This window comes from Paenibacillus sp. Y660 (assembly GCF_057221575.1).
Genome location: NZ_JBXBBJ010000015.1, coordinates 57,672 through 115,342, shown reverse-complemented (window position 1 = coordinate 115,342; position 57,671 = coordinate 57,672). Strand labels below are relative to the sequence as shown.

Below are 57,671 nucleotides of genomic sequence, written 5' to 3'. Positions count from 1 at the left end.
GGATTCGTTCGCTTCTCAATGTCCGGCTCCTCAAAGCCGGATTCTCTCCCTAGCTCGCGATGCCTAAGCAATATTTGTTTTAATGAAACAAAGGGGTCCGCAGAGGCGATTCCTATTTTGTCGATGCCTAGGCTTGGTGCCGCCTCTAACATTTCTTCCTTCAGCTTTGCCCATCTATTCGCCATAAGCTATAACCGTTTAATAGCTGCACGAGCCAGCTCGTCACAGCGATTATTCCATTCGTTATCGCTATGGCCTTTTACCTTCACGTATTCTACTTTATGTCTTTGCATTAGCTCCCATAGCGCTTTCCACAGCTCTTGGTTCTCTACGGGCTCCTTCTTGCTGTTCTTCCACCCGTTGCGCAGCCAGCCGTTGATCCAGCCCTTCTGGAAGCAATTCACGACATATGCCGAATCGCTATAAACCTTTACCTGACAGGGCTCCTTCAGCAGCTTCAAACCTTCGATTACCGCCTGAATTTCCATGCGATTATTCGTCGAATGCTTCTCGCCCCCCGAAATCTCCTTCTGATGAACGCCAAACAACAGCACCGCTCCCCAGCCGCCCGGACCCGGGTTGCCGGAGCAAGCACCGTCTGTATAGATGATAACGTCCTTCATTGTCGACCCCTCCTTAAAGGTTTGCAAAGCAAACCTACTTCGTAAGCGTGTGCCTAGGTTTGCAAAGCAAACCTGCTTCGATCGCACCCCGCTACAGCCCTCTTATTTCCTTGTATGGCCACAAAATACAATCGGCTCTGCCCCGTATCAGATCTTCCGGCACTGCATGAAAAGTTCTGCTGTCCAGACTGGCTCTTGCATGACGATTATCCCCCATAACAAAATACAGTCCCTCGCCGATTACCTCTGGTCCATAGCTCATATCTTCAATCAATGTATCTGTATACGGCTCGTCCACCAGCTTGCCGTTGCGATAAAGTCGTTGATTTTGAACTTCGATACGATCGCCCGGTACGCCTACTACCCTTTTCACAAGATACTTCTCTTCTTTTGCTCCTGTGTTCGGCTCCTTCAAAATAACGACATCCCCGATTTTCGGCTTGCCGACCAAATAGACGAATTTATTAACAAAGAGCCACTCATGCGCCGTTAACGTAGGCTCCATCGAATGCCCCTCTACTTTGGAGAGATTAAATACAAAGAAATGCAGAAGCATCACAACGGCAAAAGCAAAAACTAATGTTTTGGTCCAATCCAGCAGCTCTTCCAGCCATGAAGTGCGATTGCTTTCAACTGCGCCCGCATCGTTCTCCTCGAGCTCATGATCCTGATTGATCTCGCTCATTGCTCCACCTCATCCATGCGTTTGCGCCATTCATCGTAATAGCGGGTTGCGTGTTGATCCTGAAAAGGCGCCTGCCCTTGATCGATTCGCCGCAGAAGCGCTTCAAGCCCCTCATGCACCTTTTCGTCAACCATTTTTGGATAGTGATAGGCTGCTTTATGCATCTCATATTCATCCTGATCGACAACGAACCTCTCGCCGTCTACCGTCCGGATAACATCCAAATCATAGTCAATATAGGTAAGCACATCCCCTTGCAAGTAAGGCGGCGAGGCAATATTGCAATAATAGCGAACGCCTCCCTCCTCCAGCAAAGCGACGATATTAAACCACTGCCTAGGTATAAAAAAGGAAACTGCGGGGACTCGGCTGATCCATACTTTACCATCAGACTCTTGAATCGGCGTCTGGCGGTTAATGAGTACGATCATGGACTCCTCTTTATGCTCATCAGCACGCAGCTCATCCGGAACGAGCCAATTCTGCTGCCATGTACGGTGAATGTGACCGTTATGTTTGAAGCTTTTGATGACACAGTGCCGATATGGTTCCATCCCGTTCTCCTCGAAAAAAGTATATAGTAATAAGAAAAGCATATCTCACCGCCAAAAGCAATGGCGATGCAGATATGCCCTGCGTCCAATCTAACATGCAGTAAAGTTAGCGTTAACCCGCAACAATGCTCAATTTCTGAAACGATCTGATAAAATCGTTGGCAACGTAGCCCATTGATTCATACAGCGGCAGAACTGGTTCATTATGCTCGTCCGCGGTTATTAGTATCTTTGTGACATTGCGCTGTTCGAAACGCTGGCGCAATGCCTGGATAAGCGTTCTACCGATTCCTTTCCTTTGGTGGAGAGGAGAGACGGCAATTCGATAATAATAACCTTTGTTATTATCAATCGTACCGATAATCATGCCCACAATTTCGGAATTTTCGACAGCGACAAGAACTAAATCACTATCCCATGACAACTGGCGGGCAAAAGCCTCCATCGTTTGTTCGTAGCACTCTTCTGTAAGAACATCCTCGAGAAGTGCTGTAATTGGTCGGTAATCGGACAACTGGAAGGAACGAACATTCATTAAAATTACACCTTCTATACCATGTCATAGTACTGCATTTAGAATATATTACGACAAATTTTAACGAAATCCTGCTTCTATCTTTAATATTCCTTAAAAAAATTAAACAAATCATCGATTATCTCCTGAAAACGCTTAATATTAAGCGCTTACATCGATTTAATCGGTTTTTGTGTAAACGGATACGTTTCTTAACGACTATTTTGCATAATTTTTGCAGAATGGTGTTACCCTATTGCAGGTATGTTTTTACTTCCTAACTCTTACGACTTTTGAAACAATAATGTTGATTTATTCAATCGGATAAGGGATAATGGATTTGGATAACTACATATAATTAGGAGGCTGTAAAAAATGGCACATCAACTACCTGCTTTGCCGTACGCGCACAACGCACTTGAGCCGCATATCGATGCGACTACAATGGAAATTCACCACGGCCGTCACCATAACGCATACGTGACTAACCTTAACGCTGCTTTGGAGTCCGCTCCAGAATTGCAAAGCAAATCAATCGAAGATTTGATCTCCGATCTTGCTAGCGTTCCTGAAGCAATCCGCACTGCTGTTCGCAACAACGGCGGCGGACATGCCAACCACAGCTTGTTCTGGGAAACAATCGCTCCAAACGCAGGCGGAGCACCTACTGGCGCTCTTGCAGCAGCAATCGACAGCGAGCTTGGCGGCTTTGACACTTTCAAAGCTGATTTCGCTAAAGCAGCTACAACTCGTTTCGGCAGCGGCTGGGCATTCCTGGCAGTTGCAAACGGCAAATTGAAAGTATACAGCTTGCCGAACCAAGACAGCCCGATCATGGAAGGCGAAACGCCAATTCTTGGTCTTGATGTTTGGGAGCACGCTTACTACCTGAACTACCAAAACAAACGCCCTGATTACATCGCAGCGTTCTGGAACGTAGTTAACTGGGATGAAGTTAGCAAACGTTACGAAGCAGCAGTAAAATAATAGCGTTTTTCCTAACAGACGATGACTCATTAATTGAGTTAGTGTTATGGAAATAAACTAAATAATTTAGGGTTCTTATATGATTCCCTATATGCAAAACGAGCCTTAGAAGCGATTCTATGGCTCGTTTTGTTTTGTTTGTTTTTAGTTTTGAAAAAATCGTTTGCCAGCTTTTCCTTCTTGTTTTCGGATTCACGTACTGACAACGTGGTCGTTTTGAGTCTCTGCGCTCACATGACAAGCACCAGCGCAGCTTTGCGAAGGGGCAGATGGAACTTCAGCCGTAGCTATAGCTCCCAGGCAACCGGCAGCATGATTAACGGGAAAAACTCCCGTTAATTCGAATGATTTTAGGCGAAAAAGGGAACTAGAAGGAATTTTTCCTGTTAATCTTTTCATAATGGCCCAGTTGCGGTGAAAGTGCTCTATTTAGCGGGAGATTTTCCAGTTAAATGATCAAATTTCCCTTTCTTTACAAAATTAGATGGAGGTTTTCCTGTTATTTTTCACTAGCGTTGCATTAATGTTATCTGATTCTTCATAACTTTCTGTTTTATCGAAAATTGCACATAAAAAAATCCTTTACAATAGATATGGTAGGTAGCCCTGTCCATAATCCACTGAAAAGGATCAATCTCATGGACAAGCATAAGCTATTTCTTCGTTTGGTAAATGGTTAGCGCCAATATGTACGAGAACGTTCACAGATCGGGTGTCTGAAACCCGGCAAGATAAATACGAGACGACGAAGAGAAACGAGCAGATAGTCTCCAAATCAACCGGTTAATTACTCATGTGAACAAATTTACATAATTTATTTAAATGGAAAGAGCTACCTTTAAGAGGCGTTCGACCTTTTGGGTTTGCTGTCTGAAATACGTTTTCTTAATTTTCAGAAACATAGAGTGTCAAGGTTTATGCAACGCGAGTGTTTCACTCTGTTATTTATTGATGTTTTTTGTTTCCATTTTATAACAAAAAAAAGTAATAATGAGCGTAATTGTAACTACAATAAACGCTATTCCAACTACAGGCACTTTGAAAGCTAAATAGTTAACACCTGATAAAATAATACATACAATAGACATTAACATAGAAAATTTATAAGCTTTAATTTTTTTTTCCATTATCCTCATTACCTCCGATAAAATAGAATTCCAATAACTCATGGACTAATTAATATTGAAAAAAATAGTGCAAGAAGGAATCTTAATGAATTCCTTCTTGCTTACAAAACATATCAGGACACTAGCGTTGCAATAATGTTCTCGGAATCTTCATAATACTTCGTGATTATTAAATCCGAGCACAAAAAAATCCTTTACCAATAGATATGGTAGGTTGCCCTGTCCATAATCCACTGACCGTTCTGAAAACTAGTTTTGTTTATGTATATTTTTCTATTCTGACAAGGTCGCGTTTTCCGGTTGCATCATCGAGGCAGCACTTTTGCATATCTCTCCCCCTCCAAAACTTGCGAACACCGCATGGGCGTATGCCGCATACGATACAGAAGGATATATGCCTAAACTGTTTCGTGAAGGAGACTGAGTGCTTGCATGGACTATACTTACTCTAATGAGCCACAATTTCTCGCAGATCCGCGGCAATACGCACAAGCCGGCAGCGACTGCGGCTGCGGCGGACCACGCATGATCATGCCGATGCCTTCGCCAGGCGGCGGACCTGGAGGACCGGGAGGCCCAGGTGGCTTCCCGCCAGGGCCGGGGCCGGGGCCATTCCCGCCGGGGCCGGGGCCATTCCCGCCAGGGCCGGGGCCTTTCCCGCCAGGGCCGGGGCCTTTCCCGCCAGGGCCGTTCCCTTTCCCGCCAGGGCCGTTCCCTTTCCCGTTCCCTATTCCATTTCCGATACCGTTCCCATTCCCTCCGGGGCCGCAAGCTTCTGTAACGGTCGTCATTAATGGAGGAAGAGCATTCCCGTATGTAACACAAGCGTATCGCGTACCTTTCCGTCCGGGCTTGTCAATTTATCAAGCGCTTGCTGCAACCGGCGTTGTACGTGTCAACTTTAACGGGCAAATCGTTTCCGTTAGCGGCATTCCGATTGGCGGCAATATTAGCTATCGCCTGCTGTTGAATGGACGCATTATTCCAGCAACGCTGCTAAGCTTCCCTGTTCAGCGCAATGACTCTGTCGCTCTCGAGCTCATTTTTAGACCTTTCCCGCGCGAGGAAGATAACGAATCTGAAATTTCTGACCAAAACGAAGGTTTCAACCCATCAGAAGAAATCTAAAACGAAACATCAAAATAAAGAGCTAGAGAATACCGTTACCCCCGGACGGTTTTTCTAGCTCTTTCTCTTTTGCACAGCCCATAATCAGCCTCTTACTTAATCGCCTTCCCTTTGCCGCTAATAAGCTTCAGTTGATCATTTTCGTAGCCTACCTCATAGGTTACTTGGTATTTGCTAAGCACGTTTTTGCCGTCAACCCGCTCGTCCACTGAAATGACCGCGATAACTGTTGCCTTCTCGTTCTTGCTGTCATAGACATGCATATTATCAATTACGACGTTAAGCGTTCCGAGATAACCCTCCCTGAACTTCTCGTAGCTGGTGCCTTCCTTCCAGTTGCCGCCAAGCAGCGAGTACGCATAGACGTAATCGGCATTGTTCAGACTGTCGTAGAAATGCGTAACGAGATAACCCGCGAACTCTTCTACCGAAGCATTGTCCTCCAAATCAGCCGATTCCTCTAATTGCTCAAGCTCAGGAAGCTCCGCCATCGGCTCCTTCGACCAACCCTCTGCGATCTCAATGACATTCGCTATTGGAATACTAAAGCCAATTGAGCCTTGTTCATAGCCCGCCGAGTTGATGCCGAGCACCTCGCCCGTCTTACGATCAACGAGCGGTCCTCCACTGTTGCCGGGAGCAATCGGGGCAGAGATTTGATACAGATCGGAGTACAAATACGGCTCAATCTCAAAGCTTCTGCCTAAGCCGCTAATAATACCTGTCGTAACCGTATTTTGAAAACCAAGCGGACTGCCTACAGCAAGCACCTCGTCGCCTACCTCTGCCTTCTCATCACGAAAAACCTGCAGCGGCTCCGTGCCTGCCAGAGCGGTTACGCGGACGACGGCAATATCGGTCTCCGTGCTTATGCCAATAACCTCGCCGTCCAGCTCGCGGGCATCCGCCGTTTTAATTTTCACCTTGTTGGAGCCAGCTACGACATGCGCGTTCGTAATCAGATCGCCCTCCAAATTATAGAGGAAGCCTGAGCCTTGATCGCCATCTTCCGTCTCGATCATCACGACAAGCTTTTGCGTCTCGAAAATGATGTCCTTAAGCGTCTTAGTCTTTTTTTCTGCCGCAACGGCAAGAAGCGGCTTGCCTGCAAGCTGCTTAGGCACTTCGGTATGAATACCCCAGGCGGCAGCCATGCCTCCGCATACAATCAGGATTGATGCGATGGCGCTGATCCATGCTCGTCTACTCATCTCATCGCCCCCTTTAATCCAAATACCAAGTCGCGTGATCAACGACAACGGTCGTATTTTCAACATTTATACCGTAAATGGTACCGGTGAAGCTCATTTTCTCGCCTGCATCGACGTAATCCGGTACGGCTACTGCCGTGCCCGAGCCTACCTCTACACCTGCCGCATCATAAACTTTAAACTTCACGGTAATCGAATAAATAGGCTTCGTAGCTGCGTTTTTCAGCTCCGCTGTAATTGTAAGGTCACCAAACTCATCAAGCGTTGAATCAATCTGAATGACCTCTACAGCTGCTGTATGGTTTTTCAAATCCTCTGCTGCCGCTTGCTGCATCGCATGCTCTAACCGCTGCTGCTCCGTTTTCTCATAATCGGATTGCGCTTTATTGATCTCTTTCTCAAGCGCCGCTAGCTGCTCGTTGTCCTTGGCGTATTCCAGTGCCTTGTCCGTTACTTCCAAGGCGTCCGAGTAATGCTTGGTCTTAAGGAGAGCTTCCGCTTCCTTGAAGCTGATATCTACGATTTTCGCCAAAATCTGCTCCTGTACGGCCGAGGCTTCGTCACCCTCTAAATGATTCGCCACATTAAGCTTTGCAGCAAGCTCATCCACCGTGTTCAAATCAGCAAGCTCTTCTGTCAGCTTCATCAGTTCAAGCTGCACCTTGCAATCACCAAGCTGCGCTTTCACCTTGGCATAGATTGGCTCAGAATGACCCTTCAGCTCGCTCTTAAGCGGCTCTAACGACTCCTCCGCTTCTGAAAGCTTCTGCTCCTCGAGCTGCTTGCCTACTGCCGCAATAGACTGGGACAGAGCAGCAACACGATCAACTACCTCTGCATCCTTCTTCACCGCAGCAAAGCCAGGACGAACAGTCAGCGCTTCCTTAAGCAGCGCCTGAGCTTCCGCGTACTTACCCGCAAGCGCCTCCTCCTTCGCCTTAGCATGCAGATGGACTACTCTATCATTAATTCCTGATTGATAGAGATAATAGCCAAACAGAGAACCCGCCGTAACAATCGCAAGCATAATGGGCACTAACCATGCCAAAATCGATCGTTTAGTGCTCCTTCTCCTTACAGCACTAGGCCTAGACAAGCTTGATTGCATGTTCGCTAATTCTCTCTCATATGAAGTCTCTATAGAAACGGCTGTCTCCGTTAAAACGATAGTCTGATTCTCATAAACTGCCGCTGTCGCTTCAACTTCCATTGCGAGCAGTCTGCCGCACTGGCTGCAATAGATGGCATCGTCTGTCCGCTTCTTTCCGCAATGATGGCAATACACTTCCGTTCATCTCCCAGCACATGATTCTCTCTTTACACATCTATCTATTCTATATGAAATAGTAAGTAATCTCCATTTAATTTAGTGGAAAATTTAGTTAACCAAATAAAGACAGCCCCTCATGGTTTTTGACCAGAGAAGCTGCATTTATTAACATGGATTATTTTCGATGTCGCTAATGATTGCTATCCAATTCTTGCTGCCGTCTTCATCTTCGGGATAAATTAAAATAATGCGCTAGCACTTAGAAGCAATAGAAGCATATAAATGATTCAATCGTTGTGCCATCAGCGTCTCCAAGACATCCCCTTTCAGAGATCGTTGCCTAGTTTGGAGGATGCTATTAGCTTGAAAGAAAGCGATGCAGAAGGCGGCTTAAGCTTGCTCTTCTTTAATCGCCTTCAGGCGCTTCATCACGTCGTTTGAACCGCGGCCATAGTAATCATGAAGCAGATTGTATTCCGCATACAGCTTCTCGTATACCGCAACGTTCGCCGGAATCGGCTTGAACGTTTCCTCGCGCACGCGAGCCATCTTCTGGGCTGCATCGACGATGCTGTCAAAGCCGCCCTTCGCCGCGCCGGCCGCTACCGCTCCGAACATCGCTGCGCCAAGAGCAGGCGTCTGCTTCGATGCTGCAACCTTAATTTCGCGATTCGTGACATCCGCATAAATTTGCATGAGCAGCGCGTTTTTCTGCGGCAAGCCGCCGCATGCGTACAGCTCATTGACTTCTACGCCGTTGCTGTGGAACGCATCGACGATTTTGCGCGTGCCGAACGCCGTTGCTTCAAGCAGGGAAAGGTAGATTTCCCATGGCTTCGTCAGCAAGGTCAGGCCTACAATCATACCCGTCAGATCCGTATCGACCAATACCGAACGGTTGCCGTTCCACCAGTCCAGCGCCAGCAAGCCGGATTCGCCAACGCCCAGCTCGCTCGCTTTGCGCGTCAAATATACATGTACGTTCTCGCCAGCTTCCTTCGCTTCTTGCAGCACATAGGCAGGAACGGATTCCTCTACGAACCATTCAAAAATATCGCCAACCGCCGATTGTCCCGCTTCATAGCCGAAGTAGCCCGGAATGATGCCGTCCTCAACGACGCCGCACATGCCCTCCACTTCCCTCTCCTCCGTGCCGAGCAGCATATGGCAGATCGATGTTCCCATCGCCATAACCAGCTTGCCTGGCGTTACTACGCCAACGCCCGGAACGGCCGCGTGCGCGTCCACGTTGCCGACTGCAATCGCAGTGCCTGGCGCAAGTCCGATGCGGGCAGCGATAGCAGGAAGCAATTCGCCGGCCTTCGAGCCCAAAGGAACGACCTCGCCGCGCAGCTTTGTCTCCGTCAAGTTCTCAAGGCGTGGATCAAGCGCTTTGAAAAATTGCTTGCTCGGATAGCCTTCTTGCTTATGCCACATTCCCTTGTAGCCGGCAGTACAGCTATTGCGCACGATATTGCCGGTCAATTGGCCGATAACCCAGTCTGTAGCTTCAACGAATTTATCTGCCGTTTCATAGATATCAGGCGCTTCATTCAAAATTTGCCAAGCTTTGGCCATCATCCACTCGGATGAGATCTTGCCGCCGTAACGCGGCACCCATTTCTCACCGCGCTGCGCAGCCATCTCATTAATAAGATTAGCCTCGTCTTGGGCTGCGTGATGCTTCCACAGCTTCACCCAGCTATGCGGATTATCCTTATAGGCATCCTGCGTGCAGAGCGGCTCTCCCGCTGCATCGATTGGAAGCATGGTACAAGCCGTAAAGTCGATACCTAGGCCGATAACGTCGGCAGGATCAATGCCGGATTCCTTCATTACAGCAGGAACGGACAATTCCAGCACTTCTATATAATCAAGCGGATGCTGAAGCGCCCAGTCATGCTCCAGCTTAATGCCTGAGACAGGAAGCTTCTCGTCAATGACATGATGAGTATAAGGCGTAACGTGCTCCGCTAACTCTGCGCCGTTAGAGAGATCAACAAGAACCGCGCGTCCCGATTGCGTTCCGTAATCCACGCCAATTGCATATTTTTTGCTCATTATCCGAGTCCTCCTATTTTTGGCCGTAGTAGGCGTTTGCTCCATGCTTCCGCAAATAGTGACGGTCTAACAACGCTTGATCCATCGGCTGTACGCTCTGGTTAAGCTCGAACGTGTGAAGCGCCATTTTTGCCACTTCCTCAAGCACAACTGCATTATGGACCGCATTATGCGGGTCCTTGCCCCAACAAAATGGCGCATGGCTATTGACTAGCACCGAGGGTACTTGATTCGGATCGATGTTGTTTGTCTCGAACGTTTCGACGATCACGTTGCCTGTCTCCAGCTCATAGGCGCCTTTGATTTCCGCTTCCGTCATTGCGCGCGTGCAAGGCACCTCGCCGTAGAAATAGTCGCCATGCGTCGTGCCAAGCGCTGGAATCGCGCGTCCCGCTTGCGCCCAGCTTGTCGCCCAAGGCGAATGTGTATGAACGATTCCGCCAATCGCTGGAAATGCTTTATACAATAACACATGCGTTGCCGTATCCGAGGAAGGGCGGTGGCTGCCTTCAACAACGTTGCCCTCCAAATCCACAACAACCATTTGCTCTGCTTTTAACTCCTCATAAGGGACACCGCTCGGCTTAATGACTGCATAGCCGGACTCCCTATCTATGCCGCTTACGTTCCCCCAAGTAAATGTGACTAATCCGTATTTCGGAAGATCCATATTCGCTTCCCAAACCGCATGCTTCAACGTTTCCAACATGAGTATTGTACGCTCCCTTCAAACTAGCATTCATGCGCCTGCCCATTTTCACTTATACGGACATTACAATTGAATAGCTCTGTTTTTATTATAGGTTGTACGTACAAGTGTGTCACGTGTTTTTTTGTTGATGAATAGCCTCAGTTGTAACGGTCAGCGCAGGATTAGCTTTTGGGAGGCTGCGTCGATTCACGGATTACGAGCTGCGGATCATAAACCTTGTCCATCGACTGGCGACGCTGCTGCTTCTCCACCATGCCGAGCAGCATGACGACGGCGTCTGCTCCCATTTCGGTTTTCGGGTGGGAAATGGTCGTCAGCTTCACCTCTGTAGCGGTTGCCAGGTTCGAGTCATCAAAACCAACGATTGATAAATGCTCTGGCACTGCAAGGCCGATTTGCCGCACGACATCGAGCATCCTTACGGCAAGCTCGTCATTGTAGCAAATAATAGCAGTCGGGCGCTGCTCCTGCTCACGCTGAAGCAGCGCGGACAGCGCCTGCGCCGGTTTGTCTTGCTTCTCCTCCGTAGAGTAGCGAAGCAAATAATCCGGCGGAACCGTCAATCCCTGCTCACGATGGGCTCTTAGAAAGCCGCGCATCCGGTGAACGCCTTGAAAATCATCGGTTTTGAAAAATCCGGCGATACGCGTATGACCAAGCTTAATGAGATGCTCTGCCGCGCGGTAGCCCCCAAGCTCATCGTCAACCCGGAGGCATGGCGCATCCACGTCGCTGTAACGCTCATTGAGCATAATATAAGGAATTTTGAGCGCATCCAGCGCCAAAAAATAATTGAAGTTCGGATTTCCCTCAGCACTCTTCGTCGGCTCGATAATCAGTCCGGTCAGCGGCTCGCGAAGCATCGACTCCAAGCTGTCCTTCTCTTTCTCCTTTTCATTATCGGTGCTTGCGAGCAGCAATCTTGCGCCAACCGCGCGCAGGCTCGACTCAACACCCCTAACAATAGTAGGGAATATATAATCCGATATATGCGTCGTAATCATCCCGATCGTCATCCCTTGCGACGAATTCTTCCGCTCCGGCGCCGACTGGTCGGATACGAACGTTCCTTTCCCTTGGGCGCGATAGAGCCACCCCTCCTGCTCCAAATCGCCTAGCGCCTGCCGGACGGTTTGGCGGCTCATTTCGAACTGCTTGCTAATCTCGTTCTCCGATGGCAGCTTATCATGCGGCTTAAACTGCGCCGTGACGATCCAGGATAAAATTTGCTGCTTTAATTGCATATATTTGGGCGTTTGCTGTTCCTTCACTTCACACCTCAGCTCCGTTAGTTGTATGCCAGTAGTATATCATATGCTTAACTTGTACGTACATGATCTTAACGCTGCTGATTGCTGTACAATAAAATGAGAAAAAAGCCGCCCAGCGGCGGCCTTCTAATTACAGCGTTATGCGTTCGACTCTTTCAGCCTCTCCAGCAAATACTTTCTGACCTCAACCCCTAGATCAGAACGCTCTAATGCAAAATCGACAGTAGCCTGCACGAAGCCGAGCTTATCGCCGACATCATGTCTGCGGCCATCGAAGCGGTAGGCTGATAACGAGGCTATTCGGTTTAATTGCTGCAAGCTGTCCGTCAGCTGGATTTCTCCAGCCTTCCCCGGCGTCGCTTTCTCCAGCAGGTCGAAAATGACGGGGTCAAGGACGTAGCGCCCGACCACCGCGTAGTTGGATGGAGCTTGTCCTTGCGCCGGCTTCTCGATAATATCGCGGACGCGCGCAACCTGCTTGCCGCGCTCGATGTCTACGATTCCGTACTTATGCGTTTGATCCCAAGGCACTTCCATGACGGCAACGACGGACGAGTTCTGCTGCTCGTACACATCCATCATTTGGCGCAGGCAAGGCGGATCGGATTTTAAAATATCATCGCCAAGCAATACGGCGAACGGCTCGTCCGCAATGAAGCGGCGCGCGCACAGCACAGCATGGCCTAGGCCCAGCGGCTCCTTTTGACGAACGTAGTAAATATCCGCAAGCTGCGATATTTTGCGAACCATATTCAGCATTTCCTCGTTATGACGGGCCTCCAGCTCCATTTCAAGCTCAGCCGATTTGTCAAAATGGTCCTCGATCGCCCGCTTGTTGCGGCCGCTGACGATTACTATGCTTTCAATCCCGGATTGGACCGCCTCTTCTACTATATATTGAATGGCTGGCTTATCGATGATCGGGAGCATTTCCTTCGGCTGCGCCTTCGTAGCCGGCAAAAACCTGGTGCCCAGCCCCCCGGCAGGTATGATCGCTTTCCGTATCCGCTTCTCCATTGTAGCTTCTCCCCCACATCGTTACATTACACACAATTGCTCCCTTCATCATAACGTTTCTCCCCTTATTTATCCACGCTTTGTAACATTAAAAGCTAGGCAGGCAGCGCAGTTGAAGCCGAATAATAAAGCTTGCGCCGTCAAGCTGGTCTAGGCCCGGGTCGAGCATCATGCTGCCGCCGTGAATTCGTTTATGCATCCAGCTTACAATATGAACATGAACGTTACATGAACGATGCATGAATGATGCATGAACCGTATTGACTTTGATATTAGACTATAATAATTTTAAAGTAGTATTTATTATCTCAGAGCATTTCGAGCATTTCTAACTGGAGGAGAATATAGATGACTTATAAAACGATTATTATCGGTACAGGTCCTGCCGGACTCACATCTGCTATTTATTTGGCCCGCGCGAACATGGAGCCGCTCGTTATTGAAGGTTGGCAGCCAGGCGGTCAGCTTACGACTACAACGGAGGTTGAGAATTTCCCAGGCTTCCCTGACGGTATCCTTGGCAGCGAGCTGATGTCCAACATGCGCAAGCAAGCGCAGCGCTTCGGCGCTACATTCAAAACAGGCTCCGTGAAAAGCGTAGACTTCAGCAAACGTCCTTATACGCTTGACGTGGAAGGCATCGGCGAGCTGCAGGCGGAATCGATCATTATCTCAACCGGCGCTTCGGCTAAGTACTTGGGCATTCCAGGCGAGCAAGAAAATATCGGACGCGGCGTAAGCACTTGCGCTACCTGTGACGGCTTCTTCTTCCGCGGCAAAAAGATTATCGTAGTCGGAGGCGGCGACTCCGCGATGGAGGAAGCCGTATTCCTTACCCGCTTCGCTTCCGAAGTAAGGCTTGTGCATCGCCGCGAAGATCTTCGCGCTTCAAAAATCATGCAGGACCGCGCTCGCGCCAACGACAAAATCGTATGGAGCCTAAACCGCACACCGCTTGAAGTAGCTGCAACTGGCATGGGCTTGCAAGGGTTGAAAGTGCGCAATAATGAAACGGGCGAAGAAGAGCTTCTCGAGACAGACGGCGTATTTGTTACGATCGGCCACACGCCGAATACAAGCTTCCTTGGCGGCCAAATCGATACCGATGAGCAAGGCTACATTATCGTGAAGCCAGGCACCTCGGAGACGAATATCCCAGGCGTATACGCCTGCGGCGACGTTCAAGACCGCACTTACCGTCAAGCGATTACCGCTGCGGGAAGCGGCTGTATGGCTGCTCTTGATTGCGAGCGCTACTTGGAATCACAAGCGCATGAAGAGGTTCATGCCTAAACTTTTTTTGCAAAGCGACTAGTACAATACATGCAAATTAAGTATAATAAAAGGGTTGAGAGTTACAATAGAAAGGCAATGCTGCCGCAACCATATGTTCACAATATGCTTCGCGCAAGCGGCGCCTGAACGTGTTATGGGACAAGGTACAACCTCGGCTTTATAAGCAGAGGTTGTACCTTTTTTCGCGTTTTCATCCTGTTTTCCACACCATTTATTAGGAGCGATTCATGATGCTATTAGAAGCTGTATATCACAGACCAAAACAAAACTGGGCTTACGCCTACGACGGCAAAACGCTGCATCTCCGCTTGCGCACAAAAAAAGACGATGTCGCGGCTGTAGAAGCAATCGTCGGCGACAAGTATGCATGGGATCAAACCATCACAACTGTGCCGATGCGTATTTTTTCTACTGATGCGCTGTTCGACTATTGGGAAACGGCCGTTATTCCGCCTTTTCGCCGGCTGCGCTATGCGTTCCGCTTAACGAGCGGTGCTGAGACGATTCTTTTCTCGGACAAAGGCTTTGAGCATACGCTTCCTGATAACTCCAATTCATTTTTCGACTTCCCTTATATTAATCCGATCGACGTATTCGAGCCGCCGGCTTGGGTGAAGGATGCTGTGTTCTATCAAATCTTTCCGGAGCGGTTTGCGAACGGTGATCCGTCGCTGAGTCCTGAAAACGTACTGCCATGGGGCGGCGAGCCGACTCCTCAAAACTTTTTTGGCGGCGACCTGCAGGGTGTAATCGATCATTTGGATCATATCTCCGAGCTTGGCATAAATGCCGTTTATTTCACGCCGCTGTTCGAAGCGACGACCAACCATAAATATGACACGCAGGACTATATGAAGGTTGATCCGCATTTTGGAACTAACGAGAAGCTGAAGGAGTTGGTGGATGCTTGCCATGCTCGCGGCATTCGCGTCCTGCTTGATGCGGTATTCAACCACTCAGGCAAAACATTCCCGCCATTCGTCGATGCGCAAAAGTACGGCCAGCAGTCAAAGTATGCGGATTGGTTCTACGTTCGGGAGTGGCCGCTGCAGGTCGTGGACGGCGTCCCTTCTTATGAGACGTTTGCCTTCGAGCCGCTTATGCCGAAGCTGAACACCGAGCATCCGGAAGTGAAGCAATACTTGTTTGAGGTTGCGCGTTACTGGATCGAGAAGATCGGCATCGACGGCTGGCGCCTTGACGTAGCTAATGAGGTTGACCATCAGTTTTGGCGTGAATTCCGCAAGACGGTGAAAGACGTCAATCCGGAAGCGTACATTTTGGGCGAAATTTGGCATGATTCGATGATGTGGCTGCAGGGCGATCAATTCGATGCGGTCATGAACTATCCGTTCACAAACGCGGTGCTAGATTTCTTCGCCTATCAGACAATCGACGCAACTTCCTTTGCCAATGCCATCGGCACACAGCTTGCAGCCTACCCGCAGCAGGTGACAGAATCGGCCTTCAATTTGCTCGATAGCCACGACACGCCGCGGCTGCTTACGATTTGCGACGACAATTCGGAAGCGATGAAGCTGTCTTCGTTGTTCCAGCTGACCTACCCGGGCACCCCATGTATTTATTACGGGGATGAGGTAGGAATAAATGGCGCGGGCGATCCTGGCTGCCGCAAATGCATGGTATGGGACGAGGCTGAGCAAAATACCGAGCTGCTTCACTTCTATAAGTCAGCGATTGGTCTTCGCCACCGCTACAATGCGCTTCGCAGTGCGGACATCCGCTTCGTACATGTCGGCGCAGCAGACGGCACCTTAGTGTATGAACGCCGCGATGGCGAGCAGCGCCTGCTTGTTGCGCTGAATGCACGCGGTGAAGAGGCAGACCTTAGCTTCATGATAGAGGCGGCGCCGGCTGACCTCGAAGCGGCTCCGCATGCTGTCGCATTCACAGGTTTCGGAAGCAGTGAGGTGTCTGCTGTTGTTGCTGCAACAGAGATAAACGCAGCACCAACTGAAGCTTTGAAGGCTGAGGTTAACAGAGTCACAGCCGATGCTCCTGAGGAGTTGAACACTAATGCAGTTCATGCGAATGACTCGGATGCTAATGCTGTCGAGAGTAGAGATAACGTATCTACTTGGTCAGTGCTGCTTTCGAGCATCAGCGAATTTACAGAAGGCACTGCTGTTGCAAGCAATGCCCATGGCAAGCTGCAATTGAAGCTGCCAGCTTACGGCTTCGTAATATTGGAGCAGACCGCAGAGTAAATTGTATTATCCAATCTAAGCAGAGGCAGTCCATTTGATGGACTGCCTCTTTTCTTCGAGTTGCCACCCATTTCACGCTGTAAGCACGCATGCGTGCGCAGACCGCCACCAAATCAACAGCCCCTTATTCACGACGATAAATCTGCAAAAACAAATCAACCAATCTCGCTTTATCTTTTGATCCTTATAAGTATTATGATTTATTTTTAACTTGCTTTTGCAATTGAGCGATTTGCTTCTGCATCTGCTCGATCTGCAATTGCACTTGCTGCTGTTCGCGCTGTTTATCTTGCTGATCCTTTTGTGATTGATTCTGAGACTGCTGTTCTTGCTCCAGCGCCATCGCTTGCCCTGCAGTCGTGACAATGTCCCCAGCCGTAACAAGCAGCTGACCAATAAACTGAATGATATCCGGTAGATTCTCACTATTTTCAAAAATGTCAAAAATAATATTATCTCTGGCTTTTCCGCTCTTTACGCCTTTCCCAAGATCGTCACGGTTGTTTCGGATAGGAATCCCTCATTTCATAAAAGCGATGCTATAATAAATTATTCATCATCGTTTATTTGGGTGCCTATAGACAATCGTGTATCATTCATGACATAATAACTTAAACGATTAAGTTGATAAGTTCTACACTTACAAGGAGCTGCATTCCCATCAAAAAAGCTACGCTTAAGGACATTGCAAAAGCCGCTCAGGTTTCTGTCGCTACAGTAAGCTATGTGCTCAACAACGTCGCAAACCAAACGATTCCCGATGATACGAGATGTCGAGTGCTGGATGCTGCAAAACAATTGAACTACGTTCCAAACCTAGCTGCACGGTCGTTGGTAAAGCAAAAGTCGGGGCTAATTGGCATCCTTTTCAACCGGGCAAACGATGAGGGCAGCTGGAAACAGCTTCGTTATGCTTCATTTATTAATCGGCTTGAGCGTCTCCTTACGGATCGAGGCTACCATGTCGTACTCTCCAGCCTTGATGCCTTGAATCCAAGGCTCGATGTCATATCGGAACGAAAATTAGACGGCGTATTTGTTATTGACGTTAAGAGCGAAAATTTCCATCTCATATCCAGCCATTTCTCAGTAGGCGTACCGCTTATCGTCATTGACAGCATCATTGATGATGACTTGTTTTATAAAGTGAATTTTGATTATAAAGATGCATTTGCATTGGCTAGAACATCCTCACTTATCCATCCTAGCTACATTATTATGGACAGCTTCAACAATGCAGAGCTTACCCAGTCGATTTCAAGCAGCACCGGCATTGATCCAAGCATGGTTCATATGATGGAAAATGAAGAGAAGCTCAAGCGCTTTCTTGAACAACATGCGGAAAAAGAAGGGATTGTTCTCAATGAGTTCATCGGGGTGCTTGCAGCAAAGTATGTTAATTCGCCTAAGCTAACGGTCATTTGTACGGCAGATTGCCCTGACATCCTTCCAACAGCGGCAACTCGGATTCAGTATCATAATCGAAAGCCCGAAGAAGCCTTTCAGTTGATGATGACGCTTCTAGACAATCCAATGCATGGACCTGAGCATAAATATATCGAAGTCAAAGCGAGTTCAATCGCGGGATGTGAATCAAGCAACCACCTTAACGCAGAGTAATCTCTGCTTTTTTCTTCACTAACTTAAACGATTAAGTGAAATGGTTAAAAACTGTGCAGGGGTTGATAAAACGGTTCTTTCCGCAGCAGACTTGCTGCCGCCTTGCATCATTGTAAACGGTCACCGCGGCAGCATTCTTGCTGCCACTTTGCATCATTATTAGGGAGGATCAATCATGCTTGAACTAGCCAAAAATGCCAATTCCAACGTCCCCCCCGCCCCGCAGCAAAATGCCAGTACGACGTCCATTTGGCGAAACTGGTCGTTTATGCTCGTCTTCTCCAGCTATAGCTTATCGCTGCTCGGAAATACATTCCATAGCATCGCATTAAACCTGTGGGTGCTGCAAACGACCGGCAGCGCCAAGCTGATGTCGGCCGTGCTCATTACCCACCTCGTCATCAGTATGCTGTTTGGTTCCTTCGCGGGTACGATTGCGGATCGCACCGACCGCCGCACCTTGATGTGGGTGACGGATATCGTTCGATTTATTCTTGTAGCCGCCATCGCCGTTCTTATTTATTTGCCGAATGTGCCATTTATTTTTATCGTTTTATTAACCGGACTTGTGGCGTTCGCAGGCGTATTTCGGACGCCTGCCTTCCAAGCCTCGCTCATCGAAATTGTAGGTAAAGAGCAGCTGACTAAGGCGGTAGGCGCGATCAGCATTTCCGATAATATCATCCGAATATCCGGTTTCGCGCTTGGAGGCATTGCCGTAGCCGCATTTGGCGGGGCTTTTGCGATTGCAATCGATGCCGCAGCCTTTCTGCTGTCGGGCATTCTACTCTTATCAGCAGGCAAGTTCCCTTATACAGCGGTCAGGGATAAATCAAAGCCGCAAGCCTCTTTTAAAGAAGATCTCACAGCCGGCTTCCGCTATGTGTGGCATGATCCTTTTGCGAAGGGCGTCATTATTTTGCTGCCGCTCGTGATGTTCTTCTTTCTATCCACCTTCATGCTTATTCAGGTGATGGCGGTTCAGGTGTGGCAGGCAAAGCCTTTTGTATTTGGGCTAATGGAGGCCTGTATTCCGCTCGGTTATGTGTTAGGCTCTATTTTGATCATGAGACTTGATGCACGCTTGAAAAGAAGAGGAATTTGGATTATTGGGAGTATGATCCTAATGGGGCCATTATTCATCGTTATTTCACTGCTGCCCTCGGCCGCTGCTGCGCTGCCGGTTATTCTGCTTGTCGGCTTCCTCTTCTCATTCAGTACGACGATCATCTTCATCGGGCTGCGAGCAGCGATTGATCCTTCGATGCAAGGCAGATTATTTGGGCTAATAGGCGCTTTAACCAGCGTTGCACCGCCTGTTGGGTTAGCCGTATTCTCTACCTTATCCGATATTTACGGCCCAGCCGTCATTATTGCCATTAGCGGAGCAGCGATGCTTATTATGGGACTCTTCGCCTACTGTCGATTGAAGTCCTTACGCGAATTCAACTAAATCGTTATCCCTTTAATGAGCCCGCTAGTGCCCCGGAAATGAAATAACGCTGCAAGAAAATAAATAAAATGATCATTGGCAAAGCCGTCACGATGACACCAGCTAGGAGTAAATCATTTCTGTTTTGTGTAATTAACAGGAAAATTTCCATCTAATTTTCTGATATGACTTTAGTTCGTTCATTTAGCTGGAAAAACTCCCGTTAATTGGATCACTTTCACCGAAATAGGGTCAAAAGCGAGATATTAACGGGAGAGAATCCATCTAAACCTGATTTTTGCCAAAAAATACTTGAAATAACGGGAGTTTTTCCCGTTAATGCTGGCTCTAGAGAACTCAGCCCCATGAATGATTGAATCCGAGACTAAAGTAAAGAAGAACCGGGGATCCTGCCGATTCCTGCTTCGTGGCTTGCCATAGGCAAGCAGCCTGGAGGTGGAAGACTTTCGCTTGCCCACAATCTCATGAAGCCAAGCAGCCATAGAACTAAATAGAAAAATAGCGGTACAGGAATAGCCCCCTGTACCGCTATTTTTCCACTTCCAACATTCCATTCAAAGCGAGCAATCTTCCCAGCGAGCATACTGCTTTTGGGAAAGCCCCTTCATTCGTTTTATTTCAAAATAACGGTGCTGTACGCTGGCAGCGTCAGCTTGCTGCCATCCAGCTTCGCACCGTCGTTAGCTGCACGTGCAAGCTCCTTGAACTCGCCATACGTTTTCGACGGCTGCAAGTCGGTCGTTTGCGGCTCGCCTGATAAATTATGCATGACGAGCAACCGTTCACTAGCGATGACGCGGACATATGCACTCAGCTTCTGGTTAGCAGGCGCAAGCTTAAACGCCGCTATTCCCCCATCGCGCAAGGCAGGCTCCTCATTCCGCCACTTGATCAGCTCGCGATAATGATTCAGCATCGACTGCTCATCATCCGACTGAGCTTCGACTGAAACCGAAGAGGCATCCGCATTGAAGCGCGATTGCTCCCATGTCGTCTGCCCTTCGCCTCCGCTTGCTGCGCTGTACCACAGCATAGGCTCGCGAATATACTCATCCGGCTTAGCGCCTTTCATGCCAAGCTCCTCGCCATAATAAAGATATGGCGTGCCCGGAAGTGTAAGCAGCATAGCAGCAGCCATCTTCGCATGATCGACATTGCCGCCGAGCACAGTCATGGCGCGAGTTTGATCATGATTGCTAAGGAATGGCGCATCTACGAATGTTCCGCCTGAAGACTTCTCGTATACGCCATATGCACGGCCTAAGGAGAAAGCCAGATCCGCATCCTGCTCCGAGCTCGCCGCGCTAAGCAAGCGGCCGGCTAGGTCAAAGTGGAAGGCAGAGTTCAGCGCTTGATCGAAGTAAGGCGCGATAACGGTCAGTGAATCCCATACCTCGCCGATCAAATAAGCATCCGGCTTCACTTTGCTCATGCCCTCGCGAAACTCCTGCCACCAAGCCTTGTTCTTCGCCTGAATCTCAGGCTTGCTTGCCGTAGAAGCAAAATCGCCATAGATATGCTTGGCTGCATCAAGGCGGTAGCCGTCCAGTCCTTGCTCAAGCCAATATTGACCGATTTTGACCATTTCCTCGCGTACCTTCGGCTCATCGAAGTTGAGATCCGGCATGCCTTCCCAGAAGACGCCTAAATAGTTAAGGCTGCCATAGCTATGCCATGGGTCGCCTCCTACCGCGCCATCTGCTCTTACCTGTTCGCCCGCCTTCGCAAAGGTATACCAGCTGCGGTAAGTGCTGTTCTCATCCGCAAGTGCTTCCTTAAACCAAGGATGCTCCTTGCTCGTATGATTCACGACAAGATCCATAATGACCCTGATACCGCGCTTATGCGCTTCATCCAATAGCTTTTTCAAGTCATCCAGCGTGCCGTACTCCGGATTAACCGCGTAATAATCGGTTGTATCATAGCCGTGGTAGCTGGGCGAGGCATTAATCGGCATTAGCCAAATGCCGCTCACGCCAAGCTCCTTCAAATAATCAAGCTTGGCGGTTACGCCATTCAGATCGCCAATCCCGTCGCCATTCGTATCATAGAAGGAACGGACGAATATTTCATAATACACGCCGCCAGGCTGCTCATCTACCGTATAAGAGGCAGCAACCGCCTCCTCGCCAACGCTTTGTTCTGCCGCTTCTTCCGATAGCTCAGCAGTCGGTTTCCCGCTATTGCCTCCTTCATCTGAAGAGCAAGAGGCGAGCACGGCAAGTAAAATCGAACCGAGCAAAATCATTGCCGCATTACGCATACGTTTATGCTTCATTCCTTTATCCTTTCGAAGCGCCGGACATCAGCCCTTGTACAAGGAAGCGCTGCAGGAAGACGAACAGCAGCGTAATCGGAATCGCAATCAAAACCGCTCCCGCAGCGAACAGCGTAAAGTTACTGTTCTGGTAGGAGTTGACGAGATCCCACATGCCGACCGCAAGCGTCCAGTTGTCTTTACTTCGAAGCACCAGTCTCGCAAAGATAAAGTCAACCCATGAGCCAGTGAACGTAGTCAGCGCCACATAGGTCAGCATTGGACGCGACAGCGGAAGCATGATTTTCACAAACACTTGAAGATGGGACGCCCCGTCGATCCGAGCCGCTTCATCAAGACTCCGCGGAATCGTATCGTAGAACCCTTTGACAACGAAGCCTCCGAGCACTGAGCCCGCTGAATATACGATAATGAGCGCAGCATGCGTATCTAGCAGGTTAAGCTGCAGCAAGAAAATGAAGATTGCGATCATGCTCATGAAGCCCGGGAACATGCCGAGCACAAGCATAATCGTCAGCGTCATCTTGCGCCCGCGGAAGCGGAAGCGCGACAACGCGTACATGCTGAGCGTGACTAGGATCGTAGAGAAGATCATCGTCAGCGTCGCAATTTTCAAAGTGTTCATATACCAAACCCCATAACGGAAGCTCGGGCTTGTGAACAGCTCTTTATAGTGAACCAAAGTGAACGTTTCCGGAATGAGACTTTCGCTAAATAGAGCCGTACCCGGCCGAAGCGAGGAAAGCAGCACCCAAAGAGCAGGATAGACGGCACAGATTGCTATACCGATCAGAATGATATAGCTAAGCGTCAGACGCACAACATTTGCGGTTTTGCGGCCCATTTTCATTGAATCATATCCTCCTCTTTAAATGACCGCGAGCGGCGATAGTTGTAAATGGAGAACGACGCCACGATGATAAAGATGATGATGCCGATCGCAGATGCCATATTGAATTGGCTATTGTTCAGCGTAAGCTTATACAGCCAGGTTACAAGCAAGTCGGTGCTGCCTGCATATTGATAATCCCCTTTTACCGGATCACCGTTCGTCAGCAAGAAAATAACGTTAAAGTTATTCATATTGCCTGCAAACTGCGCGATCAGAATCGGAGCGGTAGAGAACAAGACAAACGGCAGCGTAATGATACGAAACTTCTGGATGCCTGTCGCCCCGTCTACATCAGCCGCTTCGTACAAATCTTTAGGAATAGCAGTCAATACGCCGAGAATTAGAACCATCGATACCGGAATACCAATCCACATATTAACGATAATAACGGTGACCTTCGCCCAAAATGGATCAGTGAGCCAAGGCAGCTTGCCCATGCCGAAGTAGCCTAAGTATTGGTTGATCGGACCAAATTGTCCGTTGAACAAGTTTTTCATAACGAGCAAGGAAATAAGCTGCGGAATCGCGTATGGAATGATGAACAGCGTCCGCCATAGCTTTTTGAAACGAATTCCCTTCTGCTCAATGAGCAAAGCAACGAGCAAACCGCCAAAATAGGTCGTTACCGTTGCGATAATCGCCCATACGATCGTCCATGTAAATACGCCCACGAAGGTATGGCTCCATGTCTTGAGCGTCAGCAGGTTAGCAAATGTTTGAAAGCCTACCCAGTCAACCAGTTTAGCTGGCGGAATATGATCAGGCGACGCATAGTTGGTAAACGCAAGCATGACCATGAAGATAATCGGCATGATCGTTAGAAACAAAACGCCCAGCGCCGGCAGCGTAAGCATCAAGTGCGGAAAATTGCGATCCGTCAAATATGCCAGCGTTTTGCGGAAGCTTGCAGGCATGACTCCTTCATCTCTTTGCTTGCCGTTCCGATATGCATCGCGGATATTCATAACATAGATAATGACAAAAAGGATGAATAAAATTATCGTAATTAATCCGCTTATTAATAGAAAGATCGAGTGATCTCCTTCTACCCGAACACTGATTTTGCCTATTTTCTCAAGACCTTGCGTTTTTTCCCCGAGTGTTACAACTCCCCAGATGGCTCTCCCTAAATTCGGAACAAAATACATAAGCGCTGCCGCTTCGACAACGAGCATAATTAAACCTTTTATTATTTGACGATTATACAATTGGCCAAGACCCATTACGAGTAACGACAATATAGCCGCGGTGCTGCGATGACGATTCATCCCGCCTGACTCCCTTCCTTTCATATAAAAAAACATCTTGCCGCAGCTATTGACAAAGCGGCTAATAAACATCGGTTTACCCGCCGAACAGATTCGGCGGGTAAACCCGAATAGATGATATTATTTTGCTGTTGCTGCGCCATTGTTTGCATCTTTGATTTGTTGAACAGCATTGTCGAGCGCTTCTTTTGCATCCTTGCCGGAGTTCCATACGTCAGCGAAAGCTGCGCCGATCGGGCTCCAAACGTTGCCCATTTCAGGGATGGATGGCATTGGCGTCGATTGGTTGAATTGCTCCAGGAAGCCCTTAACAACTTCGTTGCCTTGTACAGTAGGGTCTGCTGCTGCTTCAATGTTCGCAGGGATTGCACCCGTTAGCTCAAAGTTTTTCAACTGTGCTTCTTTAGTCGAAGCATAGTAGGAGAATAGACGAGCTGCGTTCGGGAATTTCGAGAATTGGTTAACATACCAAGCTTTAATGCCGGAGAAAGAAGATGCCGGTTGGCCGTTAATGCTTGGCAATGGAGCTACGCCGAAATCAATTCCTGCGTTTCTGTAATCGCCAATCGTCCAAGGACCGTTAATATCCATCGCTAGCGTTCCGCCAATGAACAAGCCTTTTTTAATATCGTAGTTGATATCCCCGGAGTTCAAAGGCAAGATGCTGTCTTTCAGGGATCCGTAGTATTTCAAGCCAGCGATTGCGCCTTCTGTGTTAAGACCGATATCTTCTTTGTTTTGACCTTTATCGCCATATACATAGCCGCCAGTGGAGATGAACGGATAGCTGAAGTAGAAGTTGCCTACATCCCACATCAAGCCGTATTTGTTGTTTTTAGTGTCGTTGAATGTTTTGGAGAACGCTACAACCTCATCGAACGTTTTTGGAGCTTCTTTGATTAGCGCTTTGTTATAAAATAGTGCATAGGTTTCAACTGAACGCGGGTAGCCGTAAAGTACGCCGTCATACGTTACCGCATCTACAGCGATTTCGGAGTTCGCGCTTTTGGATTGCTCTTCGTAGTAATCATTTGGCAAAACCAATCCAGCTGTTACAGCTTTACCAAGGTTATCATGCGGGAATAATACAACGTCTGCGCCTAGACCGGCAGGACCGTCTGTAACGAGCTTGTTAACTTGTTCGCCTGCGCCGATTTCCTCGAATTTAATTTCAATGCCGTATTTTTCAGTAAATTCCTTCGCGATTGCTTCAACGAATGGACGCTCTTCTTTACTTTCCCATACGAGAAGCGAAGCGCCCTCTTCAGGAACGATCTCTTCTGCTGCTTCAGCACCTTTATTTGTGTTGCCCGCTGTATTGTTCGCTGGAGCATTCGTTGCGTTGCCAGCATTTTCTGCGTTGCCGCCTTTGTTCGATCCGCATGCGGAAACAATAAGCAAGGCTGCGATTAATGACATTACAAACCACTTTTTCATGCTAGGTATCCCCCTCCATAATGTGTTTCATGCCTTTTTTTGAACTAGCGCCTTCCAAACAATTCCTTTAGCCCACTTTCATAAAATGCCGGCTTCATACAAACAATATGCGGTAGAATTTGATACGCCATGCCTATAAAAGGCATAGAAACTAACTTGCGCAAACGTTTGTACAAGAGCCGCTAGAAAATGCTGTGAAATCGGATTATCAGCCGTTTCACCCTTTTTTAAGACTATAAAATTGTCTTGTAAGCGTTCTATTCGTGCTTTCATCATACAACATCGCATGCAGTTTGTTAAAACGTTTGCACCGTTCAATTTTTCAGAGAAATAATACGTTTGCTTTCATTTTCGCCTATTTTCTCTATCTGCTTCAGTTTTTTATCATTTGTATAACGCTTTCCTAAGATATATATTTACTTTTAGACAACAGTTGCATTAGGATGAAGCATATTAGCACATGCACAAATGATTGCGCGATGGGGGCTCAACTATATATGGTAACCATTAAAGATATTGCAAAAGCAGCCGGAGTATCGCCCTCAACTGTATCCAGGGTCGTTTCGAACCACCCTCGTATAAGTAAGGCAACTACCCAAAAGGTGAAAAGAATAATGGAGGATATGGGCTATCATCCGAATGTGATGGCGAAGAGCCTAGTATCTAAGACTACCCGGACATTAGCCATCATGCTGCCTCGTCCTGCGGAAGAGCTGTTCCAGGATTTTTTCTTCGGAGAGCTGCTTCGCGGAATACTAACTCAATCCACGCGTGCAGGCTACGATATGCTGCTTACTGCTGCCACTTCTCCAAGCGATGAGACCGAAACGATATCCCGCCTTGTGTTTGGCCGCAGAGTCGACGGCGTCATTTTGCTATCCTCGAGGGTGAATGACCCTTTAATCGATCTATTGAACAAGCATAACTTTCCTACTGTTTTAATCGGCCGTACAGAGGATCGCCCTAACATCCTATCTGTCGACAATAACAATGAGCTGGCTGCTTATGATGCTACCCAGCACTTAATTTTACAAGGCCATGAAAGAATCGGCTTCGTCAGCGGTCCTCCTTCATTGACCGTTGCGCATGACCGGATGCAAGGGTATCGCAGAGCGATGCAAGAGGCTGGTCTGCCCGTCAAATCGGAATGGATCGTGGAAGGAGAGTTTTTGCAGCAAAGCGGCTATCGTGCGATGTCATTTATGATGAGCTTGCCCGAGCGGCCTAGCGGCCTTGTCGTCATTGACGATGTTGTCGGCTTCGGCGTATTGCGCGGCTTGACAGAGCTTGGCTACAAAGTTCCCGATGATCTCAGCATTGTAAGCTTCAATAACATCGCCCTATCCGAGCTTGCAACGCCTCCAATCAGCTCTATCGATATTGGAACCTACCAGCTTGGCTACACCGCTTCGCAAATGTTAATCCGATTAATTCAAGAAGAAAGCGTTCATCAGAACCGCATGATCATTCCGCATAGGCTGATCGTTCGCGAATCTTCTATTCAAACCGTATCCAAAAGGAGTTGACAGCATGTCAAATAAAAAACCGTTTTTAGTGGATGCCATTATCGGCAATTCCAAGTTTCTCGCTTCGCTTGGCCGCACAGGCAAAATGTACCGCTTGTGGTGGCCGAACATCGATCTGCCGCAGCATGTGGATGCTATTCGCACCGGTATTCAATGGGACCAATCCCCCGTAACTTGGTTTGATGAAGAGGCGGATGGCTGGAAGCATGAAGCTAAATACATCGACAAAACGAACATTTTTAGCGTTAATGCTCGTTCCGAGCAGCAGCCTGTTCAAGTCGGAAGCGTCCAACTTGCTGTTCCTGGCCAAGATATTATCGTTCGTGAATATACTTTCCATAACAGCAGCGATCAGCCTGTTTCCTTCTCGTTTATCGTTCATTCTTCCTTCCTAGTCAGCGAGAATCAGCTGTACAATACGACGATGTTTAACGCCGCTAATGACTCCTTGGTTCACTTTCGCCATAAGTACTATTTTGCGCTTTCAAGTGCAAACGTATGCACAGGTTATCAATCCGGACTTGCTTGGGATATGGCTGGGCAAGGCGAGCTAAACGGCAAAAACATTGATATGAGACCAGACGGCGCTTTAAAATGGCGCATCGATGAGCTAGCGGCCGGTGCATCCGTGACGATTCCCGTCTATCTAACTGCCGGGCATGATGAGGAAACTGTACTGCAACAAATGCGGACTGCAAAAAGCAAGCCAAGCTCGGAATGGATCGCCGAAACAGCAGCTTACTGGAATGAATTTTTGGCTGAAGCTGCACCATGTCCTCTTCCTGACACCGAAATTTCGGAATTATATGACCGTTCCTTGCTTATGTTTAAGCTCATGTCCGATGAGCAAACCGGAAGCATCATTGCCGCTCCCGAATTCGATGAGAATTTTGCGCGCTGCGGCGGATATTCCTACTGTTGGGGACGAGATGCCGCATTCATCACGACCGCGCTTGATAAAGCAGGACTTGGCTCGCTATCCGACAGCTTCTACGCTTGGACGCTTACCGCTCAATCGCCTGACGGCTCATGGCAGCAGCGCCATTATCATGATGGCAGCCTAGCTCCTTCTTGGGGGCTTCAAATTGATGAAGGCGCCTCTATTATTTGGGGAATGTGGCAGCATCATTTGGAACAGAAGGATCATGCGTTTGCCAAGCAAGTATGGCCTGCCGTGGAGAAAGGCGCTTCCTTCTTGATGAGCTTCCTGGACGCGGAGAGCGGATTGCCTAAACCGAGCATCGATCTGTGGGAAGAACGGGAAGCATCGCATACGTACTCCTCTGCCGCTGTACACGGCGGTTTGACAGCAGCAGCCAGCTTTGCGGAGCTAGCAGGCAGACCTGAGTTAGCGTCCGAGTGGAAGTCTGCCGCAGAGCGGATTTCAGCGTCAATTAATGAGCTGTGCTGGAATGAAGAAGGCGGACGTTTTTATCGCGGCGTGAATCTTACCGTTCAAGCTGGCAAGTATGAGCAAGCGCTCGCTGCCGGTGCTGCAGGATATGTGACAGAAGGAATAAAAGGCTATCAGAAGTACACTTTAAACCACGATCCAGTCATTGACGTCAGCTTGCTCGGCATCGCGGTTCCATTCGGCGCCGTTCCAGCAGATCATGACCGTATGCGCCGTACGGCTGATGCAGTAGAAGCAGCATTGACCGTGCCGGGCGTAGGCGGTATTAAGCGCTATGAGGATGACATCTATATCGGAGGCAATCCATGGATTCTCACTACTTTATGGCTGGCTCACTATCGCATTGAAACCGGCAGCATCGACGAAGCGAAGCAATTGCTGAAGTGGGCGCTCGATCACCGTACTGAGACCGGCCTGCTCCCTGAGCAGGTGGACAAAAACACCGGTGAAACGGCATGGGTAGTCCCGCTTACTTGGTCGCATGCGATGTTTATATTGACGATCTTCATGCTTGCGGAAGCGGAGATTAAGGCAGCTGAGGCTGCGCGGGTTTAATAACAAAAGAAAGCCGACGGTAGATTTTGACCGTCGGCTTCCTTTTGTTAAGTCAGAGGGGTTACTACGAGGCGTACGAATTCTTTTTCAGCATATCAGTCTCCATCATTAAAAGAACGTACCCTATTCCAACACCCTGTTTCATTTCTCATTAATTGGTGTATTAATATTGACAAAGCTCCTCCAGTTTGTAATAATTATAAACAAGGAGTTAGTCTAAATCACTCACACCACTTGCAATCAACATTAACATTTTCGTATTTGCAGACTGCAAATAGCGCAGACTACCATCAGAAAGGATGATTACGATGACAACAGCAACTACAACTAAAACAAACACAACCGTACAACAACATTTGAACCGCCAAATCGCCAACTGGAGCGTGCTTTACATCAAGCTTCATAATTACCACTGGTATGTGAAGGGCTCCCAGTTTTTCACGTTGCATGCGAAGTTCCAAGAGCTTTATGAGGAAGCTGCGCTGCACGTGGATGAGATCGCTGAGCGTCTGCTAGCGGTGAAAGGCACGCCAATCGCAACCATGAAGGATTATTTGAAAACCTCAAGCATTGAAGAAGCTTCCAACAAAGAGGATGCTACGCAAATGGTCGATCAATTAATTACGGATTTCACGACGATCATCGGCGAGCTGAAGGAAGGCATGGAAGCCGCTCAAAAGGCTAATGACGAAACGACGGCCGATATGCTTTTGGCCATTCATACAACGCTTGAGAAGCATGTATGGATGCTGAGCGCATTTAACGGCAAATAAGCTGCTACAGCATAAGACGAGGGTGTCTCAGGAGCAAAATCGCTCCTGAGGCATCCTCGTTTGCTTTCCTTTTCCACAATAAATAAAAACAGCTCTTCCATACTGGAAGAACTGTCTGTTCAATACTAAATCCTCTAAATCATTAGCAGCCTGCCCTTTTAAACAAGCGTCACACTACAGCTGCCCACGGAGTTGCCCGCCCATAACGCTTGCAGCTGGTCACCTTCATGCAAAGCAGCTACGCCCGCTGGTGTTCCCGTATACAGGATGTCGCCGGCGCCAAGCCCATAGTTCTCGCCTACGTACTTAATCAGCTCGGAGACGTTGAACAGCATATCGCTTGCTTTTCCGCGCTGTGCTTCTTCCCCGTTGCGAAGCAGAACAAATTCGTTCTCAGCAAGCGCTGCTGCACCCGGATACGCCAGCCATTCGCCAAGCGGAGCTGAGCCTTTGAAGCCTTTGGCAGCAAGCCACGGCTGTCCCTTCGCTTTCAGCTTCGATTGTACATCGCGCAGCGTCAGATCGAGCCCAAGTGCCATACCATCGATACAAAGCTCGGTATCTATACCCGGCTCATAAGCTCGACCGATTCTCAGCACGATTTCCAGCTCAAAATGCACCTCGCCTACATTGCCTGGCAGCTCGACAACGTTACCCGCCATTGGAACGACAGCATGAGACGGCTTCGTGAATACGAGCGGCTCCTCAGGCACCTCATTGCCCAGCTCCAATGCGTGAAGTCTATAATTACGGCCAATGCAATAAATGTTGCGAATATCACCTTTGCTCATGAATCATACCGCCTCTCCCTAAATGTTAATGCTATTAATAAAATGCTTATGCTGTATCATACTGCCGTTGACTCCAGCCTGAAATTTTACTTCTGTGCAGCAATCTGCTCAGCCAATTCGTTAAGCTCTGCCCAGCGGTCCATCAGCTGCTCCAGCTTCTCTTGCAGCTGCTGCTGCTCCGCCATAAGCTCCTGCAATCGCCCGGAATCGCTGCTTGCTTCATCCATGCGGACGGCGATGTCAGCCAGCGCGGTTTCCGCTTCCTCAATCCAGCCATCAATTTGCTCAAAATCCCTTTGATCCTTGTAGGACATTTTGAGCGCTTTGCCAGCCTGTTTCGCAGGTGCAGGTGCAGTCGGTGCAGCCTTGCTGCCGGAATCAACAGCTGCGGCTGGTTTAGGAGCAGCCACATCCGCCGGCGCAACATTGCCATGCTTCTCGACAAACGCCTGATAATCCGAGTAATTGCCGGTATGATGAGCAATAACGCCATTACCCTCGAACGCTATAATTTTATCAACTGTACGGTCTAGGAAATAACGATCATGGGAGACGACAAACACAACTCCCGGAAAATCATCCAAATAATCCTCAAGCACGGTCAACGTCGAAATATCCAAATCATTCGTCGGCTCATCCAGCAGCAGCACATTCGGCGCATTCATTAATACACGCAGCAGCTGCAAGCGACGCTTCTCGCCGCCGGACAGCTTGGAGATCGGCGTCCATTGCATCGTAGGCGAGAACAAGAAACGCTCCAGCATTTGAGCTGCCGATATCGTTGTGCCATCCCCTGTTTTCACCTGCTCAGCGCCCTCGCGAATGTATTCTATCACACGCAGTGATTGATCCATTTCCTCATGCTCCTGCGAGAACCAGCCCAGCTTAACGGTTGCGCCAAGCTCGACCGTTCCTTCATCCGGCGTTAGCTGGCCGGTAATGAGCTTCATTAACGTAGACTTCCCGCTTCCGTTGCGCCCAACGATGCCGACACGATCCTCAGGAACGGCAATATAGCTAAAATCACGAATAAGCGTACGGTCACCAAAGCGTTTCGCAACATCTTCGATTTCAATGATTTTGCGTCCCAGCCTTGTCGAAGCAACGGATACGTCCATTTTACCGCCCGCTTGCTTCGGCGCATCCGCTTTGAGCGCCTCGAATCGATCGATACGCGCCTTCTGCTTCGTCGTTCTCGCCTTAGCGCCGCGTCTAATCCATGCAAGCTCATTGCGCAGCAGGTTCTGCCGCTTCGACTCCGTTGCCGCTTCGCGTTCCTCACGGTCGAGCTTCAGCTCGAGAAACCGGCTGTAGTTCGCTTGGTAGAAGTGAGCTTGGCCTTTATCCAGCTCAATGACTCGATTGCTGACACGATCAAGGAAATAGCGATCATGCGTAATCATAAGAAGCGCGCCTCTGCGCTTTTGCAGCATGCCTTCCAGCCACGCCACCGAATCATTATCGATATGGTTCGTAGGCTCATCGAGAATGAGCACATCCGACGGAAGCAATAGCGCAGCCGCCATGGCAACCCGTTTGCGCTGGCCGCCCGACAGCGTCTCAACCTTCGCCTCAAAATCATTGATGCCGAGCTTGGACAGCGCCATCTTCGCGTCGCTCTCCAGCTGCCAGGCATCCAGCTCATCCATAAGCTGATTCGCCTTGATCAGCTTCTCCTGCAGCGCTGCATCGCTCGGTTTCAGCTCGATCGCTTCCATTGCAGCCGCATACGCCTGAACGGCTCTCAGCTGCGGTGAATCTCCGCCAAGCACATGCTCCAGCGTCGTTTCATTAGGAGCGAACACCGGGTCCTGCGCCAGCATTCTTACCGTCACCCGGTTGCCAATCGACACGATGCCCGAGTCCGCCGTATCAAGGCCCGCGATGACTTTGAGAAAGGTTGATTTCCCTGTACCGTTCACGCCGATGATGCCGACTTTATCGCCATCCTCTACGCCAAACGTGACATTTTCGAACAATAGCTTCTCGCCATAGCTCTTCGTTATATGTTCAACAGACAATAAATGCATAAGGCAAACCTACTTTTTCGAATAGTATAGCTGCGATTGCAGCCTCTCGTATCATACCACAAAAAGGCTCTATCTTCACTTGGCGGCAGCCTCGGAAGCCCCTTTATCACCTGCATGAAGAAGCAGTCAAAAATATGCCTTCACTAGCCGATATAACGAGTATGAGGAAGGAGTGATTCCGGATGGGCAAGCCTTATCTATTTATATTTACCGGTACCAGCGGTTCCGGCCGCAAGACCGCAGCGCACAAAGCCTTGCAAGGATCCGGCATCGCGCATATCCCCTCCTGCACGGATCGGCCGCCGCGTGACAAAGAACGTCCCGACATGGACTATCGTTATGTGAGCAAAGAGGAATTCGATCACATGCAAGCGGAAGGCCTTTTCACCGAATCGGTCAAAATCGACCAATTCCGCTACGGAATCGGCAAGCGCTATCTGGATATGGCTTACCAAGCCGGCAATAGTGTCTATCTCATTTTAAATCGCGATGGCTCTGATACGATTCGCGAGCTGTACGGTGACCGCGTCATCCGTATCTTCCTATACGTCGATAAGAACACAGTATCCGAGCGGCTCGAGAGCAAAGGCGCGCCATATGAGGTGATCGACAGCTACCTGCGCCATTACACCGAAGAGGTCACTTACCGCAAATCTTGTGAGCATGTTATAGAGAACCTGTCGCTTGAGCGGACGGTACAGCAAATTAAAGCAATCATAAACAGCTATTTGAAATAAACCTCGGAACATAGCAAAAAGGGCCAGCGCTTCGTCATCATGTGACGGGCGCCGGCCCTTTGCTAGTATTAACGTTTGCCGATCATGTTCTCCGGACGAACAAACTCATCGAACTGCTCCGAAGTCAGCAAGCCGCTTGCGATAGCCGACTCTTTCAGCGTTAGTCCTTTTTTGTGTGCGTTCTTCGCAATGGCAGCTGCATTCTCGTAGCCGATGTGCGGGTTAAGCGCGGTAACGAGCATGAGCGATTGATCAAGATTGCGCTTGATTGCCGCTTCGTTCGGCTCGATACCGATTGCGCAATTGTCATTGAACGAAACCATGCCATCAGCCAGCAAAGCTACCGATTGCAGGAAGTTATAAATAATGACAGGCTTGAACACGTTCAGCTCGAAGTTGCCTTGGCTTGCCGCCATCGAAATAGCTGTGTCGTTGCCGATAACTTGACAGACTGCCATCGTCAAAGCTTCGCTTTGTGTTGGGTTTACTTTACCTGGCATGATGGAGCTGCCCGGCTCGTTCTCAGGAATCGAGATTTCGCCGATGCCGCAGCGAGGGCCGCTTGCCAGCCATCTTACGTCGTTTGCGATTTTCATCAAATCAGCAGCAAGTGCTTTTACAGCGCCATGCGTGTATACGATTTGATCGTGGCTTGTGAGCGAGTGGAATTTGTTCTCCGCTGTCACGAACGTTTTGCCGGTAAGAGCCGTTACTTCAGCCGCAACTGCAACCGCAAAATCAGGGTGCGCGTTAAGGCCTGTACCAACAGCCGTTCCGCCAAGCGCTAGATCGCGCATTGTGTCTACGCTTTGTACAAGCATAGCACGCGTTCTGTCCAGCATCGAATACCAGCCGCTGATTTCTTGGCCAAGCGTAATTGGCGTAGCATCCTGAAGATGCGTACGGCCGATTTTTACAATATCGTTAAACTTCTCCGCTTTCGCGCGAAGCGTGCCGTTAAGCAAATCAAGCGACGGAAGCAAACGGTTCTCAAGCGCGATAACGCCTGCGATATGCATAGCAGCAGGGAATGTATCGTTCGAGCTTTGCGAGCGGTTGACGTCATCATTCGGATGAATGCGCACATCGCTGCCGCGTTCAGCCAAAAGCCCATTCGCACGGTTTGCGATAACCTCATTCACGTTCATATTCGTTTGCGTGCCGCTGCCTGTTTGCCATACAACGAGCGGGAAATGGTCATCCCATTTGCCTGCTACGATTTCGTCTACCGCTTCACCGATAATAGCCGACTTTGCTGCATCCAAAACGCCTAGCTTCTCATTAGCCTGTGCGGCAGCCTTTTTGATGTAAGCCATCGCGTAGACGACTTCAATTGGCATGCGCTCTCCGCTAATTTTAAAATTTTGCAGGCTTCGTTGTGTTTGCGCTCCCCACAGCTTGTCCGCAGGAACCTGAATTTCACCCATCGTGTCCTTCTCAATCCGATAGTCCATTAATTGAACGACTCCTTTAACCATTTGGTTTGTCATTTCGTGACCCTGTTTCTGTTATAACGCTAATCTAACCGAGAATCAAGCAATCACGCCCAAAACGATCGGAAGATCGCAAACAATTGACAGGAATTCGAACATTATTCAATTTGGAAAATAACACCTGCGTACGTTTTCCCGAAAATACATGTAGTATGATGATGAAAAACCCCGGACAGAGACGTTGCATCTCCATCAGGGGTTTTAAGGTTACAGCCCTTTCGCTTCGCGGTACGCTGCGATGTAGGCGGCTGCTTTTTTCTCAATGAGTGAGAAGTCTCCGGTTTTTACTGCATCCTTTGTCAGATCCGAGCCAATGCCGACTGCAACAGCGCCTGCTTTGATCCAATCCTTCAAGTTGTCGAGCGATACGCCGCCAGTCGGCATCACATTAGCCTGCGGCAGCGGGCCTTTTATAGAAGGAATTACGCTTGGAGAGTACAAATTGCCCGGGAATAGCTTAACGATATCAACGCCGAGCTCAAGCGCGGTTTGAATTTCGTGTATGGTCATCGTGCCTGGCAAAATCGGAATCGAATATCTGTTGCACAGCTTGATGGTATCCGGGTTAAGCGCAGGCGAAACGACGTATTCCGCCCCTGCTAGTATAGCAGCGCGCGCTGTCTCAGGGTCAAGCACGGTGCCAACGCCGATAATCGCGAAGTTGTCCGCTTCAGGAGCTGCGTCGATTGAATATTCTTTCGATAATTGCTCGATTGCACGAAGCGCGAATGGTACAGTCATCGTAATTTCAATCGCTTTAATTCCGCCCTTGATCGCACGGCGCGACATTTCCACTACTTCTTCTGGCGAGTCTGCGCGCAATACCGCTACAACGCCCGCTTCCGTTAGCTGCTGCAGCACTTTAAGCTTTTTCATCTGTTAGTCCCTCTTCCCATTTCGTTCATAATTGTTCGAAAATGTGCACTCTATTACGCTCATTATATGTCGTTTCTACCAAATCATCAATCGTCATTCTATTTCTGATAGTCGATTTCTAGAAACTTTTCGACTTCCGTCACCCAGCGCTCGTTAACAAATTGCACATGAAGCGGATGCTCGTTATATGCTTCGTAATCCGCTCGATTCGGAAACTCCATCGCAAAGCCGTGGCGATATTCATTTTTTCCGCTTACCTGCTTATAGACTTGAAAGTTCGATACGGTTGGAATGGATGTAAGAATACGCTGCCCATCCTCCAAAAACTGACGCTCAGCTTCTGAACCCTGCTCATGCTTCAAGCTGAAAATAACCGAATGCAAGATCCACTCTTTCGATTGCGTCGTCATATGAATCACTTCCTCTTCTATATGAATGGGTATCATTCCTATAAAAATAACATAAACAAGCAGCTGAATGGAACGGCTACGGCGTTTTTGGTTGCAACTTTTTACATCTCCCTCCAGATTCCATGTGCAGCACGCTGCTTTTTATCGAATAATGTTTAACCGTCTCTAGTTAAGTTTAAATCTACTAAGGTAAGGCTAGTTCATACTTAGGAGGTTGAGACATTAATGTTTAATCGCATGGATGAAATCATGATCGAAATCCCGGATGTCGAGAAGCCGGACGCATACGCTGCCGCTGCCGTACAGGAGCTGCTGGGCGGAAAGTTCGGAGAAATGTCAACGTTAAACAATTACTTGTATCAATCTTTTAATTTCCGTTCAAAGGAAAAAGCTTAAGCCTTTCTACGATTTGGTGATGAGCATAACGGTGGAGGAGCTAGGACACGTCGAGCTCGTTTCGCATGCGATCAACAAATGCTTGAGAGGTTCAACAGACTATAAAGAGCCCGATGACACTCCGCTCGGTTCTGCTAAAGACGCGCGTTTGTCTTATCACTATCTTGCCGGAGCTCAAGGCGCCATGCCGTTCGACTCCATGGGCAATCCATGGACAGGTGCCAATGTGTTTAACAGCGGCAACTTGGTGGAGGACTTGCTTCATAATTTTTTCCTCGAATGCGGAGCAAGGACACATAAGATGAAAGTATACGAAATGACGGACCATCCGGCAGCGCGTGCAGTCGTTGGGTTCCTGCTCGTGCGGGGCGGCGTTCACGTCGTTGCTTATGCCAAAGCTTTGGAAATTGCAACAGGCGTAAATGTCACCAAGCTAGTGCCGATTCCATCCCTTAGCAACAAATCGTTTAACGAGGCAAGAAAATACGAAGAAAAAGGCGTGCATACGAAGCTATACACGTGGAGTGACAGCGACTTTACTGCGATTGATCAGATTTGGAAAGGGACGCATCCTGAGGACGGCCTTCCCCTCGAAGTGATCCAAGGCTCGCCAAAAGGCTTTCCGATTCCGGAGGCGCCTGCTGTCGAAGAGGAATTTGCACCCGGTATTTCTCCCGAGGAGTTCAAAGCAATCGCAAAGCGGCTGAAGCAGGCTGGTAACATTAAGGAATAGTGATCGTTTTCGCACGGTACATGCTCTTTCGCTGTGAGAGACGCGGCAAGGGTGTCGCGCTAGCTTTAGTGCGGGGCTTTGTGCGGGGATATATGGTTATACTTTATTGCATAGCTTTATTGCATCATTCTATTGTTTAGCTAGCAGGATAGTTGCAGCTTCTCAACATTCGACTTGGTCCCACCAAGGTTGAGTGTTATACTTTAAGCAGACGAAGAACGTCCTAATGCCACCCATGTGGCTTTAGGGCGTTTTTTTTATTTTCTGAAGGAGGATGGTTAGGGTGAATGAATTTGAACATTGCTATCGCGAGTTTCTCGAATATCATGAGCAGCACCGCTCTGGGGAGCGCAAAGGAAGGTTAGCAAGAGGGCATGGGTTCGCTGAGAAGCTGCTGCTGCAAAACGTATGGTGGCCGCTTTTTGGCACATTCCACAATCTGCATCCTGAATATGAAATTTATGATTGGAATCGCAAATCTCAATTTCTCGACTTCGCCTTCCTTCCGGAATTTGGCCGCTTCGGGCTGGAATGCGACGGTTTTCAGAGCCATATTAAAGATATGGATAGAGAGAAACATAGCTACGCTGTTAATCGTGATAACTTTTTAACCGGCATGGGCTGGCGGATGCTCCACTTCACGTTCGATGACGTACAGCGGCGTCCAGAAATATGTCGCATGCTGCTTCAAATGGCACTGGCTCCCCACCTCATCCGCAGTGACATTGATCATCAACTGAGCCATAAAGACCGAGAAGTACTCCAACTAGCTTGGTCACTAGGTCGCAAAATACGCCCAAAAGATGTCCAAAACCATCTGCAAATGAATTTCCGAACCTCTCGAATCAGACTTCACTCGCTTGTAACTAAAAAACTGCTTAGACCAATTATCAACGGTAGAGACATTCGCTTCTATGAGCTGGTTGAAGGTTCATTGGAAAAGCTGCTGTAGGCACTCGTTCGCTACGTTGCAGTTAATGAAACAGAATCACATCTCAACCAGCAACTCGCTCGCTACGTTGCAGTTTTTACAACAGAATCACCCCATTCAGCCATAGTAGCCACTATTGCTAGGGTTTCTGTTGCATTTCTGCAACGTAGCTCCTCTTTCCGAGCCTCATGTAAGGTTTCTGTTGCATAAAGTGCAGCGTACGGAGTATCTTCCCTCCTTAGGCAGACAGATGGAGAAATTCATTTATATATTTTTCCTCTCGCCAATCAACTCTGACATAATGCTGTCAGGGTTGATCCATTATAATTAAGTTAATAATGATGAAAATGGATGAAAAAGGGGAGATTGCAGCATGACTACCGCTAAATCTCAGCATGCACAGTCTGCTTCAAATATTTCAAATACTGTTTCAGATACTGTTTCGAATACTGTTCCGTATACTGCTCCGAGCACTGATTCACATACTGCTTCCGCACCCATATTAAGTACGCGACAGCTTAATCGTGCTCTGCTGGAGAGGCAGATGCTGCTGCGTCGCTCAAGCCTTTCCGTGCTGGAAGCAATCGAAAAATTAGTTGCAATTCAAGCGCAAGCGCCTAATCCGCCCTATTTTGCGCTATGGACGCGGCTTGAGAGCTTCCAGCAGGAGCAGCTTTCTGCGCTAATAAAGGACCGGCAAGTGGTTCGTATTGCCCTTATGCGCTCAACGATCCATTTGGTCAGCGCAAGCGATTGTCTGGCGCTGCGTCCCTTGATTCAGCCGGCAATAGAGAAAGGTCTGCTGGGTACTTACAGCAAAGAGCTGCTCGGCTTAGACATGCAAGCGGTTAGTGCAGCTGGACGTGCACTTGTGGAGGAACATCCGCGCACCGCAAACGAGCTCAGCAAGCTTCTTGGAGAGACATGGCCGAACCACGATCCAGCGAACATCGGCAGGGTAATTCGGACATTTGTCCCGCTTATTCAAGTGCCGCCCCGCGGAATATGGGGGTCTAGCGGTCAGGCTGCGCATACCTCTGCGGAAGCTTGGCTTGGCCAGCCTATGGCTGCCTCGCCTTCATTGGAACATATGCTGCTGCGCTACTTAGCCGCATTTGGTCCCGCTTCCATTAAAGATATGCAAGTATGGTCAGGTCTGAGCAAGCTGCGAGAGACAATCGAAAATATGCGTCCGCGTCTCCATACCTTCACAGATGAGCAAGGCAATGAGCTCTTCGACTTGCCAGGCGCTCCCTTGCCTCCCGCTGATACGATTGCTCCGCCGCGATTCCTATCTGAATTCGACAACATGCTGCTCTCTTACTTCGACCGCAGCCGAATCATTAGCGAGAAATACAAACCGCTTGTGTTTACGATAAACGGCATCATCAAATCTACCTTTCTCATTGACGGATTCGTTAGCGGCATTTGGAAAATAGAACAAAACCGTCAATCGGCCACTTTGATCATCCAGCCATTTGAGCCGCTGAATGATGAGGATCGTGAAGCGCTAGAAGCGGAAGGCGCTAAGCTGCTTGCTTTCGCGGCAGCCTCCACCAAGACGCACGATATCCAATTTGTTGGCTCTTAGTACATCCAATTTATCAGCCAGCTTATCAACAAAAAAAAGGAGTCGACTGCAATAGTCGCTCCTTCCTCGCGTTTTAAACCTTCCCATGCTGGATCCTTTGCCACACCATTACACCATTAACTGTTCACTCTATTAATAACGCTCTACAGAACAGCACTCACATCCTGCGCATCTATTATTTTGCGCGAAACCTTCGACTTGCCGTTAAACGACCAATACGTCCACATCCGCAGCAGCCGCTCTAACGGGCCATTTTTAAACACTTTCAATAAATAGCTGGACGCAACCGCTTGAATGGCATAGATGAGAATCGCAAGCAGCAAGCCATTTAACACCCCGATTTTTCCGAACCAGCCGAGGCCATAGCCGTAAAATAATGTGGTACAAATAACCGATTGCATCAAATAGTTCGTCATAGACATCCGCCCCACCGCTTCGAAAGCCGATATGATAATCGAACGCTTCGCTAAGAAGGACAACACGAGCGCCAATCCAAAAATATACCCAAGCGCCAGCAACTCCGCCCCGGCTGTTGTCAACAGATCGCTCCATGCACCTTTTGGCTGCAGCACAGCCAGGCATTTAAGCACAATGCCAAGCGGCAGCGTGAGGACGGTTGCCCATATATATCGGCTCCTCTCCCGCTTCGGATTATGAAACCACTGCTTATTGGCAGCCGCTATCCCGAACAAAAACATCGGAAGCAATACCAATGGCATCAGAAAAACGAGCAAAACGATAACCGCATCTGGCAAATCCAGCGGGTCTTCATTCATACGAAAATCCATAACTTCCAAATAGGTTCCCTCGCTATATACCGCAATCGATTGCTCGACGTACTGCTTCACTTTTTCCTTCTCTTTAGGAGTGTCATCATGTCCCCCGTAGCTGATGCCAGCGATGAGCACGCTTAGGATGATGCCCCAAATCATAAGCGTCTTTGGCTTCCTATTTACAAATAACAACAAGCAAAAGCCCGTTATCCCGTAAGTTAGCAAAATATCTCCCTCCCACAGCAATAAGATGTGCAATAAGCCAAGTGCCATCAGCATAAGAAAGCGGCGCACCAACGGTTTTCCCGGTTTAATACCCCTTGATACCAAGCTTTCCCTCAGCTTAAACAAGCTGTAACCGAACAAGAACATAAAGATAGGCATAAAGCTGCCTTCCACTAAAATAAGCAGCCATTGATGCGTCACAATATCCAGCTTGGAAGGATTGAAAAACGGCATGACTTCTCTTCCGTAAATGCCGTATTGAAAAATATTCATATTGGCAATCAATATGCCGAGCAAGCAAAAGCCTCTAATCGCATCAATAATGCGAATTCGGCTTCCTGTTTCTATTTGGTTAACCATCTCCATCACCTCTTACACAATCATAATGACTCTTCTTGAACAGATGGCAAACAGAACTATAACATCCGCTTAATTTTTTACCATTCCGTTCAACTTCTGTTAAGCTTTGTATGCTAGCATATAAGCGGGTGATGAATATGAATAAAATTGTAATCGTTGATGATGAGCCGTCTATTGTCAAAATGCTGCAGCTTGTCCTTCAGAAGGAAGGCTTCCAGCATATTAATACAGCAGGAACTTGCCAAGAGGCACTCGATACGATCGCTCGAAATGGCGCTGATATTGTACTGCTGGACGTCATGCTGCCAGACGGCAGCGGATTTGAGCTGTGCTCCAAAATCAGGCAGCTCGGCAATCCGCATATTATATTTTTGACCGCCAAAGCATCGGACCTGGATATTCTAACCGGATTTGCTCTGGGCGGCGATGATTATGTCACGAAGCCGTTTAATCCTTTGGAAATTGCGGCCCGTATCAAAGCGCGACTGCGCCGAAGCAGTGAAATAGACATTGCAGCAAGCCTTGTCCTTCCAACAATAACAACTATAACCGCACAGCAAATATATAGCTTTGGCCGCTTTCAGCTGAATGAAGCAGCCGGCGAGCTGTTGGTCGATCATAAGTCTGTCCCCTGCCCTGCTCAGGTTTTTCAACTGTTGCTCTATTTTTGCAAAAATCCCGGCATCGTCTTCTCCAAGGGGCAGCTCTATGAAGCCGTATGGGGCATTGACGGGCTGGGCGATGACAATACGGTCATGGTCCATATCCGAAGAATAAGGGAGAGGATCGAGTACGATCCCAGCATGCCGACGCATCTGCTTACCGTTCGCGGGCTAGGCTATAAATTAGCCAAGGAGCCAGCAAGCCTATGAAGGTTCAGCGCCGAATGGCTTTTCATTTTACCTACCAGCTCATTATCTATTCCATCTTTATCTTCGCGGCGATGATGGTGCTGTTCCTTATCCTAATCAGCAAATTAATGAATGACGATCTCAAACGCAACTTCCCTACTGGTGCGCTCAGTTCAATTGTAGCGGGCAGCTACTTTGAAAATGACGAAATTAAAATACCTGCGCATTGGAAGAAGCTCATTAAGGAGCGCGGGATTTGGCTGCAGATTATCGACTCTAAAGGCGATGTGAAGTATACCATTAATACACCAGTCGATCAGCCTACAACTTATTCAGTTACGCAGCTGCTGTCGATTCATCAATCCGGCAAATTCGGTTCTTATCTTGTAGACAGCGAGCTCGATCAAACCTATGACTCTCCGCTGTTCTTTCTGCTCGGCTACAAGAACCCGCAGCAAGAGAAGCTGGCAGTCTGGTATACGGCTTACCAGCAAAATGGTCTCGTAAATGAGCACTTTCGAGCTCACCTGCAAGCTAAGTTGCTTGAAACAGACAGCTATTTGCTTATCGTCGATCAAGCCGGCAACAGCGTCCAGACGATTGGCGATAAATCCTCGGCCTTCAATATTTATGAGCCGTTGGAAGTGCTGTCCATGCAGCAAAACCCCGGTTATTACGATACCAATATTTCCGTATATCAGCCGACTGCTAGCGGGATGACTTGGATCATGCATACGCCAAACGAGCCGGGAACGTTCATCAAGCAGCCCGTCTTTAAAGAGGTTATACGCGTCTTCATTTGGGTGGGTGGCTCGATTCTTCTGCTGTCGCTTGCGATCTCCATTTGGCATGGACACCGTTATGGTCAACCGCTCATCCTGTTCTCTGGCTGGTTCGAGCGCATGGGCAGCGGACTTTATGAAGAGGTGCTTACGCCTAAGGACCGCCGAAAGGTATTCCGCCGCAACGGCAAGCTGCGCATCCGCTACCGCCTCTATCGGGAGGTTATCGAGGCCTTCTACCTAATGGCTGAACGGCTGGCGCACACAGAGAAGGACCGGCTGCAGCTGGAGAAGACTAGAGAGGAATGGATGGCCGGCATCTCCCATGATCTGCGTACGCCTCTCTCTACCATTCAAGGCTACGGCTATATTTTGGAGAGCGCGCCAGCGAGCTGGAGCCCTGAAGAGCTTCAGGATATGGGTAAAATGATCCGCGAAAAAAGCGACTATATGCTGGAGCTGATAACCGACTTCTCGCATATTTATCAGCTAAAGCACGGCGGAGCAATGCTCATGGATAAGAACGAAATCGAGCTCGGCGAGCTCGCTAGACGATCCGTCTTAAAATATGTGAACGACGCCACGCTCACAGATGTCATTTTCCACTACGAGGGAGATGAACTACCTATTGTCATATACGGTAATGAAAAATGGCTGCAGCGGCTCATGGATAATCTGTTGTCCAACGCGGTGAAGCACAATGAGCCCGGGATCACAGTGACGGTTTCAAGCGGCATGCTGAATGATGAGGCATTCATCCGCGTCTGCGACGACGGAAGAGGCATGGATGAGGAGACCATCCGCAACCTGTTCGAGAGGTATTGCCGCGGCACCAATACCGAAGAATCAAGCGATGGCTCCGGCCTCGGCATGAGCATCGCCAAAATGATCGTAGAAGCGCATAAGGGCCGAATTGAGGTGCGCTCAGCTAGGGGTGAGGGCACCTCCATCCACATTTATTTTCCAAGCGACTGATAATTTTCCAAGCGACTGATAGCATTACCTTAAGCACTAGGGAGCCTGCACAGGCTCCCTTCTTCATTTCCGCGGCAGGCCGGAAGCCTTCAGGCACCGATCGATTCGGTCGATTGCTTCCGTAAGCCTGGATACGGAGGATGCGTAGGAGCAACGAATGAACCCTTCGCCGCCGAGACCAAACACATGCCCAGGAACAGTAGCCACTCCAGCATCGAACAACAGCTTTTGCGCAAAATCATCGGAACTAAGTCCCGTATGCGCTATCGACGGAAACGCATAAAACGCACCTCGCGGCTCATGGCAGGGAAGGCCGATTTCCCTAAGGCCCTTCACGAACATCCGTCTACGCTGTGCATATGACTCCATCATCATGTCCTTCGCCTCTAAACCGTATCGCAATGATTCAATCGCCGCGATCTGGCCAATGATAGGCGCGCACATGACGGTGTATTGGTGAATTTTCAGCATGGCAGCGATCAAATCCTGATGGCCGCAGGCATAGCCGATTCTCCAGCCCGTCATCGCAAAAGCTTTGGAGAAGCCGCTTATCAGCAGCGTTCTATCCCTCATCCCCGGCAGCGCTGCAAAGCTTACATGCTTCTCATCGTAGGTGAGCTCAGCATAGATCTCATCCGAAATGACGATAAGGTTATTATCCTCCACAAGCTTGATGATCGGCAGCCAGTCTTGAAGGGTCATAATCCCGCCTGTCGGATTGTTAGGGTAGTTAATGATAAGCACCTTCGAGCGCGGCGTAAGCACTGCCTGCAGTGCTTCTGCCTTCAGTTTAAAATCATCCTTCGCGAACGTCTCAACCTCGATGGTTTTCCCTCCATTCAGCTGCGCAATCGGCGAGTAGGCAATATAGCTCGGAACGGGTACAATGACTTCATCGCCAGGCCCAATTAAAGCCCGCAGTGCTAGATCGATCGCCTCACTGCCACCGACCGTAACGATTACTTCATTTGATGGCTCGTATTTCACTTGGAAGCTATTGTGCAAATAGCTTGCGATCTCTTCTCTAAGCTCAAGAAGACCTGCGTTCGGCGTATAGGAGGTTTTGCCGAGCTCAAGCGCACGGACGCAAGCCGCCCTAACATTTTCCGGCGTTACGAAGTCAGGCTCCCCGACGCCAAGCGAGATAATGTCTTTATTTCCTTCTGCCAAACTAAAAAACTTGCGTATGCCCGAGGGCGGAATTTGCTGCACCACCGGTGAAATCATCTCGTTCATCGACCATGTTTTCATACCTAAATTCCTCCCAAAGGTTATTAAGAAAACAAAAAAAGAGACCCATCCCTGTAAAGGGACGAGTCTCCACCCGTGTTACCACCCTAGTTTCACGCCGAAGCGCGACACTCTGCTCATGCATCAATCAATACATGTTCCCGTTAACGCTGGAAATGCGGCAGAGCTTACTCTCGTTCAGCCTGCTTCTCGGAGATGGCTTTCCGTTAGCGCCCGAACGTTGGTTTTCAGCTGCCCCAACTCTCTGTTCGATCAGGCCCGTAACGTACTCTTTCTCGTCATTGAATGTAAAAGCTATTTAGCTTGTTGTATGAAATCATCGATAATCGTAAATTTTTTACCAATAATAACACCAAAGAACAGGAAGCGCAATACCCAGTTTTTGGTTGCCACTTCTCTTCGGAAAGTCGATATCAACGCTACCGTTCAGGATCAGCTTGAATGGCTTCGCGAGGCTGGATTTGCCCACTCCGATTGTATTTACAAATATCATGGCTTTGCTGTTTTTGCCGCGATTAAGAGCCAAGGCTCGCACTGAATTCCATACCCGACTCTCATTAGCGGAATTAACTCTAATTATTTAAGTCGGAATTAATTCCGCCCTCCTTTTAATATCCGCTGCCACAGCCATAAACCTGACTACATCTAGATTTTCACCGAATACACAATCTTTTTTAATAATATTTTCAACAAACCCCTTGCATTCCCTTTAATTCCGAGTATAATACTAGGTATATGAACGTTGCGGAGATTGGAGCTGACCAGCATGACGTATTCCGAGAAACTAATAGCAGCAAAATGGGTTGACGATTATTTAGATCTATATAACTTTGCAGTGAAAATCGGAGATGCCGAATGGCAGCAGCAAATCCTCCAAAATCTTCAAAACAAAGATAACCATATTCGTCTCGAAATTGAGCATGGCATTCGCGTCGATCTATGGCTTCGGTTTGATAACATTAATCGTAAAATGCTTGAAATATATGAACAGCTTCGCAGCCCACAGCATTCGGAGCAGCAGCAACAACAGCTAAGAGAAAAGGTTTGGGAGTTTAAGCAGCAACGCGTGATGATCGCAAGCAAGCTGAAAGCCCACTACGCTCTTTAGAGTAAGAGATCGAGGTTGAATAACGGAAGGTGTACAAATAAAAAAAAAGCCTGCATGCAGGTATCTGCTCTGCTTAGCTATGTAGGGTAAAGCTATAAACAATGGCATGCAGCGAACTGCTCTGCCTATGATGCATTAACTTCAAGATCTATGAATGGCCAGATTCATAGATGAGGATTACATCGATACTTGCTCCATATCGCGCATCATTTTCATCATCATTGTAGACATTTCATCGCACTCTTGCATTTTCATCATCATCATGTTCATATCCATGTTGTCCATCATGTTCATTTCCATCATCATGTCCATCATCATCTTCATGGATTTCATCTTACACATCATTTCATCCATGCACATGTTCATCATCATTTGCATTGCCATCTTTTCCATTCCCGTTCACCTCCCTTAATTATTTGCTAAACTGAGAATACTACAACCTGGAATAAAATTCAAGGTTTTTTTGCGTTTTTTATTGATTTATTTATTACAACTATGATATAAATAAAGATTGCACATTTAATTCTTATTACTCCGCTTGGAATTATCGCGATGCTCGGACAATAATTGGATATAAAAAATATTTAAAAAGCAGCTAATTAGGCGCTCTAGCAACGCCAAATCAGCTGCTTTCATTTTGCCAACCATCCATTAACCGTTTGCTTCCGGCTACTGAGCAGCATCATCCTTATGCGCTTCAATAAAGCTCACCGAATCATACAAGACAGCAGCTGCTTCAGCACGCGTCAGCGTATGCGATGGATCAAAGTTTCCTTCTTCATCCAAAGAAACAATCTTGTACAAAAGTGCTCGCTGGATCGTACCTTGGTAAGCAACCGTGATCTCCTGCTCGTCTTGAATCGGAATGAACATTTTGACCGTCGGATATTGGCCAGTCAGCTCAATGGCTTGCACGAGATAATGAGTGAACTGCTCCTTATTAAGCGGTGCTTGCGGATCAATATCAGCCGGGATGTCCAAGCCATTATAATGAGCAATGACAAAATCCTCGGCATGCCAAGCGTCATTCTTTATGTTTGTATAGTAACCGTCAGCAGTTGGCGCGCTTGGAAAGCTAATGGCCGCGAGGCTGATTTGGGTCGCTCTCACAATTAAGGAAATACCTTGCGCAGCAGTCAGATTGTCCTCTGGATGAAATGCCGTATCGCTCACCCCTTTTACGATGCCTTGCTGCTGCAGTGCTTCAATCTTCGCTTTGCTGCCTACATTCGCAATATCTCTAAAAGGACCAGCCGCGAAAACCTGTGTTGAAATAGATGCAGAAAGCAAGACTGCGGCCGCTGCAACGGCAGTGCTCCAACGTTTTTTCATGGTCATTCACCTCATCTGTTTGGTTGGTGTTTGTCTGTACACCTACAAGAACGACCCTATGCCCAAAAAGGTTGCAATCGTCATGAACTAAGGCTCATATCCTTATTTGTCTTGACCGATCTGCGCAGCTTTACATACAGCAGTGTGAAGCCGACTATTCCGGCAGCTGCCAGTATGCAGCCTAGCGAGCCGAATAAGCGGAACGCACCGAAGTTTTGCCCGGTTCCCTCAATTCTTCTCATCGAAATAAGTATGGTACGATGCACCCATATGATTCTCTGGTCCGATTAGAAAGCCGTGGTCTGCCGCATAAGCAGCAAATTGCTGGTAACTAGCGATAGCGGTATTTGACTGTTTCCAAATAACCCAATACATCCATCTTCCCTTCCAAATACATGTTATTGAATGAATAGCCTCCGATTGATATGTTCATCGATTAATCCTCCAATTGGCGAATAGATTTGCAGTCATCCCCATTTTAAACCTCGTGTAAAAGAGGCATGGTGCACTTTCTTCTTAATTAGGGGGAATATCTACTTTAATCGCAGCGCGTCCAACTCTAGTACTCTATGCCTACTACTATTTACAAATTCCATACAATTTCTAAATAGTGGGATGATAAATCGTTGTTATGATCAGATAGAACTAGAATCAAAACATACGTACTGTAACGAACTAACGCCGCCTGGGAGGGATCAATCCAACTATACATACCGACCAGGGCTGTCGGAAATTCGATTTACAATAAAAAACCCCATTTGAGAAAGGTGACCCTATTCCATGCAAATGAAAAAAGCAATGGTAGTTTCGATGATCGCAGCAGCAATTAGCGCAACAGCAGTTACTCCGATTTTCGCACAAACAGCAGCAAGCAACCAAGCTGCACAAATCAGCCAAGCAGATTTCCTCGTAAATGCAAATCCGTTTTCCATTCGCACGGTTGTAGATGGCGGCGTTACACTAGCTTCGGTTCGTGATATCGTTAATGCTGTTGGCGCTACGCTTCACATTAACAGCGACCATTCTGTAGTTGTGAAATACGGCGAAAAAACATTGAAGCTGAAACTTGCTTCCAAATCAATCTGGATTAACGGTGTAGCGACTCCAATTGCACATCCAGCTAAAGAAGTAGCATACTCCACTTTCATTGAGCCGGCTGCATTCGTTCAAGCGCTTGGCGGTACACTAGAAGGTAACACGATCAACACGGTTAAACTGCTTGAAGGTGCTGAGCGTGCTGTGTGGGTTAACTCTTCATGGCTTATCGTATCCAATACAGCAGGTGAAGGCCGCGAAGATTTCTTGGTTGATGCTGCTACTGGGAAATATGAGCAATTGCTTAAATCCGAAGGCGCTTCAGATCTTGTTTTGTCTCCTGATGGCAAAAGCGTAGCTTACTCCGATGCGAATGGTATCGTGTTCACCATTGATTTGGCCACAAAGCAGCCGAAGCAAGTAAGCACGGACAATTCGATTAAAAATGAGCTGACATGGTCGAAGGACGGCACCTCCCTCTTCTTCCTGCAAGGCGACAAAAGCTCTGTTATTGCGAAGATCGCTCTAGTTGACGGCAAAGTATCCAAAGTTCTTGAGGATAAAGTTGATTACAAAGCAAACCTTGAAGTTTCTGCTGACGGAACACAATTTGCGTTCTACGTCTTCAAGCAACCTAAGGTAACGGCGGACAGCAAGGATGTTGATCTTGATAACGTAGATATCGATGCAACAGGCACTGAGCCGCAAATCTACTTCTATAACGCTGCAACTGCTAACAATAAACCTGTACAGCTAACTAAAGATACCGCTGATAAAGTATTCCTTGAGCTTTCTGCTGACGGCTCCAAAGTTAGCTACGTAAGCGTAAGCGCTGATGAGGCAAGCACTGGTCAGCTGGTTACTGTAGATAATGCAGGCAAAGCAAGCACGCCTCTGTTCGCTGACAAAGACGTATATCAACTGATTCAAGGCGGAAGCAATCTATATCTGCTTACTGCTGATGGAAACAGCACAAATGCGGTCTACGAGATCGATGGCGCAACAGGAACTAGCAAGCTTGTACAAACCGTTTCAGACACCGCATCGGAATTGATCGTTTCGGGCAACTCGGATATCGCAGCTCTTATTGATGGTCAACTCGCTGTATCAACGCAAGGCAAATGGAAAAACATCACAAACTAATTAATGGAGGTCTTTACTAATGAAATGGTTTAAACAATTAACAATCGCGGCGCTTATCGCCGTAATTGGATTCAGCTCAGTTCCAGCATCCACACCTACTGCTACAGCAGCAAGCAAACTAAGCGGCAAAATCGTCATCAACGGCTCTTCCGCACTTCTTCCATTGACCCTTCAAGCAGCTAATGAATTCAAGAAGCTTAACCCTAAAGTTAAAATTTCCGCATCCGCTGCTGGTTCAATCACAGGACCACAAGCTGTACGCAAAGGCATTGCTAACATCGGTGCTGTAGACTGGGACGCTTCCAAGGATGTACCGGGCTTCAAAAAATTCGATGGCCAAGTCGCTCATAAAGTTGCTGTTATTCCTTTCGCAGCGGTAGTAAACAAAAACGTAACAGCAACAAAACTAACAACTAAAGATCTGCAAGGCATCTTCTCCGGCAAAATCAAAAACTGGAAAGAAGTTGGCGGCAAGGACGCTCAAATCATCGTCGTAAACCGTACTTTCGGATCCGGAACTCGCGTTAACTTCCAAGACAAGGCGCTTGACGGTACCGATTTCATGACTAAAGGCGACAACTACAAAGAAGTAAAAACAAGCGGCGACATGAAGTCCACAATTGAAACAACACCGAATGCTATTGGTTACATGGACCTTGCTTACGTTACAGACAAAATGACAGCAGTGACAATCAACGATGTTGAACCAACAGAAGCTAACGTTATCAACGGTAAATACAAGGTTTGGGGCTATGGCTACTACATGACTAAAGGCGAGCCTACTGGCGCAACAAAAGAATTCATCAAATACGTACAAAGCACGAAGTTCCAAAACGGTTCGCTGAAAAAGCTTAAATTCATTCCGATCTCGGCAATTAAATAGATTGGATAAAAGGAGCGGCCGGCTTGCGCAAATAAGCGCCTAAGCCGGCCGTTCTTTCCTTCAATAGCATAAGCCATTACTTCTTAGCCCCGTTCATATCTAACCGCGAAACGAGCGAAGCTGCCAATAGGCCGGCGACCATCGATTTCGCTTGGAGGAGCCTATATTATGTTGGAATCCACTCATACCGGCACTCAGCCGCGTATCAAAGCAGAGCTCGGCAAGGCGATTTTAGCTGGCAGCAGCAAGCCTTTTGACCGCAGATCACGCCTGTTCTTTACGAACCGTCTCTTTCGTTACCTTTGCATCGCCGCTGCAAGCTTTGTTTGCCTTATTCTCTTTCTGATCTTGCTGCTTATGTTCCGAACCGGCGTGCTGACTTTCGGTCAAATATCGTTTGCAGACTTCTTCTTCTCCACAGAATGGAATCCAGAGAACGAGCAATACGGTGCACTTATCTTCATCTTCGGCACCTTTGCTTTGACTGCACTGACGCTTCTCATCTGTGTGCCGATCTCGCTAGTCATTGCCGTGTTCTTGTCCGTATTCGTACCGCCTTGGCTGAAAAACATGCTGCGTCCGGTGCTTGACCTGCTCGTCGGCATCCCTTCTGTCGTTTACGGCTATCTGGGCTTGACCGTACTTATTCCTTTAATTCGAACCGTGACCGGCAGCGGCATGGGCGATGGCCTGCTCGCAGCTGCGCTTGTGCTTACAATTATGGTTCTGCCTACCGTAAGCCGCATTAGCGATGATGCGATTAGCGCGGTCCCTGCCAAGTTCAGCGATGCTTCCTATGCACTTGGCGCTACTCGGTTCCAAACGGTATGGAGAGTCCTGATTCCTTCTGCCAAAAGCGGTATTATGTACGCCGTCATTCTCGGCATGGCCCGTGCAATCGGCGAGACGATGGCCGTCGTAATGGTTATCGGCAATACGCCGCAGCTAGCCGACAGCCTGCTCAAACCGACCTCTGTCCTTACGAGTAATATCGTTATGCAAATTTCAAATGTACCTTTTGACTCGACGTGGAACTACGCTCTTTATTTGATGGGCTTCCTGCTCCTCGTTATCTCATTGCTTATGATCGTAGCCATTCGCTGGCTTCAAAGAAAGGGGTCGCAAGCATGAAGCAAGCCATAGACATGAACCCTTTAACGAATCCCTTCAGCGGCAAAAAAGGACTTAATCGGATAAAAGACCGCTTATTCACAGGCATCGTTTGGTCGCTTGGCGTACTTATTATCGCGTTTATTTTCGGGCTCCTTTATCTCATTTTGCAGGATGGACTCCCGAAGCTCACTTGGGACTTTCTCTTTGGCTTGCCAAGTGAAATTGATGAGGGCGGCGGCATAGGCCCAACCCTTCTGAATTCCTTCTACATCCTGTTCATTTCCTTGCTTATTTCGATTCCACTCGGAATGGCTGCAGGCATCTATTTGGCTGAATTCGCACCTGACAACAAGCTGATCGGCTTCGTGCGCATTTGCGTCGAAGGTCTCGCTTCGGTACCTTCCATCATATTCGGCTTGTTCGGTATCGCCTTGTTCGTTGAATATTTCGAGATCGGCTTGACCATTCTGGGCGGCGCAGTGAGCCTTGCCTTTCTTAATCTGCCAGTTCTAACTCGCGTAACCGAGGAATCGATCCGTTCGGTACCGAAGGAGCTGAAGAGCGCATCGTTCGCGCTCGGCGGCACCCATCTGCAAACGATAACGCGCGCGCTTATCCCTGCTGCACTTAACGGCATCATAACGGGCATTTGCCTTGTTGCTGGCCGTGCTTTTGGCGAGAGTGCCGTCATCATTCTGACCGCAGGCGTAACGACATCCGGCGAAATGTGGGATTTCAGCCTCTTCTCGCCTGGTGCCACGCTCGCCGTTCACCTCTGGTATGTGCAATCGGAAGCCATCGTCAGCGATGCGCAGGAAATTGCCCAAAAAGCAGCAGCGGTGCTCGTGTTCGTCGTCCTGCTGATCAATTTAGTGTTCCGCATTCCGCTTTGGCTTAATTCCCGCCTCACAAAGCGCTCTTAATTAAGAACCATGCCTTCAGCATTTGCCTTTTGGGCTATTGCTGAAGGCTTTTTTTATGGAAATTTAATGTTATAAATGTTACCAAAAGATGCAAATTCAAGATATAATTATAAGGTAAACTCATTACGAAATGAATGGCGGTGCTCCATATTGTCCAAATTACCTAAGCTCATCATTCCAAAAACGAATCTTGAAAAATGGCATGACGGGCTGTCCATCTTCTTTTTGCTCTTCTCCTTCGTCTATTTAATCTTAAAATGGTCCGAGCTTCCGCAAACGATTGCGATACACTTCAATGGCAACGGCGAAGCTGATGGCTGGGGAAGCAAGGCCATCTTGTTCATCCTACCGATCATTGCCCTTCTCATCTTTATTGGCCTTGCTCTATTGCGCAAGGTGCCTCATCAGTTCAACTACATCGTTCCGATTACGGAACAAAATGCTCCTTATCAATACAAGAACTCGATCCATCTGCTAAGCTGGGTCAAGCTTGAAGTCGTGGCGATATTCGCCTATGTACAGTGGGCTGTTATTCAGGATGCTCTAGGTGTCACCTCTGGGATTGGCATTTGGCGCATTCCTATCGCATTCGTTATTTTGCTAGGAACGGTCATTTTTTATGTCATAAAATTAAGAAAATAACGTGCAAAAGCGTTCTACCATATTGTAGTTTCCATCTGGATAACTTTTTCTGATAGAATGGAGAACACAGGCTATCTATCGGAGGTTAAGATTTTGGACTATATTATACTCGATATTGAATTTAATGGACGTAAGTTTGCAAGCGAATTGCCCATGGAAGTTATTGAGATCGGCGCGGTTCGTTTAAATAGCTCACTTGAGCAGACTGATGAATTTTCCGCTTTGATAAGACCGATTTATTTTTCCAAGCTGAACAGCTTTATTAAGAAGAAAACCGGAATTCCGCAGGAAGACATCGATATTGCAAGCCGTTTCCCGAAAGTAATCGGCGATTTCACTGCTTGGCTGAAAAAAAGCGACAGCTTCCTGCTGTTCACATGGGGCGGCGAGGATTTAAAACGAATTGTCTTCGACACAAGGATGCATAAGCTTGATGACAGCTTCTGGATGGCCGCCGAATATTTCGACCTGCTTAAGGGCTACATTCGCTATAAAAACGTGACGAACGATGTCAGCGTGGAGGCTGCTCTCGTCGATCTCGAAATAACGGCAGAAGGCACGGCGCACCGGGCACTGGATGATGCTCGCATGACAGCCGAGGTGTTCCGTAAAATTTTTGGCGAGCTGGATTTCAGGCTCAAGCAGCAGTTCAAGGATATGTACACGAATGCGAAGGAACGCAGAATGGTCAAAAATGCGATTCGATCGATGACCGCGCAAAAAATCGTGCCGCAATGGGAAGTTTTCGCTGAACGCTATCTTGCCGGAAAAGCCTCCTTCGAGGATGTAAGGAAGGTAGCGGAGCTGCAGCAATATTTTGACGCTGAGCTGGAAAAGGCCGCAAAGCCTTCAGCAGGACAAGCCGGATAGCTAATTAGCTTATCCCATGCGTTAAAACGATCAAATATTATTAAATAAGCCCCTGCCCGTCAACAACAGCAGCAGCATGCTGCTGCGAATGGGACGCCAGGGGTTTTTAAGTATGGGAGAATCTACAACAATGAACCGCAGTACCAAATCATTTGCTACCTATGAGCTGCTTTATATCGTCGGTATTATCGCCATTTCGTTCTCTTCAATCTTCGTTCGCTGGTCTGATGCCGATGTATCCGTTATCGCCATGTATAGGCTATATTTAACCAACCTTATTATGCTCCCGCTCGTCTGGAAATATCGGGCTGAATTGTTCCTTCTCCGTGCAAGGCAGTGGCGGCTGTTAGCTGTCTCCGGCATAATGCTTGCGCTTCATTTTTTGCTTTGGATGGCGTCGCTGCGGCTAACGACTGTTGCTAGCTCTACTGTTATTTTGACGCTGGAGCCGGTTATGGTCATGCTTGGCTCTTATTGGCTGTTCCGCACGAAGGCAAATCGTATGATGCTGTGGGGTATGGGCATCGCGCTCATCGGCTCCGTCGTCATCGGATCAGGCGATCTCTCCCTCTCGAGAGAAGCGCTGCTCGGCGATGTCCTGTCCTTGCTAGGCGCTGCTGCAGTAGCCGTTCATATGCTGATCGGCAAGCAGCTGCGGAAGGATATGAGCGCATTTGCCTATAACTTTTGGGTATTCGCGCTTGCGGCAACGGCACTCGCCTTCTACAATATCGTACGAGGCAACTCCTTTACCGGCTACAGCCCGAAGGAATGGGGCATTTTCCTGCTGCTGGCGATCGTTCCGACACTATTTGGCCATTATCTGTTCAACTGGCTGCTCAAGCATATGAGCGCTGCCGCAGTATCGATGTCCGTACTCGGCGAGCCTGTTATTGCTTCCCTCCTCGCGTGGGCGCTTTTGAAAGAAGCATTAACGGGCTATCAGCTAGCAGCCGGCGCGTTAATTTTGTTCGGCGTGTGGCTTTTCATCCGTCATGGCAAGGAAGAATAATAATAAGAAAGCTAAGCCTTCAACTCCACTTACACACAGTGGTTTTGGAGGCTTTTTTCAATAGATAGTTGAGACTTGCTTGCCCTTAGCATAAGTTTTGTAAATTTAATGTTATCGCTGAATTTTCTAATAATTAAATTAGAACCATAGAACTAATTCGTGAAGGATTTTGTCTGATCATGTCTAATTATGTTATAAGAAATGTAATCATGAACATTTTTTACAGAAAAAAAATTTCAAGAACCATGGAGGGCTTCATGAAAAGCATTCGTTCGAAGACATTAATAACAATATTGCCACTGGTTCTGTTAACCCTCATTGCTGTGTCTGTGATGTCCTATTACTATTCGAATACCATGTTCCTCAAAGAGACCGAGAGAACGATGACTGAACAGATTGACGGAACGATCAATCGACTCGATACCCGGTTTATTGCCCACAGCAAGACAGCAGAAATTTTCGCTAGAACCCTTGAGCGGTATGCTTCCGAATTCCCGCTTGAGCAATATGAGCAAATGATCGGGAACGCGCTTCAATCGAATGACGATACGTTCGGCATGGGCATTTACTTTGAACCGAACCAATTTGAGCAAGGAAAAAAATATGCATCTACATACGGATACAAGGATCAAGACAAGATCATATTCACTCAGGAATACAGCGATCCGAAATACGATTATTTGAATCAGGATTGGTACAAAACAGGCGTTAACGCAGCCGAAAGCGTTGCATATACGGATCCGTATTATGACCCTGGCACCGATGTGACGATGTCTACGACTGCCGTTCCCGCCTATAATACGAATAAGCAATTGCTAGGCGTAGTAACTGCCGATATCGATCTTGTCACAATTCGAGATATCGTAAACAATACGAAGGTCGGAAATACGGGTTGGGCCATCTTGTTGGATAGGCAAAATCAATACATAGCAGGCCCGGACCCGGATAAAATTATGAAGATGAACGTCAGCCAGGACCCTAACTCATCATTCGCTTCATTGTCCGATGCTCTGCTCAGCAACGCTTCCGGACTAGCGTCTTATTCTGACGACAAGGGACTGAATCATGTCTACTACAAGAAAATTCCCCAATTGGAATGGACCTTGATGCTCATCATGCCAGATCAGGAGCTAAAGCAGCCTTTGTTGAAGATGATGAAAATACTATTAATCGTGAGCCTGATTGGGATTGCAATTATTACCGTAACGATTTTGCTGTACAGTCAATTTATCGCAAATAATCTCAAGAAAGTGAACCTTTTGTCTTTAACATTAGCCGGAGGGGACTTCACGCAATCATTGAAAATCCGAGGTAAAGATGAATTTGGGCAAATGGCATCCCAGTTTAATCAGATGATTTTACACATTAAATCCATGTTGAATGAAGTTTCGGGCCACTCCCTGCATGTTGCCTCCACCTCCGAGCAGCTTATGGCGAGCGCCGATCAGACAAGCAAGGCAACCGAGATGATAACCGAGTCGATGCAGGTCGTTGCCGCCGGCTCCGAGGCTCAGGTCCAAAGCTCCGATGAAACGGCCAGAGCGATGGAGGAAATGGCCATCGGCATTCAGAGAATTGCTGAATCGGCATCAGCGGTGTCCGAATCCTCCGTTATTGTGTCCAGCAAGACGTTTGAAGGAAACGAAATCATACAAAAGACAGTGCAACAAATGCTGTCCATTCGTAATTCCGTCGATCAATCGGCCCATATCATGGACACGCTTGATGAACAATCGCAGGAAATCGGCAAAATTATCGATGTGATCAGCAGCATCAGCACGCAGACGAATCTATTGGCGCTCAATGCGGCGATCGAGGCGGCACGGGCTGGCGAGCATGGACGCGGGTTTGCCGTTGTAGCCGGCGAAGTCAGGAAGCTGGCTGAACAGACGCTTAGAGCGGCCGAACAGATATCCACGCTAATCAAGTCGATCCAGTCTGAGACACAGCGTGCAGTAACCTCCATCCATCAAGGGAATAAGGAAGTGCATGAAGGCACCAAAGCCGTTGAGCTAACAGGCGAGATCTTCCATGACATCATGACGCAAATGGAGCAGGTTTCGGATCAAGTGCAAGAGGTATCGGCTGCTTCCGAGCAAATGTCAGCTTGCAGCGAGCAAGTTACAGCAACGGTCGTACAGCTCGCCTTCATAGCAAGGGAAGCAGCTGACAATACGCAAAGCGTAGCTTCCGCCTCCGAGGAACAGCTGGCTTCGATGGAGGAAGTCACTTCCTCCGCAGAGTCGCTCAGCATGTTGGCGCAGGAATTGCATGGTTTGATCGGAAAATTCAAGATATAAGAAAAAATAATACATTACTGCAAATACAAGCTCATTCTATCCAGGTCGGGTAAAAACGTAATGGTCTACGTTTTTTGCCCGACTTTTCTCTTTTTTTGAATATGTTTGTTTCGTTAAAAGAATACAATCTCCAAAAAATAATTAAGAGAAAATATATCGAAAATGGAAGGATTTTGTCTATTTTTGTCTAATACTATTTTATGTA

At 48.1% G+C, this 57,671-nt stretch carries 50 protein-coding genes, 2 pseudogenes and 1 other annotated feature (1 of these 53 only partly in view); of the genes and pseudogenes, 24 read left to right on the top strand and 28 right to left on the bottom strand.

Annotated elements, in window-relative coordinates; translation table 11 throughout:
* From queG to AC2TDN_RS17410, 5 genes are all read right to left on the bottom strand, one after another.
* A protein-coding gene (queG, locus tag AC2TDN_RS17430) for a tRNA epoxyqueuosine(34) reductase QueG (RefSeq protein ID WP_482068528.1) crosses the window boundary here: on the bottom strand, positions 1 to 185 show its 5' end (the start). The gene continues 967 nt to the left of window position 1, outside the view; only the first 185 of its 1,152 coding nucleotides appear in the window; it begins with the start codon at positions 183 to 185; its stop codon lies off the left edge, out of view.
* 3 nt (positions 186 to 188) lie between these two features.
* Positions 189 to 623, bottom strand: coding sequence for a ribonuclease HI (rnhA, locus tag AC2TDN_RS17425; RefSeq protein ID WP_484689321.1), 435 nt, complete (start codon positions 621 to 623; stop codon positions 189 to 191).
* A gap of 91 nt (positions 624 to 714) precedes the next feature.
* Entirely contained in the window at positions 715 to 1,308 is a 594-nt protein-coding gene (lepB, locus tag AC2TDN_RS17420; protein WP_484689319.1) for a signal peptidase I, read from the bottom strand.
* Positions 1,305 to 1,862, bottom strand: a complete 558-nt coding sequence (locus AC2TDN_RS17415; RefSeq protein WP_484689317.1) for a DUF402 domain-containing protein — start codon at positions 1,860 to 1,862, stop codon at positions 1,305 to 1,307. The genes lepB and AC2TDN_RS17415 overlap by 4 nt, the downstream gene beginning before the upstream one ends.
* 112 nt (positions 1,863 to 1,974) lie before the next feature.
* Positions 1,975 to 2,397, bottom strand: coding sequence for a GNAT family N-acetyltransferase (locus tag AC2TDN_RS17410; protein ID WP_482068525.1), 423 nt, complete (start codon positions 2,395 to 2,397; stop codon positions 1,975 to 1,977).
* Positions 2,398 to 2,751: 354 nt separating this feature from the next.
* On the opposite strand from AC2TDN_RS17410, the gene AC2TDN_RS17405 reads away from it, so the two are divergent.
* The gene (locus tag AC2TDN_RS17405; protein ID WP_482068524.1) at positions 2,752 to 3,363 is read left to right on the top strand and encodes a superoxide dismutase; all 612 of its coding nucleotides are present in this window, start codon (positions 2,752 to 2,754) and stop codon (positions 3,361 to 3,363) included.
* A gap of 941 nt (positions 3,364 to 4,304) precedes the next feature.
* Here the strand turns inward: AC2TDN_RS17405 and AC2TDN_RS17400 are convergent.
* Complete coding sequence (locus AC2TDN_RS17400) at positions 4,305 to 4,490, bottom strand: hypothetical protein (RefSeq protein WP_484689313.1); 186 nt, start codon at positions 4,488 to 4,490, stop codon at positions 4,305 to 4,307.
* A 432-nt stretch (positions 4,491 to 4,922) separates the two neighbouring features.
* Here AC2TDN_RS17400 and AC2TDN_RS17395 point away from each other — a divergent pair, with 432 nt between their 5' ends.
* Positions 4,923 to 5,618 carry a hypothetical protein gene (locus tag AC2TDN_RS17395; RefSeq protein WP_484689311.1) on the top strand — a complete coding sequence of 232 codons (696 nt, stop codon included), beginning with the start codon at positions 4,923 to 4,925 and terminating at the stop codon, positions 5,616 to 5,618.
* A gap of 92 nt (positions 5,619 to 5,710) precedes the next feature.
* Here the strand turns inward: AC2TDN_RS17395 and AC2TDN_RS17390 are convergent, their stop codons facing one another.
* The 6 genes from AC2TDN_RS17390 to galU form a co-directional block, all read right to left on the bottom strand.
* Positions 5,711 to 6,829 (bottom strand): S1C family serine protease, encoded by a 1,119-nt coding sequence (locus AC2TDN_RS17390; RefSeq protein ID WP_484689308.1) that lies wholly within the window; start codon positions 6,827 to 6,829, stop codon positions 5,711 to 5,713.
* Positions 6,830 to 6,842: 13 nt separating this feature from the next.
* Complete coding sequence (locus AC2TDN_RS17385; protein ID WP_484689306.1) at positions 6,843 to 8,114, bottom strand: FxLYD domain-containing protein; 1,272 nt, start codon at positions 8,112 to 8,114, stop codon at positions 6,843 to 6,845.
* Between the two features lie 375 nt (positions 8,115 to 8,489).
* A complete protein-coding gene (locus tag AC2TDN_RS17380) occupies positions 8,490 to 10,160 on the bottom strand; it encodes a ribulokinase (protein ID WP_484689304.1) in 1,671 nt (556 codons plus the stop codon).
* A 13-nt stretch (positions 10,161 to 10,173) separates the two neighbouring features.
* On the bottom strand, positions 10,174 to 10,869 hold the full coding sequence (gene araD, locus AC2TDN_RS17375) for an L-ribulose-5-phosphate 4-epimerase (RefSeq protein ID WP_484689302.1): 696 nt from the start codon (positions 10,867 to 10,869) through the stop codon (positions 10,174 to 10,176).
* A gap of 164 nt (positions 10,870 to 11,033) precedes the next feature.
* Positions 11,034 to 12,143, bottom strand: coding sequence for a substrate-binding domain-containing protein (locus AC2TDN_RS17370; protein WP_482068517.1), 1,110 nt, complete (start codon positions 12,141 to 12,143; stop codon positions 11,034 to 11,036).
* Between the two features lie 138 nt (positions 12,144 to 12,281).
* Positions 12,282 to 13,160, bottom strand: coding sequence for a UTP--glucose-1-phosphate uridylyltransferase GalU (gene galU, locus AC2TDN_RS17365; RefSeq protein WP_484689300.1), 879 nt, complete (start codon positions 13,158 to 13,160; stop codon positions 12,282 to 12,284).
* A gap of 348 nt (positions 13,161 to 13,508) precedes the next feature.
* Here galU and trxB point away from each other — a divergent pair, with 348 nt between their 5' ends.
* Positions 13,509 to 14,453: a thioredoxin-disulfide reductase gene (trxB, locus tag AC2TDN_RS17360; RefSeq protein ID WP_482068515.1), complete on the top strand. Its 945-nt coding sequence runs from the start codon at positions 13,509 to 13,511 to the stop codon at positions 14,451 to 14,453.
* Between the two features lie 233 nt (positions 14,454 to 14,686).
* Positions 14,687 to 16,684 (top strand): glycoside hydrolase family 13 protein, encoded by a 1,998-nt coding sequence (locus tag AC2TDN_RS17355; RefSeq protein WP_484689369.1) that lies wholly within the window; start codon positions 14,687 to 14,689, stop codon positions 16,682 to 16,684.
* Between the two features lie 193 nt (positions 16,685 to 16,877).
* Here AC2TDN_RS17355 and AC2TDN_RS17350 read toward each other — a convergent pair whose 3' ends face one another.
* Complete coding sequence (locus AC2TDN_RS17350) at positions 16,878 to 17,027, bottom strand: hypothetical protein (protein WP_484689297.1); 150 nt, start codon at positions 17,025 to 17,027, stop codon at positions 16,878 to 16,880.
* A gap of 281 nt (positions 17,028 to 17,308) precedes the next feature.
* Between AC2TDN_RS17350 and AC2TDN_RS17345 the strand changes: the two genes are divergently transcribed.
* Both AC2TDN_RS17345 and AC2TDN_RS17340 read left to right on the top strand, forming a co-directional pair.
* Positions 17,309 to 18,304 (top strand): LacI family DNA-binding transcriptional regulator, encoded by a 996-nt coding sequence (locus AC2TDN_RS17345; protein ID WP_484689296.1) that lies wholly within the window; start codon positions 17,309 to 17,311, stop codon positions 18,302 to 18,304.
* Positions 18,305 to 18,479: 175 nt separating this feature from the next.
* Positions 18,480 to 19,757 carry an MFS transporter gene (locus tag AC2TDN_RS17340; RefSeq protein ID WP_484689294.1) on the top strand — a complete coding sequence of 426 codons (1,278 nt, stop codon included), beginning with the start codon at positions 18,480 to 18,482 and terminating at the stop codon, positions 19,755 to 19,757.
* Between the two features lie 613 nt (positions 19,758 to 20,370).
* Here the strand turns inward: AC2TDN_RS17340 and AC2TDN_RS17335 are convergent.
* From AC2TDN_RS17335 to AC2TDN_RS17320, 4 genes are all read right to left on the bottom strand, one after another.
* Positions 20,371 to 22,035: an alpha-amylase family glycosyl hydrolase gene (locus AC2TDN_RS17335; RefSeq protein WP_484689292.1), complete on the bottom strand. Its 1,665-nt coding sequence runs from the start codon at positions 22,033 to 22,035 to the stop codon at positions 20,371 to 20,373.
* 4 nt (positions 22,036 to 22,039) lie between these two features.
* Positions 22,040 to 22,879 carry a sugar ABC transporter permease gene (locus AC2TDN_RS17330; RefSeq protein ID WP_482068566.1) on the bottom strand — a complete coding sequence of 280 codons (840 nt, stop codon included), beginning with the start codon at positions 22,877 to 22,879 and terminating at the stop codon, positions 22,040 to 22,042.
* A gap of 2 nt (positions 22,880 to 22,881) precedes the next feature.
* Positions 22,882 to 24,195 carry a carbohydrate ABC transporter permease gene (locus AC2TDN_RS17325; RefSeq protein WP_484689290.1) on the bottom strand — a complete coding sequence of 438 codons (1,314 nt, stop codon included), beginning with the start codon at positions 24,193 to 24,195 and terminating at the stop codon, positions 22,882 to 22,884.
* A gap of 120 nt (positions 24,196 to 24,315) precedes the next feature.
* A complete protein-coding gene (locus AC2TDN_RS17320) occupies positions 24,316 to 25,632 on the bottom strand; it encodes a sugar ABC transporter substrate-binding protein (protein WP_484689288.1) in 1,317 nt (438 codons plus the stop codon).
* 497 nt (positions 25,633 to 26,129) lie between these two features.
* Here AC2TDN_RS17320 and AC2TDN_RS17315 point away from each other — a divergent pair, with 497 nt between their 5' ends.
* The 3 genes from AC2TDN_RS17315 (at position 26,130) to AC2TDN_RS17305 (ending at position 29,900) form a co-directional block, all read left to right on the top strand.
* Positions 26,130 to 27,158, top strand: a complete 1,029-nt coding sequence (locus tag AC2TDN_RS17315) for a LacI family DNA-binding transcriptional regulator (RefSeq protein WP_482068508.1) — start codon at positions 26,130 to 26,132, stop codon at positions 27,156 to 27,158.
* A gap of 4 nt (positions 27,159 to 27,162) precedes the next feature.
* A complete protein-coding gene (locus AC2TDN_RS17310; protein WP_484689285.1) occupies positions 27,163 to 29,127 on the top strand; it encodes a glycoside hydrolase family 15 protein in 1,965 nt (654 codons plus the stop codon).
* Between the two features lie 308 nt (positions 29,128 to 29,435).
* Entirely contained in the window at positions 29,436 to 29,900 is a 465-nt protein-coding gene (locus AC2TDN_RS17305; RefSeq protein WP_484689282.1) for a Dps family protein, read from the top strand.
* Positions 29,901 to 30,058: 158 nt separating this feature from the next.
* Here AC2TDN_RS17305 and AC2TDN_RS17300 read toward each other — a convergent pair whose 3' ends face one another.
* Together AC2TDN_RS17300 and AC2TDN_RS17295 are read right to left on the bottom strand one after the other, a co-directional pair.
* Positions 30,059 to 30,691, bottom strand: coding sequence for a fumarylacetoacetate hydrolase family protein (locus tag AC2TDN_RS17300; protein ID WP_482068505.1), 633 nt, complete (start codon positions 30,689 to 30,691; stop codon positions 30,059 to 30,061).
* A gap of 86 nt (positions 30,692 to 30,777) precedes the next feature.
* Complete coding sequence (locus tag AC2TDN_RS17295) at positions 30,778 to 32,721, bottom strand: ABC-F family ATP-binding cassette domain-containing protein (protein WP_484689280.1); 1,944 nt, start codon at positions 32,719 to 32,721, stop codon at positions 30,778 to 30,780.
* A gap of 182 nt (positions 32,722 to 32,903) precedes the next feature.
* Between AC2TDN_RS17295 and AC2TDN_RS17290 the strand changes: the two genes are divergently transcribed.
* Positions 32,904 to 33,458 carry a guanylate kinase gene (locus tag AC2TDN_RS17290; RefSeq protein ID WP_484689277.1) on the top strand — a complete coding sequence of 185 codons (555 nt, stop codon included), beginning with the start codon at positions 32,904 to 32,906 and terminating at the stop codon, positions 33,456 to 33,458.
* 68 nt (positions 33,459 to 33,526) lie between these two features.
* On the opposite strand, the gene fumC is transcribed toward AC2TDN_RS17290, so the two are convergent.
* From fumC to AC2TDN_RS17275, 3 genes are all read right to left on the bottom strand, one after another.
* The gene (fumC, locus tag AC2TDN_RS17285) at positions 33,527 to 34,912 is read right to left on the bottom strand and encodes a class II fumarate hydratase (RefSeq protein WP_169086116.1); all 1,386 of its coding nucleotides are present in this window, start codon (positions 34,910 to 34,912) and stop codon (positions 33,527 to 33,529) included.
* 246 nt (positions 34,913 to 35,158) lie between these two features.
* Positions 35,159 to 35,827 carry a bifunctional 2-keto-4-hydroxyglutarate aldolase/2-keto-3-deoxy-6-phosphogluconate aldolase gene (locus AC2TDN_RS17280; RefSeq protein WP_484689274.1) on the bottom strand — a complete coding sequence of 223 codons (669 nt, stop codon included), beginning with the start codon at positions 35,825 to 35,827 and terminating at the stop codon, positions 35,159 to 35,161.
* A gap of 98 nt (positions 35,828 to 35,925) precedes the next feature.
* A complete protein-coding gene (locus AC2TDN_RS17275; protein WP_484689272.1) occupies positions 35,926 to 36,237 on the bottom strand; it encodes a Dabb family protein in 312 nt (103 codons plus the stop codon).
* 225 nt (positions 36,238 to 36,462) lie between these two features.
* On the opposite strand from AC2TDN_RS17275, the pseudogene AC2TDN_RS17270 reads away from it, so the two are divergent.
* The 3 genes and pseudogenes from AC2TDN_RS17270 (at position 36,463) to AC2TDN_RS17260 (ending at position 39,888) form a co-directional block, all read left to right on the top strand.
* A pseudogene (locus AC2TDN_RS17270) lies at positions 36,463 to 37,366 on the top strand (manganese catalase family protein).
* Between the two features lie 283 nt (positions 37,367 to 37,649).
* Positions 37,650 to 38,318 carry a hypothetical protein gene (locus tag AC2TDN_RS17265; protein WP_484689270.1) on the top strand — a complete coding sequence of 223 codons (669 nt, stop codon included), beginning with the start codon at positions 37,650 to 37,652 and terminating at the stop codon, positions 38,316 to 38,318.
* A gap of 352 nt (positions 38,319 to 38,670) precedes the next feature.
* Complete coding sequence (locus tag AC2TDN_RS17260; protein WP_484689267.1) at positions 38,671 to 39,888, top strand: winged helix DNA-binding domain-containing protein; 1,218 nt, start codon at positions 38,671 to 38,673, stop codon at positions 39,886 to 39,888.
* Between the two features lie 143 nt (positions 39,889 to 40,031).
* Here the strand turns inward: AC2TDN_RS17260 and AC2TDN_RS17255 are convergent, their stop codons facing one another.
* Positions 40,032 to 41,246 carry a DUF418 domain-containing protein gene (locus AC2TDN_RS17255; protein WP_484689265.1) on the bottom strand — a complete coding sequence of 405 codons (1,215 nt, stop codon included), beginning with the start codon at positions 41,244 to 41,246 and terminating at the stop codon, positions 40,032 to 40,034.
* Positions 41,247 to 41,377: 131 nt separating this feature from the next.
* On the opposite strand from AC2TDN_RS17255, the gene AC2TDN_RS17250 reads away from it, so the two are divergent.
* Both AC2TDN_RS17250 and AC2TDN_RS17245 read left to right on the top strand, forming a co-directional pair.
* Entirely contained in the window at positions 41,378 to 42,118 is a 741-nt protein-coding gene (locus AC2TDN_RS17250) for a response regulator transcription factor (protein ID WP_482068499.1), read from the top strand.
* Positions 42,115 to 43,854 carry a sensor histidine kinase gene (locus AC2TDN_RS17245; protein ID WP_482068498.1) on the top strand — a complete coding sequence of 580 codons (1,740 nt, stop codon included), beginning with the start codon at positions 42,115 to 42,117 and terminating at the stop codon, positions 43,852 to 43,854. The genes AC2TDN_RS17250 and AC2TDN_RS17245 overlap by 4 nt, the downstream gene beginning before the upstream one ends.
* Positions 43,855 to 43,917: 63 nt before the next feature.
* On the opposite strand, the gene AC2TDN_RS17240 is transcribed toward AC2TDN_RS17245, so the two are convergent.
* Entirely contained in the window at positions 43,918 to 45,105 is a 1,188-nt protein-coding gene (locus AC2TDN_RS17240) for an aminotransferase class I/II-fold pyridoxal phosphate-dependent enzyme (RefSeq protein ID WP_484689262.1), read from the bottom strand.
* Positions 45,106 to 45,159: 54 nt separating this feature from the next.
* Positions 45,160 to 45,396 (bottom strand) — a binding site (T-box leader).
* Between the two features lie 475 nt (positions 45,397 to 45,871).
* Between AC2TDN_RS17240 and AC2TDN_RS17235 the strand changes: the two genes are divergently transcribed.
* Positions 45,872 to 46,213: a hypothetical protein gene (locus AC2TDN_RS17235; RefSeq protein ID WP_482068496.1), complete on the top strand. Its 342-nt coding sequence runs from the start codon at positions 45,872 to 45,874 to the stop codon at positions 46,211 to 46,213.
* A gap of 177 nt (positions 46,214 to 46,390) precedes the next feature.
* Here AC2TDN_RS17235 and AC2TDN_RS17230 read toward each other — a convergent pair whose 3' ends face one another.
* The 4 genes and pseudogenes from AC2TDN_RS17230 to AC2TDN_RS17215 all read right to left on the bottom strand — a co-directional run.
* Positions 46,391 to 46,606, bottom strand: coding sequence for a hypothetical protein (locus AC2TDN_RS17230; protein WP_482068495.1), 216 nt, complete (start codon positions 46,604 to 46,606; stop codon positions 46,391 to 46,393).
* Positions 46,607 to 46,882: 276 nt separating this feature from the next.
* A complete protein-coding gene (locus tag AC2TDN_RS17225; protein WP_484689259.1) occupies positions 46,883 to 47,545 on the bottom strand; it encodes an S-layer homology domain-containing protein in 663 nt (220 codons plus the stop codon).
* Between the two features lie 80 nt (positions 47,546 to 47,625).
* Positions 47,626 to 47,811: a hypothetical protein gene (locus tag AC2TDN_RS17220; protein WP_482068493.1), complete on the bottom strand. Its 186-nt coding sequence runs from the start codon at positions 47,809 to 47,811 to the stop codon at positions 47,626 to 47,628.
* A 68-nt stretch (positions 47,812 to 47,879) separates the two neighbouring features.
* Positions 47,880 to 47,978, bottom strand: a pseudogene (locus tag AC2TDN_RS17215) (sugar phosphate isomerase/epimerase family protein); the annotation flags it as partial.
* Between the two features lie 347 nt (positions 47,979 to 48,325).
* Here AC2TDN_RS17215 and AC2TDN_RS17210 point away from each other — a divergent pair.
* From AC2TDN_RS17210 to AC2TDN_RS17175, 8 genes are all read left to right on the top strand, one after another.
* Complete coding sequence (locus AC2TDN_RS17210) at positions 48,326 to 49,723, top strand: stalk domain-containing protein (protein WP_482068492.1); 1,398 nt, start codon at positions 48,326 to 48,328, stop codon at positions 49,721 to 49,723.
* A gap of 19 nt (positions 49,724 to 49,742) precedes the next feature.
* Positions 49,743 to 50,606: a phosphate ABC transporter substrate-binding protein gene (locus AC2TDN_RS17205; RefSeq protein ID WP_482068491.1), complete on the top strand. Its 864-nt coding sequence runs from the start codon at positions 49,743 to 49,745 to the stop codon at positions 50,604 to 50,606.
* Positions 50,607 to 50,774: 168 nt separating this feature from the next.
* Positions 50,775 to 51,737, top strand: a complete 963-nt coding sequence (pstC, locus tag AC2TDN_RS17200; protein WP_482068490.1) for a phosphate ABC transporter permease subunit PstC — start codon at positions 50,775 to 50,777, stop codon at positions 51,735 to 51,737.
* Positions 51,738 to 51,751: 14 nt separating this feature from the next.
* Positions 51,752 to 52,642: a phosphate ABC transporter permease PstA gene (pstA, locus tag AC2TDN_RS17195; RefSeq protein ID WP_482068564.1), complete on the top strand. Its 891-nt coding sequence runs from the start codon at positions 51,752 to 51,754 to the stop codon at positions 52,640 to 52,642.
* Between the two features lie 150 nt (positions 52,643 to 52,792).
* Complete coding sequence (locus tag AC2TDN_RS17190; protein ID WP_482068489.1) at positions 52,793 to 53,284, top strand: DUF1648 domain-containing protein; 492 nt, start codon at positions 52,793 to 52,795, stop codon at positions 53,282 to 53,284.
* Positions 53,285 to 53,377: 93 nt separating this feature from the next.
* Positions 53,378 to 54,154: a 3'-5' exonuclease gene (locus AC2TDN_RS17185; RefSeq protein WP_484689251.1), complete on the top strand. Its 777-nt coding sequence runs from the start codon at positions 53,378 to 53,380 to the stop codon at positions 54,152 to 54,154.
* Positions 54,155 to 54,284: 130 nt separating this feature from the next.
* A complete protein-coding gene (locus AC2TDN_RS17180; RefSeq protein WP_484689249.1) occupies positions 54,285 to 55,166 on the top strand; it encodes a DMT family transporter in 882 nt (293 codons plus the stop codon).
* A gap of 257 nt (positions 55,167 to 55,423) precedes the next feature.
* On the top strand, positions 55,424 to 57,466 hold the full coding sequence (locus tag AC2TDN_RS17175) for a methyl-accepting chemotaxis protein (RefSeq protein WP_484689246.1): 2,043 nt from the start codon (positions 55,424 to 55,426) through the stop codon (positions 57,464 to 57,466).
* Positions 57,467 to 57,671: the final 205 nt, after the last annotated feature.

Excerpts from the sequence above, each read along its gene's own strand:
- AC2TDN_RS17250 (WP_482068499.1), top strand. The coding sequence starts at position 41,378 with ATGAATATGAATAAAATTGTAATCGTTGATGATGAGCCGTCTATTGTC.
- AC2TDN_RS17305 (WP_484689282.1), top strand. The coding sequence starts at position 29,436 with ATGACAACAGCAACTACAACTAAAACAAACACAACCGTACAACAACAT.
- rnhA (WP_484689321.1), bottom strand. The coding sequence starts at position 623 with ATGAAGGACGTTATCATCTATACAGACGGTGCTTGCTCCGGCAACCCG.
- pstC (WP_482068490.1), top strand. The coding sequence starts at position 50,775 with ATGTTGGAATCCACTCATACCGGCACTCAGCCGCGTATCAAAGCAGAG.
- AC2TDN_RS17245 (WP_482068498.1), top strand. The coding sequence starts at position 42,115 with ATGAAGGTTCAGCGCCGAATGGCTTTTCATTTTACCTACCAGCTCATT.
- AC2TDN_RS17210 (WP_482068492.1), top strand. The coding sequence starts at position 48,326 with ATGCAAATGAAAAAAGCAATGGTAGTTTCGATGATCGCAGCAGCAATT.
- pstA (WP_482068564.1), top strand. The coding sequence starts at position 51,752 with ATGAACCCTTTAACGAATCCCTTCAGCGGCAAAAAAGGACTTAATCGG.
- AC2TDN_RS17390 (WP_484689308.1), bottom strand. The coding sequence starts at position 6,829 with ATGAGTAGACGAGCATGGATCAGCGCCATCGCATCAATCCTGATTGTA.
- galU (WP_484689300.1), bottom strand. The coding sequence starts at position 13,160 with ATGGAGAAGCGGATACGGAAAGCGATCATACCTGCCGGGGGGCTGGGC.
- AC2TDN_RS17275 (WP_484689272.1), bottom strand. The coding sequence starts at position 36,237 with ATGACGACGCAATCGAAAGAGTGGATCTTGCATTCGGTTATTTTCAGC.
- AC2TDN_RS17280 (WP_484689274.1), bottom strand. The coding sequence starts at position 35,827 with ATGAAAAAGCTTAAAGTGCTGCAGCAGCTAACGGAAGCGGGCGTTGTA.
- fumC (WP_169086116.1), bottom strand. The coding sequence starts at position 34,912 with ATGGACTATCGGATTGAGAAGGACACGATGGGTGAAATTCAGGTTCCT.
- trxB (WP_482068515.1), top strand. The coding sequence starts at position 13,509 with ATGACTTATAAAACGATTATTATCGGTACAGGTCCTGCCGGACTCACA.
- lepB (WP_484689319.1), bottom strand. The coding sequence starts at position 1,308 with ATGAGCGAGATCAATCAGGATCATGAGCTCGAGGAGAACGATGCGGGC.
- AC2TDN_RS17300 (WP_482068505.1), bottom strand. The coding sequence starts at position 30,691 with ATGAGCAAAGGTGATATTCGCAACATTTATTGCATTGGCCGTAATTAT.
- araD (WP_484689302.1), bottom strand. The coding sequence starts at position 10,869 with ATGTTGGAAACGTTGAAGCATGCGGTTTGGGAAGCGAATATGGATCTT.
- AC2TDN_RS17240 (WP_484689262.1), bottom strand. The coding sequence starts at position 45,105 with ATGAAAACATGGTCGATGAACGAGATGATTTCACCGGTGGTGCAGCAA.
- AC2TDN_RS17340 (WP_484689294.1), top strand. The coding sequence starts at position 18,480 with ATGCTTGAACTAGCCAAAAATGCCAATTCCAACGTCCCCCCCGCCCCG.
- AC2TDN_RS17315 (WP_482068508.1), top strand. The coding sequence starts at position 26,130 with ATGGTAACCATTAAAGATATTGCAAAAGCAGCCGGAGTATCGCCCTCA.
- AC2TDN_RS17255 (WP_484689265.1), bottom strand. The coding sequence starts at position 41,246 with ATGGTTAACCAAATAGAAACAGGAAGCCGAATTCGCATTATTGATGCG.
- AC2TDN_RS17175 (WP_484689246.1), top strand. The coding sequence starts at position 55,424 with ATGAAAAGCATTCGTTCGAAGACATTAATAACAATATTGCCACTGGTT.
- AC2TDN_RS17355 (WP_484689369.1), top strand. The coding sequence starts at position 14,687 with ATGCTATTAGAAGCTGTATATCACAGACCAAAACAAAACTGGGCTTAC.
- AC2TDN_RS17410 (WP_482068525.1), bottom strand. The coding sequence starts at position 2,397 with ATGAATGTTCGTTCCTTCCAGTTGTCCGATTACCGACCAATTACAGCA.
- AC2TDN_RS17290 (WP_484689277.1), top strand. The coding sequence starts at position 32,904 with ATGGGCAAGCCTTATCTATTTATATTTACCGGTACCAGCGGTTCCGGC.
- AC2TDN_RS17320 (WP_484689288.1), bottom strand. The coding sequence starts at position 25,632 with ATGAAAAAGTGGTTTGTAATGTCATTAATCGCAGCCTTGCTTATTGTT.
- AC2TDN_RS17180 (WP_484689249.1), top strand. The coding sequence starts at position 54,285 with ATGAACCGCAGTACCAAATCATTTGCTACCTATGAGCTGCTTTATATC.
- AC2TDN_RS17225 (WP_484689259.1), bottom strand. The coding sequence starts at position 47,545 with ATGAAAAAACGTTGGAGCACTGCCGTTGCAGCGGCCGCAGTCTTGCTT.
- AC2TDN_RS17230 (WP_482068495.1), bottom strand. The coding sequence starts at position 46,606 with ATGGAAAAGATGGCAATGCAAATGATGATGAACATGTGCATGGATGAA.
- AC2TDN_RS17395 (WP_484689311.1), top strand. The coding sequence starts at position 4,923 with ATGGACTATACTTACTCTAATGAGCCACAATTTCTCGCAGATCCGCGG.
- AC2TDN_RS17400 (WP_484689313.1), bottom strand. The coding sequence starts at position 4,490 with ATGGAAAAAAAAATTAAAGCTTATAAATTTTCTATGTTAATGTCTATT.
- AC2TDN_RS17335 (WP_484689292.1), bottom strand. The coding sequence starts at position 22,035 with ATGAAGCATAAACGTATGCGTAATGCGGCAATGATTTTGCTCGGTTCG.
- AC2TDN_RS17310 (WP_484689285.1), top strand. The coding sequence starts at position 27,163 with ATGTCAAATAAAAAACCGTTTTTAGTGGATGCCATTATCGGCAATTCC.
- AC2TDN_RS17330 (WP_482068566.1), bottom strand. The coding sequence starts at position 22,879 with ATGGGCCGCAAAACCGCAAATGTTGTGCGTCTGACGCTTAGCTATATC.
- AC2TDN_RS17260 (WP_484689267.1), top strand. The coding sequence starts at position 38,671 with ATGACTACCGCTAAATCTCAGCATGCACAGTCTGCTTCAAATATTTCA.
- AC2TDN_RS17325 (WP_484689290.1), bottom strand. The coding sequence starts at position 24,195 with ATGAATCGTCATCGCAGCACCGCGGCTATATTGTCGTTACTCGTAATG.
- AC2TDN_RS17295 (WP_484689280.1), bottom strand. The coding sequence starts at position 32,721 with ATGCATTTATTGTCTGTTGAACATATAACGAAGAGCTATGGCGAGAAG.
- AC2TDN_RS17415 (WP_484689317.1), bottom strand. The coding sequence starts at position 1,862 with ATGGAACCATATCGGCACTGTGTCATCAAAAGCTTCAAACATAACGGT.
- AC2TDN_RS17350 (WP_484689297.1), bottom strand. The coding sequence starts at position 17,027 with ATGGCGCTGGAGCAAGAACAGCAGTCTCAGAATCAATCACAAAAGGAT.
- AC2TDN_RS17235 (WP_482068496.1), top strand. The coding sequence starts at position 45,872 with ATGACGTATTCCGAGAAACTAATAGCAGCAAAATGGGTTGACGATTAT.
- AC2TDN_RS17205 (WP_482068491.1), top strand. The coding sequence starts at position 49,743 with ATGAAATGGTTTAAACAATTAACAATCGCGGCGCTTATCGCCGTAATT.
- AC2TDN_RS17405 (WP_482068524.1), top strand. The coding sequence starts at position 2,752 with ATGGCACATCAACTACCTGCTTTGCCGTACGCGCACAACGCACTTGAG.
- AC2TDN_RS17380 (WP_484689304.1), bottom strand. The coding sequence starts at position 10,160 with ATGAGCAAAAAATATGCAATTGGCGTGGATTACGGAACGCAATCGGGA.